General features: G+C 68.7%; 38 protein-coding genes and 2 pseudogenes (1 of these 40 cut by a window edge). 20 read left to right on the top strand and 20 right to left on the bottom strand.

Annotated features, from left to right (window positions below; translation table 11 throughout):
• From NI1_RS37115 to sdhC, 3 genes are all read right to left on the bottom strand, one after another.
• A partial coding sequence (locus NI1_RS37115; protein ID WP_157535077.1) for an FAD-binding protein occupies positions 1 to 176 on the bottom strand: 176 nt, incomplete at its 3' end.
• Between the two features lie 16 nt (positions 177 to 192).
• A complete protein-coding gene (locus NI1_RS12080; protein WP_067818605.1) occupies positions 193 to 624 on the bottom strand; it encodes a succinate dehydrogenase hydrophobic membrane anchor subunit in 432 nt (143 codons plus the stop codon).
• 1 nt (position 625) lies between these two features.
• The gene (sdhC, locus tag NI1_RS12075) at positions 626 to 1,021 is read right to left on the bottom strand and encodes a succinate dehydrogenase, cytochrome b556 subunit (protein WP_084523044.1); all 396 of its coding nucleotides are present in this window, start codon (positions 1,019 to 1,021) and stop codon (positions 626 to 628) included.
• Positions 1,022 to 1,322: 301 nt separating this feature from the next.
• On the opposite strand from sdhC, the gene NI1_RS12070 reads away from it, so the two are divergent.
• From NI1_RS12070 to NI1_RS12055, 4 genes are all read left to right on the top strand, one after another.
• Entirely contained in the window at positions 1,323 to 1,724 is a 402-nt protein-coding gene (locus tag NI1_RS12070) for a cytidine deaminase (protein WP_067818599.1), read from the top strand.
• Positions 1,725 to 1,750: 26 nt separating this feature from the next.
• Positions 1,751 to 3,079 carry a thymidine phosphorylase gene (locus NI1_RS12065; RefSeq protein ID WP_439957249.1) on the top strand — a complete coding sequence of 443 codons (1,329 nt, stop codon included), beginning with the start codon at positions 1,751 to 1,753 and terminating at the stop codon, positions 3,077 to 3,079.
• A gap of 24 nt (positions 3,080 to 3,103) precedes the next feature.
• Entirely contained in the window at positions 3,104 to 3,376 is a 273-nt protein-coding gene (locus NI1_RS40100; RefSeq protein WP_067818593.1) for an excalibur calcium-binding domain-containing protein, read from the top strand.
• 112 nt (positions 3,377 to 3,488) lie between these two features.
• Positions 3,489 to 4,580, top strand: coding sequence for an adenosine deaminase (locus tag NI1_RS12055; RefSeq protein ID WP_067818590.1), 1,092 nt, complete (start codon positions 3,489 to 3,491; stop codon positions 4,578 to 4,580).
• 188 nt (positions 4,581 to 4,768) lie between these two features.
• On the opposite strand, the gene NI1_RS12050 is transcribed toward NI1_RS12055, so the two are convergent.
• The 6 genes from NI1_RS12050 to NI1_RS12030 form a co-directional block, all read right to left on the bottom strand.
• Positions 4,769 to 6,022, bottom strand: coding sequence for a SatS C-terminal domain-containing protein (locus NI1_RS12050; RefSeq protein WP_067818586.1), 1,254 nt, complete (start codon positions 6,020 to 6,022; stop codon positions 4,769 to 4,771).
• Between the two features lie 26 nt (positions 6,023 to 6,048).
• Complete coding sequence (locus tag NI1_RS12045; RefSeq protein WP_067818583.1) at positions 6,049 to 6,378, bottom strand: YbaB/EbfC family nucleoid-associated protein; 330 nt, start codon at positions 6,376 to 6,378, stop codon at positions 6,049 to 6,051.
• Complete coding sequence (locus tag NI1_RS12040; RefSeq protein WP_067818580.1) at positions 6,375 to 6,713, bottom strand: hypothetical protein; 339 nt, start codon at positions 6,711 to 6,713, stop codon at positions 6,375 to 6,377. Before NI1_RS12040 ends, NI1_RS12045 begins: the two co-directional genes overlap by 4 nt.
• 70 nt (positions 6,714 to 6,783) lie before the next feature.
• Entirely contained in the window at positions 6,784 to 7,947 is a 1,164-nt protein-coding gene (locus NI1_RS12035; protein WP_067818666.1) for a C40 family peptidase, read from the bottom strand.
• Between the two features lie 202 nt (positions 7,948 to 8,149).
• Positions 8,150 to 8,317, bottom strand: a complete 168-nt coding sequence (locus tag NI1_RS37860) for a hypothetical protein (protein WP_157535076.1) — start codon at positions 8,315 to 8,317, stop codon at positions 8,150 to 8,152.
• Positions 8,314 to 8,655, bottom strand: a complete 342-nt coding sequence (locus NI1_RS12030) for a type VII secretion target (protein ID WP_084523040.1) — start codon at positions 8,653 to 8,655, stop codon at positions 8,314 to 8,316. Before NI1_RS12030 ends, NI1_RS37860 begins: the two co-directional genes overlap by 4 nt.
• A 139-nt stretch (positions 8,656 to 8,794) precedes the next feature.
• On the opposite strand from NI1_RS12030, the gene upp reads away from it, so the two are divergent.
• Complete coding sequence (upp, locus tag NI1_RS12025) at positions 8,795 to 9,418, top strand: uracil phosphoribosyltransferase (RefSeq protein WP_067818578.1); 624 nt, start codon at positions 8,795 to 8,797, stop codon at positions 9,416 to 9,418.
• A gap of 41 nt (positions 9,419 to 9,459) precedes the next feature.
• Here upp and NI1_RS12020 read toward each other — a convergent pair whose 3' ends face one another.
• From NI1_RS12020 to NI1_RS12010, 3 genes are read right to left on the bottom strand one after another with little or no spacing between them, the layout of a single operon-like run.
• Positions 9,460 to 9,696, bottom strand: a complete 237-nt coding sequence (locus NI1_RS12020) for a hypothetical protein (protein ID WP_067818575.1) — start codon at positions 9,694 to 9,696, stop codon at positions 9,460 to 9,462.
• Positions 9,697 to 9,704: 8 nt separating this feature from the next.
• Positions 9,705 to 11,252 (bottom strand): phospho-sugar mutase, encoded by a 1,548-nt coding sequence (locus NI1_RS12015; RefSeq protein WP_067818572.1) that lies wholly within the window; start codon positions 11,250 to 11,252, stop codon positions 9,705 to 9,707.
• Between the two features lie 9 nt (positions 11,253 to 11,261).
• Positions 11,262 to 12,044 (bottom strand): purine-nucleoside phosphorylase, encoded by a 783-nt coding sequence (locus tag NI1_RS12010; protein ID WP_067818570.1) that lies wholly within the window; start codon positions 12,042 to 12,044, stop codon positions 11,262 to 11,264.
• 161 nt (positions 12,045 to 12,205) lie between these two features.
• On the opposite strand from NI1_RS12010, the gene NI1_RS12005 reads away from it, so the two are divergent.
• From NI1_RS12005 to NI1_RS11995, 3 genes are all read left to right on the top strand, one after another.
• Complete coding sequence (locus tag NI1_RS12005; RefSeq protein WP_067818567.1) at positions 12,206 to 12,910, top strand: enoyl-CoA hydratase/isomerase family protein; 705 nt, start codon at positions 12,206 to 12,208, stop codon at positions 12,908 to 12,910.
• A gap of 283 nt (positions 12,911 to 13,193) precedes the next feature.
• The gene (locus NI1_RS12000) at positions 13,194 to 14,381 is read left to right on the top strand and encodes a M20 family metallopeptidase (RefSeq protein WP_067818660.1); all 1,188 of its coding nucleotides are present in this window, start codon (positions 13,194 to 13,196) and stop codon (positions 14,379 to 14,381) included.
• Positions 14,382 to 14,488: 107 nt separating this feature from the next.
• Positions 14,489 to 15,637, top strand: a complete 1,149-nt coding sequence (locus NI1_RS11995) for a M20 family metallopeptidase (RefSeq protein WP_067720653.1) — start codon at positions 14,489 to 14,491, stop codon at positions 15,635 to 15,637.
• A 270-nt stretch (positions 15,638 to 15,907) separates the two neighbouring features.
• Here NI1_RS11995 and NI1_RS11990 read toward each other — a convergent pair whose 3' ends face one another.
• Together NI1_RS11990 and NI1_RS11985 are read right to left on the bottom strand one after the other, a co-directional pair.
• On the bottom strand, positions 15,908 to 16,318 hold the full coding sequence (locus NI1_RS11990) for a PPOX class F420-dependent oxidoreductase (RefSeq protein WP_067818564.1): 411 nt from the start codon (positions 16,316 to 16,318) through the stop codon (positions 15,908 to 15,910).
• A 136-nt stretch (positions 16,319 to 16,454) separates the two neighbouring features.
• Positions 16,455 to 16,934: a gamma-glutamylcyclotransferase family protein gene (locus NI1_RS11985; RefSeq protein WP_067720621.1), complete on the bottom strand. Its 480-nt coding sequence runs from the start codon at positions 16,932 to 16,934 to the stop codon at positions 16,455 to 16,457.
• A gap of 226 nt (positions 16,935 to 17,160) precedes the next feature.
• Between NI1_RS11985 and NI1_RS11980 the strand changes: the two genes are divergently transcribed.
• From NI1_RS11980 to NI1_RS11965, 4 genes are all read left to right on the top strand, one after another.
• Positions 17,161 to 18,561 carry an NAD(P)H-quinone dehydrogenase gene (locus tag NI1_RS11980; protein ID WP_067818561.1) on the top strand — a complete coding sequence of 467 codons (1,401 nt, stop codon included), beginning with the start codon at positions 17,161 to 17,163 and terminating at the stop codon, positions 18,559 to 18,561.
• A gap of 199 nt (positions 18,562 to 18,760) precedes the next feature.
• Positions 18,761 to 19,996 carry a hypothetical protein gene (locus tag NI1_RS11975; protein WP_245663180.1) on the top strand — a complete coding sequence of 412 codons (1,236 nt, stop codon included), beginning with the start codon at positions 18,761 to 18,763 and terminating at the stop codon, positions 19,994 to 19,996.
• A 78-nt stretch (positions 19,997 to 20,074) separates the two neighbouring features.
• On the top strand, positions 20,075 to 21,535 hold the full coding sequence (locus NI1_RS11970) for a DUF8176 domain-containing protein (RefSeq protein WP_067818558.1): 1,461 nt from the start codon (positions 20,075 to 20,077) through the stop codon (positions 21,533 to 21,535).
• 236 nt (positions 21,536 to 21,771) lie between these two features.
• Positions 21,772 to 22,953, top strand: coding sequence for an aminotransferase-like domain-containing protein (locus tag NI1_RS11965; protein ID WP_067818555.1), 1,182 nt, complete (start codon positions 21,772 to 21,774; stop codon positions 22,951 to 22,953).
• Between the two features lie 120 nt (positions 22,954 to 23,073).
• Here the strand turns inward: NI1_RS11965 and glpK are convergent, their stop codons facing one another.
• Positions 23,074 to 24,570, bottom strand: a complete 1,497-nt coding sequence (gene glpK, locus NI1_RS11960) for a glycerol kinase GlpK (RefSeq protein ID WP_067818553.1) — start codon at positions 24,568 to 24,570, stop codon at positions 23,074 to 23,076.
• 134 nt (positions 24,571 to 24,704) lie between these two features.
• Here glpK and glpD point away from each other — a divergent pair, with 134 nt between their 5' ends.
• On the top strand, positions 24,705 to 26,444 hold the full coding sequence (glpD, locus tag NI1_RS11955; RefSeq protein ID WP_067818549.1) for a glycerol-3-phosphate dehydrogenase: 1,740 nt from the start codon (positions 24,705 to 24,707) through the stop codon (positions 26,442 to 26,444).
• A 55-nt stretch (positions 26,445 to 26,499) separates the two neighbouring features.
• Here the strand turns inward: glpD and NI1_RS11950 are convergent, their stop codons facing one another.
• The 4 genes and pseudogenes from NI1_RS11950 to NI1_RS40240 form a co-directional block, all read right to left on the bottom strand.
• A complete protein-coding gene (locus NI1_RS11950) occupies positions 26,500 to 27,141 on the bottom strand; it encodes an NADPH-dependent F420 reductase (protein ID WP_067818546.1) in 642 nt (213 codons plus the stop codon).
• A gap of 11 nt (positions 27,142 to 27,152) precedes the next feature.
• The gene (locus NI1_RS11945; RefSeq protein ID WP_067818543.1) at positions 27,153 to 27,953 is read right to left on the bottom strand and encodes a DNA-formamidopyrimidine glycosylase family protein; all 801 of its coding nucleotides are present in this window, start codon (positions 27,951 to 27,953) and stop codon (positions 27,153 to 27,155) included.
• A gap of 261 nt (positions 27,954 to 28,214) precedes the next feature.
• A pseudogene (locus NI1_RS40245) lies at positions 28,215 to 31,037 on the bottom strand (Lhr family ATP-dependent helicase); the annotation flags it as partial.
• Positions 31,038 to 31,550: 513 nt separating this feature from the next.
• Positions 31,551 to 33,398: pseudogene (locus tag NI1_RS40240) on the bottom strand (DEAD/DEAH box helicase); the annotation flags it as partial.
• 324 nt (positions 33,399 to 33,722) lie between these two features.
• Between NI1_RS40240 and NI1_RS11930 the strand changes: the two are divergent.
• From NI1_RS11930 to NI1_RS11920, 3 genes are all read left to right on the top strand, one after another.
• Positions 33,723 to 34,268: a histidine phosphatase family protein gene (locus NI1_RS11930; RefSeq protein WP_067818540.1), complete on the top strand. Its 546-nt coding sequence runs from the start codon at positions 33,723 to 33,725 to the stop codon at positions 34,266 to 34,268.
• A gap of 79 nt (positions 34,269 to 34,347) precedes the next feature.
• Complete coding sequence (locus tag NI1_RS11925; protein ID WP_067818537.1) at positions 34,348 to 35,307, top strand: patatin-like phospholipase family protein; 960 nt, start codon at positions 34,348 to 34,350, stop codon at positions 35,305 to 35,307.
• Entirely contained in the window at positions 35,304 to 36,155 is an 852-nt protein-coding gene (locus NI1_RS11920) for an SDR family oxidoreductase (RefSeq protein WP_067818534.1), read from the top strand. Before NI1_RS11925 ends, NI1_RS11920 begins: the two co-directional genes overlap by 4 nt.
• A 66-nt stretch (positions 36,156 to 36,221) precedes the next feature.
• On the opposite strand, the gene amaB is transcribed toward NI1_RS11920, so the two are convergent.
• Positions 36,222 to 37,751, bottom strand: a complete 1,530-nt coding sequence (gene amaB, locus NI1_RS11915) for an L-piperidine-6-carboxylate dehydrogenase (RefSeq protein ID WP_067818530.1) — start codon at positions 37,749 to 37,751, stop codon at positions 36,222 to 36,224.
• 58 nt (positions 37,752 to 37,809) lie between these two features.
• Between amaB and NI1_RS11910 the strand changes: the two genes are divergently transcribed.
• From NI1_RS11910 to NI1_RS11895, 4 genes are all read left to right on the top strand, one after another.
• A complete protein-coding gene (locus NI1_RS11910; RefSeq protein WP_067818527.1) occupies positions 37,810 to 38,262 on the top strand; it encodes an Lrp/AsnC family transcriptional regulator in 453 nt (150 codons plus the stop codon).
• 65 nt (positions 38,263 to 38,327) lie between these two features.
• Positions 38,328 to 39,668 (top strand): L-lysine 6-transaminase, encoded by a 1,341-nt coding sequence (gene lat, locus NI1_RS11905; RefSeq protein WP_084523036.1) that lies wholly within the window; start codon positions 38,328 to 38,330, stop codon positions 39,666 to 39,668.
• A 175-nt stretch (positions 39,669 to 39,843) separates the two neighbouring features.
• Positions 39,844 to 41,034: a YVTN family beta-propeller repeat protein gene (locus NI1_RS11900; RefSeq protein ID WP_067818524.1), complete on the top strand. Its 1,191-nt coding sequence runs from the start codon at positions 39,844 to 39,846 to the stop codon at positions 41,032 to 41,034.
• 160 nt (positions 41,035 to 41,194) lie between these two features.
• Positions 41,195 to 42,030, top strand: the 5' portion of a protein-coding gene (locus NI1_RS11895; protein ID WP_067818521.1) for an acyl-CoA carboxylase subunit beta. The gene runs 802 nt beyond the window's last position; 836 of the gene's 1,638 nt are visible here — the first part of the coding sequence; the start codon lies at positions 41,195 to 41,197; its stop codon lies off the right edge, out of view.

Here is a 42,030-nt window from a genome sequence, read left to right as displayed (position 1 = left end):
GCGGCACACATGCCGCCCTGCGCCGCGCCCGTGTGAGAACGAGTCGGGTAGAGCTTGGTCAGGACGGCGGTGCGCACCCGAGGACCGGCCTCGATCGCCGCACGCATTCCAGCGCCACCGGCACCGACGATGACGACGTCGTAGCGGTGCTCCTGAATCGGTCGGGATTCACTCATGCGAGGTGGCCTGTTCCTAACTGATGTTGGGGTCGAAGGTGAAGATGACGTACGTGCCCGTGACGAGGACCAGGATCATGGAGACGACCAGCAGGGTCTTCAGCCAGAACCGGGTGGAGTCCTTGCGGGCGTAGTCGTCGATGACCGTGCGCATGCCGTTGCCGCCGTGCAGCTGGGCCAGCCACAGCATGCTCAGATCCCAGATCTGCCAGAACGGGGAGGCCCAGCGACCCGCCACGAAGGCGAAGTTCAGGCGCTGCACGCCGCCGTCGATCATCAGCATGATGAACATGTGGCCGATGACCAGGAAGACCAGCAGCAGGCCGGAAGCTCGCATGAACAGCCACGCGTACTTCTCGAAGTTGTTGCCGCTGGTGCGCCGCGGAGCGCGGGGCGCGTCCAGGCTGGCCGGGCGGTCGTAGGACTTACCGAGTACAGGTGCGCTCATGTCAGTGCTCCGTCAGCAGGTAGAAGAACTGGCGGCCGACGCCGGCGCCCGCGATCAGGATCCAGAGCGTGAGCACGACCCACAGCATCTGGCGCTGGAAGCGGGGACCCTGCGACCAGAAGTCGACGAGGATGACGCGAATGCCGTTGAACGCGTGGAACAGCACGCAGACGACAAGGCCCATCTCCATCAGCGCCACGATGGGCGACTTGTAGGTCTCGATCGTGCGGCTGTAGGTGTCCGGGCTGACTCGCACCAACGCGGTATCCAGCACGTGGACGAAGAGGAAGAAGAAGATCGTCACGCCCGTGATGCGGTGCAGCGCCCACGACCACATGCCGGGGTCGCCACGGTAAAGGCTGCGCTTCGGCTTGGCCGGAGCTTCTAGCGTGGTCATAGAGTGCGGTGCCTCCAACGTCGTTGATGGACCCGGTCAGATCCGGCCGCGGAGCCGTTGGACTGTCGATAACACCTGCTCACACGTGGAATCGAAAACCCAGTGGCAGTGCGCAGGCCCGCATTCGGGTACCTGAACCGATCTGAGGAGGACTCTAATCCCCGCGTGTAGGGGGAACTAATTCGGCGTGCCGCTCGTTGGCCGAAAATTGACCGACTTAGGTTTGCCTTTCCTGATTTTTAGAGTGGTGTGCGAAGGTATGCGCAAGGGTTGCCCCGCGTCCGGGAGAGGATGGTCCGATATGTCGGAAATCGATTGGAATGCCTTGCGCGACAATGCTTTACAAGTAATGTCCAAAGCGTATGCACCCTACTCCCGATTCCCTGTCGGGGCCGCGGCTCTCACTTCCTCCGGAGTCGTTGTGAGCGGCTGCAATGTGGAAAATATCTCATACGGACTGGGCCTCTGCGCCGAATGTGTACTGGTCGGTAACTTGATTTCGTCCGGAGCCGGGCGCTTGATAGCCGTTTCGGTATGCGACTCGCGCGGCGAAATACTCATGCCCTGCGGCCGCTGCCGGCAGCTCCTGCTCGAACATGGCGGACCCGATCTGCTCGTCGACCATCGCAGCGGACCCACGCCCTTGAAGATGCTGCTGCCGGACTATTTCGGCCCGGAGGACCTGGAAGCCGGGCGGCAGTAGCCCTTTCCCACCGCGAGCGCGCCGGAATGACGAGGGGCCGGATGCGTGCCAGGGTGGAGGGCGTGAGTGTGCACTCTGCGGTGGACGTGATCCGGGCCAAGCGCGACGGTGGCGAGCTGACCGACGCGCAAATCGATTGGGTGGTGGACGCGTTCACGCGCGGGGAGGTCGCCGACGAACAGATGTCGGCCCTGGCCATGGCGATCTTGCTGCGTGGCATGAACCGCCGGGAGACCGCGCGCTGGACGCGCGCCATGATCGAATCCGGCAAACGCATGGACTTCACCGATCTGCCCCGGCCGACCGTGGACAAGCACTCCACCGGCGGCGTAGGGGACAAGATCACGCTGCCGCTCGCCCCGCTGGTCGCCGCCTGCGGGGCCGCCGTCCCGCAGCTGTCCGGGCGCGGATTGGGGCACACCGGCGGCACTCTCGACAAACTCGAGGCGATTCCGGGCTGGCGGGCCGACCTTTCGGCCGGCCGGATGCGGGAGATCCTGGCGGATCCGGAGATCGGGGCCGTGGTCTGCGCGGCCGGAGCCGACCTCGCGCCCGCCGACAAACGGCTCTACGCGCTGCGTGACGTCACCGGGACGGTGGAATCCATCCCCCTGATCGCCAGCTCCATCATGAGCAAGAAGATCGCCGAGGGGACCGGGGCGCTGGTGCTCGATGTGAAGGTCGGGCGCGGGGCGTTCATGAAGGAGTTCGAGGCCGCCCGCGAATTGGCCACCGCCATGGTCGAACTCGGGACCGACGCCGGGGTGCGGACGGTGGCGCTGCTCACCGCCATGGACACCCCGCTCGGCTGTACCGCCGGAAACGCCCTGGAGGTCGCCGAATCGGTGGATGTGCTGGCGGGCGGCGGACCGGCCGACATCGTCGAGCTCACCCTCGCGCTGGCGCGGGAGATGCTGGCCCAGGCCGGAATCGACGGCATCGATCCGGCGGACGCGCTCGCCGACGGGCGGGCCATGGATCACTGGCGGGCCATGGTGCGCGCCCAGGGCGGCGATCCGGATGCCGCACTGCCGCAGGCTCGGCACACCGAGATCCTGCGCGCACCCGAAACCGGGGTGCTCGCCCGGCTGGACGCCATGGACGTCGGGCTGGCGGCGTGGCGGCTGGGTGCGGGACGGGCCCGGCAGGGCGATCCGGTGCAGTTCGGGGCGGGCATCGAAATGCATGCCAAGCCGGGTGATTCGGTAAGCGCCGGAAAGCCGCTGCTCACCCTGCACACCGATACCCCGGAAGCGTTTCCGGCCGCCTTCGAGGCGCTGCGCGACGCGTTCACCATCGCACCGGAGGCGATGGGGGAGCCCGCACCGCTCATTCTCGACCGGATCGGCGACTGAGCGGGCGCGGTTAGCCTGGAGAAGGTGAAGCGCAGAACCGAATTCCGATTACGCGGGGCGGTCGCGGCGGGCCTGGGCGCATTGGCGCTGGGTATCGCATTACCGCTGACCGTGACCCAGGCGAATGCCGAACCCCGCATCGATATCAATCCGCCGGAGACCTCCAGAGCCCAGCCGTACCCGTACTACTCCAGCTGCGCCGAGGTGCGGTCCGAGGGCAAGGCCCCTTTGTACGCCGGTCAACCCGGGTACACGGCCTATCTCGATCCCGACGGGAACGGCGTGGCCTGCGGCTAGCAGGTGAAGATCACGCGAATCCCAGCAACGCGTGGGCAACGACACGCCTACGGGCGAGTGGACACAGGCGAACTACCATGCCGCAGAACAAGAATGCGGCTACCGTTTCTACATGACTGGACCGACGCCGCTGACCCTCGCTTCGATCCGCCAGGCGCCCAAGGCGGTCCTGCACGACCACCTGGACGGCGGCCTGCGGCCCGCCACCGTATTGGAGCTGGCCCGCGACTGCGGGTACGACCAGCTACCGGCAGGCGATGCCGAAACCCTCGGCAACTGGTTCCGGGACGCGGCCGACAGCGGATCGCTGGAACGGTATCTGGAGACCTTCGCGCACACCGTGGCCGTCATGCAGACCCCGGAAGGGCTGCGGCGGGTGGCGCGCGAATGCGCCGAGGACCTCGCCGCGGACGGGGTGGTGTACGCCGAGGTGCGGTTCGCGCCGGAGCAGCATCTGGAGAACGGGCTCACCCTGGACGAGGTGGTCGAGCACACCATCGCCGGATTCCGGGAGGGGGAAGCGCTCGCCGCCGCCGCGGGCACGCCGATCCGCATGACCTGTCTGCTCACCGCCATGCGGCATGCCGCGCGCTCGCGGGAGATCGCCGAACTCACGGTGCGGTGGCGGGATCGCGGGGTCGGCGGGTTCGATATCGCCGGCGCCGAAGCCGGGTATCCGCCGTCGCGGCACCTGGACGCCTTCGATTACATGCGAGCCAACCACGCGCACTTCACCATTCACGCCGGCGAGGCGTTCGGGCTGCCCTCCATCCACGAGGCTTTGGCCTTCTGCGGCTGCGATCGCCTCGGGCACGGTGTGCGCATCACCGACGACATCACCGATTCGGCGGCCGGGCCGCAACTCGGACTGGTCGCGAACTATGTGCGGGACATGCGGATTCCGCTGGAACTGTGCCCCAGCTCCAACGTGCAGACCGGCGCGGTGCCCTCGCTCGACAAGCATCCCTTCGATCTGCTCGCGCGCCTGCGCTTCCGGGTCACGGTCAATACCGACAACCGGCTGATGAGCGACACCTCCATGAGCCAGGAAATGCTCAAGCTGTCACAGACTTTCGGCTACGGCTGGAGCGACCTCGAGCGGTTCACCATCAACGCCATGAAGTCCGCCTTCATCCCGTTCCCGGACCGCCTGCGCATCATCGACGAGTTGATCAAGCCCGGCTACGCGGTGCTCCTCGGCTGAAAAGCGAAGGGGCGCCCGGCTTTCGCCGAGCGCCCTGCTCGCTTCGGGTGTGGGCGGAGCCCAGGTGTCCCCTTGCCGGGGTTCGGGGGCGGAACCCAGGTGTCCCGTGTCGGGGTTCGGGGGCGGAGCCCGGGTGTCCCCTTGTCGGGGGTTCGGGGGCGAAGCCCCTGAGAGCCCCGAGAGTTGGGTTACGCCTTGTCGAGACGCGTTTCGAAGGCTTCCTGGAGCGCCTTCCAGGCGTCGGACTCGGCCTGGAACGGCGGATTCGGCGCCATCCGGGTCGGGTCCGGGTTCAGCAGGTAGGAGACGTACCAGCCGAGCGGGGTGGAGACCGCCAGCGCAGCTTCGACGGCGTCGTCGTCGGCGTAATCGGCTGCGTCGGTGAACAATTCGACCGCCAGATCGAGCTGATCGGTGTCGACCGCCTGCGGGCCCTCGGCCAGATCCTCGGCCAGTCCCGGCAGCACGTAGACGTTCTCGTCGTCCACCTCGACCTCGAGCGAACCGTCCACGGCGGCGGTCTGCACATCGCCGTAGGTGCTGACCCGCGCCAGGTCGTGCTCGTGATCGTCGGCCAGGTAGCGGGCCAGCGCGCGCTCGGAACCGAAGACGGTGATGGAGCCGTCGGTACCGAGGAAGATGGGCTCGTCGTCCACGTAGCAGCGCAGCGTGAAGAACGTCCCCTCCGAGGTCACGATCTTGACCGGGTCGATGCCGATCTCGTGCCAGAACGACAGCTCCTCGTCGTCCTCTTCCTCGTCGTCCTCATCGAGATCGACCGGTTCGAACTCGGACTCCTCGTCGCTGTCCGCCGCATCCTCGGCGTCGACGATATTCTCTTCCGCCGCAAGCAGTTCCGCCTCGGCCACCGCCACCGCGTCGGCATCCACCTCGGGCAGCGTCACCACCGAATCCACGGCGTCGAGCACCGCGTCCCAGTCCTTGGCGATGGCCGCGCCGATCTGATTCCAGAGCTCCTCGCCCTCCTGCCCGGCGAAGGCGCTCACGCCCGCGGGCAGCGCGCCCAGCACCGGGTGCGAGCCGAAGAACTTGATGACGACATCCAGCTCGCACACGTCACCGAGGTTGCGGACGATATCGAGGGTCTCCTCGAGCTCGGACACCACCTCCGGGTCCGGATCCTCGGCGGCCAGCTCGGGCACGCCGACCAGATCGAAGACGAACTGCTCCTCGGGCTCCAGCTCGGCGGCCGACAGACCAGCGATTATCTTCCAGGCCGGATGGTCGACGAGGTCGTTGTCGGAGTTGGTGCGAATGAACGCGGCCAGCTCCGCGACGGACTCGAAACCGTACAGGTCTTCCTCGTGACCGAGGAATGCCTGCCACTCATCGTCACCGTCTCGCCAGCGCGGTGCCCACAGGGTGACGAGATCGCCTTTGGTCAGGCCGAGCGCGATCGGGACGATGTCTCCAGAAGCCATGACCGGAAGCCTATCTAGTGCCCGCCTCAGGCACTATCCGGGCCGCCCCTGACATTTCCGGCCGGGAACGACTTGTTCAGTTCGGCAAGGATCTTGGCGCGTTGCTCGGTGGCTGCGGCGGCGGCTTGCCCGGCGGTCCACAGCATCAGCTGCGCTACCTCCGCCGGGGTCCTGGAAGTCGCCGATTCGGCCAGCCACAAGCCGGTCAGCGCGCCTTCGCCGTCCACTTCGGCGGTGCAGGAGCCGTCCTCGGAGGTGAAGCGGGCGCGCACGCTCCGCAATCCGGCGAGGGTGGTTTCGAGGGCTTCCAGCTGGTTCGCGACCCCGTTGACCAGGGCGTCCATTTCGCCGCTCATGCCTTGCGCGTCCAGCTCGTCGGGCCGGTGTCCTGATCGTCGAGGCGATCCAATTCCGCCACCGCGGCCCGCCGGGTGGGCAGGCCCAGCCGGTCGAGAGCCTCCTCCGGCACGCCCGCCTCGGCCAGTATCTCCCGCCGCCGCGACTTGGCCACGATCGCCGACCGCTTGGTCAGCCGCAGCACCTCGTCCGCGAGAGCCTGTGCGCCGTACCGGTATTCGCCGCGCTCGAACTTGATCTCCACCGGCATCCCCTGATCGGTCGCGTGCACCGTGACCGTCCCCGCCCGATTGCTACTGGCGGCGACTGTCACTTTCGGAACGGCCGCGCTCATGCAGCATCCGATTCGCATGAGCGGGGGCTCCGCGTGGTTACGCAGGCTGCCGCCTCCGTGCCCTGACCGCTCATGCGGTGGGCCTGTAGAACCCGAGGAATCGCATACCGCTGTTCTCCGTCCTGATCGCACCGATCTGTACCGGATTGCCCGCTTCCACCAACTGCCCGTTGCCGATCACCATCGCCACGTGCCCGTCCCACACGGCCAGATCCCCGGGCATCAAGTCCCCTGGACCGACCCGCATATGTCCTTCGCCCTGCTCCTGCGCCAGCCGCGGTAACCGCACCCCGGCTTCTCCGTAAGCCCACTGCGTCAATCCGCTGCAATCCAGCCCCGCACCGGGCGTCGTCCCGCCCCACTGATAGGGCGTACCGACCGCGCTGATCGCATATCGCACCGCATCCGCGGCCTGCTGGTTCGGCGCTACCACGGTACTGCCATCGGGCAGCGTGACCTGCACCCCGGTCCCCGCCGGCCGCGTCTGCGTCGCCGCGCTCGCGCCGCTCCCGCCCGCCGGTCTGGAAGACCCACCCGACGAAGCCGGAACGGTAACCAATCCACCGGCCATCGACGCGCCTGACTCCAGCACCTTGCCTCCACTCGACAATGCGGTCGAACCAACCTGCGCCACATGACTGTTCGATGCGGCAGCCACCGCCGCGGGCACCACTTCGGCGGCCCCACCGCCGGTATCGGCCACCGGAACCGCGGCCGGAGCGGGAGCCGGTACCGGCGTGACCAACTCGTTCATCGCCGCGGTCTCACCCGCCAGCTCGACCCGCACCCGCTCCACCACCCCCACCGCCCGGCCCAGATGATCGATGGCCGACCCGACGACCGAGGCGATCCCGACCGGCGTCGTCACCGCCGCCCCGAGCCCTTCCACCGAATCCAGAAACGACCGCAGAATCTTCTCCAGCTCCCGCCGGCCCGCCTCGATCGCCGCCTCCGCCCGCTCCACCGTCGCCGCCATCACGGTCCCGCGCTCGGACAATGTCCCCGCCGTGGTCTGCACCCGCAACGCCTTGTCCATCGCCGCGTCCCCGCCCCGGCCCCGCCAGGCCGCGTACATCTCCTCGACCCCGCCGTGTCCCGCCGCCTCGACTTCGTCGATCGACGCGGAACTCGCCCGCAGCGCCCCGGCTGTCGCACCCGCTACGCCGGACCCGAAGCTGCGCCGCAGCGCCTCGATCGGCTGAGCGAGCGCCTCGACATCGAGTAACCCGGTCATCATGTCTCCTCTGTGAACGCCGAAGACGCCGCACGTGGTGTCCGAGCCGCCGCGTCCACCGCCGCGGATGCGCGGCGACCGTCGCAGCACCGCCGGCTATCGTGCGCGTCTCGCTCAATCGGCTTCGATGTGGGCGCACCGCAGGGCGGATGGCCGGTGCGCCACCGCGGTTCGCTCTCGGCCGGACGGTGAGTGTTCGCATTCACGAGTCGACCCCCGATCGGCGGGTGGCCGTTCGCCGGTTGTTCTCGTGCAGACAGCCGTGGGAGAGCGCGGCGCCCGGTGACTTCGCGCGGATGGCGAGCAGCTTGACGGGTATGCGGCCGTCGGCGGGATTTCCGGTGTGGGCTGCCATCTTTCGGGTGCTCATGCGATTGCCTCCGGATACGACGGGATGGCGGCGGTAGTGGTTCGCACCGCGGCCGCATGGGTGGCATCGGTCAGGGTGTAGCTCGCGCTGCTGCCGGTGGTGGCCACGCCGAGGCTGGTCAGCACCGCTGACAGGTCGGCGAGGGTGGTGGTGTGGGTGGTGAGGGCCGCGGTGAAGGCGGCTAGGAAGTCGGCCCCGATCAGCCCGAAGGCGGGGGAGAGCAGCAGCGGGTCGGCGGTGGCGGTGCCGGCGGCGGTCGACGCCAGCGCGGTGGCCATGGTGTGGGCCGTGGCGGCGTAGCCGGCAATGCCGTTGGGGTCGAGCAGTATTCGGTGCATGGGTGCCCCCGTGTGACCGGTCGCTGGGTGGTTACGTGCTGTGTGAGGTTGGACGGCCGGGGCGGGGGTGTGGTTCCCGGGGAGCGGGAAAATCTGGCGGGCGGGATCTCGGTTCGCTTCTCTGACCTATCGTTTTCCTATGCGCACTCACGTCGTGGACCATCCGCTCGCTGCCGCTTTGCTGACCACCATGCGGGATGAGCGCACCCCGAATCCGACATTTCGGGCGGCGCTGCGGGAGTTGACCGGGATGCTCGTCTACGAGGCCATGCGGGACGCGCCCATCGCCACCTTCCCGATCGCCACGCCGGTGGCGGCCGCCGAGGGGATCCGGCTGGCCAGCCCGCCGCTGCTGGTGCCGGTGCTGCGGGCCGGGCTGGGGATGGTGGAGACCGCGGAGAACCTGATTCCGGACGCGCGGATCGGGTTCGTGGGGGTGGCGCGCGACGAGAAGACGCATCAGCCGACGCCCTACATGGAGTCGCTGCCCGAGGATTTGTCGCGCACGCCGGTGTTCGTGCTCGATCCCATGCTGGCCACCGGCGGCTCGATGGTCTACACGCTGGAGCTGCTGGCCACCCGGCGGGCCCGCGACATCACGGTGCTGAGCGTGGTGGCCGCCCCGGACGGCATTGCGGCGCTGGAGAAGTCGGGGCTGGCCGATCGGTTCTTCACCGCGTCGGTGGATCGCGGGCTCAACTCGGACGCCTACATCGTGCCCGGTCTCGGCGATGCCGGTGACCGTCAGTTCGGGCCGCGCTGAGTAAGCCCGCCGGGACCGGCGGGCTCGTCAGCGACAACCGTCTACCGGCGCGGACGCCAGGCTTGCGGGGCGAAGAGTTCCAGGTGAGTGCAGGATTTGCAGCGGAAAGCATGCACCTGGAAACGCGGTTTGCCCATGCGTTTGGCCCCGCCGAAAATCCCCACTTCGAGCGGCCCGGGAATCCACCGGGTGTACCCGGCCGAGGAATCACCGGAGTCGTCGAGAAAACCCGTTTCCAGATCCGAGCCTCCGCAGTGCGTACAACGCTGATCGCTCACGGGTCACCTCACAGCTTTTCGCAGAACTCCCGGATATAGGAAAGCCTAAGTGCCGCAGCGGCCTTCGCGGGCGCGATTGCCGCATCCGAGATCACCGGCTCGAACACCTCCAGGTAGCACTTGAGCTTGGGCTCGGTCCCCGAGGGCCGCACCACCACCCGCAGCGATTCGCCTTCGAAGATCAGCGCGTCGGTCCGCATGGGCCCGCGCACCGCCGCCATATCCGTGAGCGTCACCGTCTCGCCCGCGATCTCGGTCGGGGGCGTCTCCCGCAACCGGGCGACCACCGCGGCCGCCTCCTCGGCATCGGCCAGCCGCAGCGACACCTGATCCCCGGCGTGCACCCCGAACTCGACCGCGTAATCGTCGAGCACGTCGTGCACGCTGCGCCCGGCCGCCTTCAGTTGCGCGACCAGATCCGCGGCCAGCACCGCCGCCGAGATCCCGTCCTTGTCCCGTACGGCGGACGGGTCCACGCAGTGCCCGATCGCCTCCTCGTAGGCGTAGACGAGCCCCTCGCCCGCCCGCGCCAGCCATTTGAATCCGGTCAGCGTCTCGGCATACCGCACACCTCGCGCCGCGGCCAGCTTGCTCAGCAGCCGCGACGACACGATGGTGGTGGCGACCAGGGAATCCGGTGCGGCCGTGCGCAATACGAAATCGCCGAGCAGCACCCCGGTCTCGTCCCCACGCAGCATCCGCCAGCCGTCCGGGCCCGGCACCCCCACCGCGCAGCGATCGGCATCCGGGTCCAAGGCGATGGCGATATCCGCGTCGAGCCGCTGCGCCAACTCCAGCAACAGATCCGACGCTCCCGGCTCCTCCGGGTTCGGGAACGCCACCGTCGGAAAATCGGGATCCGGCGCGAATTGCTCGGTCACCGCGACGATGTCGGAGAACCCGGCCGCGCGCAGCGTGGCGGCGGCGAGTTCGCCACCGACACCGTGCATGGCGGTGAGCGCGATCCGGATCTCCGCGCGTTCCCCCGAACCGCCTATCAGCGCGGGCAATTCGGCCACCCGGGCCTGATACCGGCGGACGATCTCCTCGCCCATCGCGCTGCCGGAAGTACCGTCGGGCAGCCCCAGCAAGCTCGGCTTCGGGGCGGTTTCGGCGGGATGGCTGCGCGGGACGCGACCCTGCACGGCGTCGATGTGGCGTTCGATCTCGGCGTCGGCGGGCGGCACCAATTGCGAACCGCCGTCGAGGTAGAGCTTGTAGCCGTTGTCGGTGGCGGGGTTGTGCGAGGCCGTGATCTGCACTCCCGCAACCGCACCCAGCGCCCGCACCGCGTAGGCCACCACCGGCGTGGGTAGTGGGCGGGGCAGGTCCAGCACCGAAAATCCGGCCGCCGCGAACACTTCCGCGGTGACCAAGGAGAATTCCGCCGAACCGTGCCGGGCGTCGCGGCCGACGATCACCAGTCCGCCGCCCAGGCAGCGATCCCGCAACCACGCCGCGATGCCCGCGCTCGCGCGCGACACCGTATCGACATTCATTCCGTCCGGCCCGTCCTGCAACGGGCCGCGCAGTCCGGCGGTGCCGAAGCGCAGCATGCGCGTCTCCTAGAGTCGTTCCAGCACGCCGCGCAGCAGTTTGCCCAATCGGGTTGCGGCGGCATGACCTTCGGCGAGCACCTCCGCGTGGGACAGGTGCGCGCCGGTCATACCGGCGGCGAGGTTGGTGACCAGCGAGATGCCGAGCACCCGGGCTCCCGCGGCACGGCAGGCGATGGCCTCCAACACGGTGGACATACCCACCAGATCCGCGCCCATCGTGCGCAGCATGCGAATTTCGGCGGGGGTCTCGTACTGCGGTCCGGTCAGGCCCGCGTACACGCCCTCGGTCAGGGTGGGGTCGATTTCCTTTGCCAGCGCCCGCAATTCGGGATCCCAGGCATCGACCAGGTCGACGAAGTTCGCGCCCGCCAGCGGCGTCCGCCCGGTCAGGTTGAGATGGTCGCTGATCAGCACCGCCTCGCCCACCCGCAGCCCGTCGCGGATCCCGCCCGCGGCATTGGTCAGCACGATGGTGTCCGCGCCCGCGGCCACCGCGGTGCGCACATTGTGCACAACCTGCGCCGGCTCATGGCCCTCGTAGAGATGCTGCCGCCCCATGAGCAACAGCACCGGCGACTCTTCGACGTGGACGGAGACGATGGTGCCCTGATGCCCCTGGGCCGTGGGCGATCCGAATCCCGGCACCTCGGCCATGGGAATCGTGTGGTCGGGTTCCCCGATCTGCGCGGCGGCTTCCTGCCAGCCGGACCCGAGGATCACGGCGACCCGGTGTTTCTGCACTCCCGTACGTTCGGCGATCGCCTGCGCGGCGGCCTGTTCGGCTAGCATGTCGCCCACCCTACTCACCCGTGATCTCACGTGCTCATGGGCGGACGGGACCTGTCCCGTTCGTCCCGAAAGCGGCACTCGGGTCCGGCGCTGAAATCGCGGAGAGGCGGGGGAGCTACCCGTCGGTAGGTATCGGGTTCCGCCCCCGCTACGCTGCACCCATGCCGTATTTGAAGCGTGATGGGGACGTGTTCGTGCTGAACCTCGGAACCGAGGGTCAGGACATCGACAGCGACAACCGATTCCATCCGGACTGGATCGAAGCGGTGCACGCGCTGCTCGACGAGGTCGAGGCGTCGGAGGGCCCGGCCGCGCTGGTCGTGACCGCCAACGGCAAGTTCTTCTCCAACGGCCTCGACACCGAGTGGCTGTTCGGCAATTTCGACAAGAACTGCTGGTACCTGGATCGCGTCCACTCCCTCTACACCCGCCTGCTGGGCTTCGGCATGCCGACCGTCGCGGCCGTGAACGGTCACGCGTTCGGTGCCGGCGCCATGCTCGCCACCTCCTGCGATTTCCGCATCATGCGCGCGGACCGCGGCTTCTGGTGCCTGCCCGAGGTGCACCTGGGCATGCCGTTCACGGTCGCGATGAACGCGCTGGTCACCGAGCGCCTCACCAATCAGGTTGCGGTGGAGGCCATGACGACCGGTCGCCGCTACGGCGCCGATGACGCCATCGCCGCCGGCATCGTGGACGGCAAGGCGGATGCCGAGTCGTTGCTCGCGGTCGCCATCGCCCGTGCCGACGAACTCAAGGGCAACCGCAAGCCCAACCTCCCGGTCATCAAGCGCGCCCTGCATCAGCGGGCCCTCGCGGGTCTGGCGGTCGAGACCACCCCCGAAAACCTGGCTTTCAGCCTCTGACGATCGCCTCTGAGGGCTGTGGCTTCCCCCGTCTTCGCGGGAGGGTGGGGGAGGATGCAGACTTTCGGTCCGGGGTCTGGGGGTGTAACCCCCGAAACCCGTTCTCCAGCAACCGGTGGGAGTTTTCCTCTCACCGAGTGCGCGCGCTTGCCCGGCGAGTGCAAGACTGTGTCCCATGCCTCCATCGCGCAGCGGCGATGATTCGGAGCCTTTGAAACCGATCAGTCGGCACTATTCAAACGTGTCGGCGCTGGGTGCTGCCCTGACGCCGCCCGACGCATCGTTGATCGAGGCTTCCGACAAAGCGATTCAGGCCGATCGTGATCGGCTGATCGCACTTTCGCATTCGATTCACGGCGAACCGGAACTCGCCTTCGAGGAATTCCGCAGCGTCGCAAAGACGATCGAGCCGCTGCGCGAGTTCGGTTTCAAGATCAATTCCGGCGTCGCCGATCTACCCACCGCTTTCACCGCCGAATTCGGCAGTGGAGACCTAGTGGTCGGTATTTGCGCGGAGTACGACGCACTGCCGGAAATCGGCCACGCCTGCGGGCACAACATCATCGCCGCCTCGGCCGTCGGCGCCGCCCTGGGCCTGGCCGCCGTCGCCGATGCCTGCGGTATCACGGTGAAAGTGCTGGGTACGCCCGCCGAGGAGTCCGGCGGCGGCAAGGTGCTCATGCTGAACCGCGGCGTCTTCGACGACCTCGCCATGGCGATGATGGTGCACCCCGGCCCCGAGGACATCGCCGGTGCGCGCTCCCTCGCCCTCGCCGATTTGTCCGTTGTTTTCCACGGCCGCGAATCGCATGCCTCCGCCGCCCCGGAATACGGGCGAAACGCACTGGACGCCATTACCGTCGCGCAAGTCGCTCTCGGTTTGCTGCGCCAACATCTACTGCCCGGACAGCAACTCCACGGTATAGTCGGGTCGGGCGGTGTAGCCCCCAATATCGTGCCCGGTCACGCGGAACTGCTGTATTACCTACGGGCAGTCGACTCCGCGGCTCTCGACGATCTGATGCAACGCGCATCGGCCTGTTTCGAGGCAGGTGCCCTGGCGACCGGATGTACACACGAAATCCGGAAGCTCGCGCCGACATATACGGAGTTGACTCCCGACAGCGCACTACTGTGTGCCTATCGCGAGCAGATCCGGCGTCTCGGCCGCGAGCCCATCGCACCGGAGCTCGAGGCCGCGAGACCACTGGGCAGCACGGATATGGGCAATGTCACCAATGTCATCGCCGGCATCCACCCGGTCATCGGCATCGATGCCGGCGGCGCGGTGACGCACCAGCCCGCGTTCGCGGCGGCGGCCGTGAACGCCTCCGCCGACCGCGCCGTCCTGGACGGGGCAACGGCTTTGGCTCGCACCGCGATAACAATCGCAGGCGATCAATTTCATAGGGACAGGTTGTCGGAACGCGTTACCCAACGGCAGTTTCAGCGACAGGAGGACATTCGGTGAGCACAACCGGCCGGTCCGCGGCGCGAAGTACCGGACCACTGGCGGCGTCCTGCGTATCCACGCAGAACCCGCCGAGCGTCGTAATGGAACCGGCGACGGGACACGAGATGGTCGAAGCATGGCTCGAGGAGCACATGGAGGACCTGATTTCGTGGCGCCGTCACATCCACGCCAACCCGGAGCTGTCCCGCACCGAGTTCGGCACCACCGAATTCATCGAGTCCTGGCTGGTGAAGGCCGGGCTCGAGCCGCGCAAACTACCGAGCGGCACCGGCCTGATCTGTGACATCGGCCCGGACGGGCCCCGCATCGGATTGCGCGCCGATATGGACGCGCTGCCGTTGCAGGAGTACACCGGCCTGCCCTTCGCCTCCACCGTGCCCGGCGTCTCGCACGCCTGCGGGCACGACGCGCACACCACCATCCTGCTCGGCACCGCGCTCGCGCTGGCCGAGATCGCCGACCAGTTGCCGGTCGGGGTACGCCTGGTCTTCCAGCACGCCGAAGAGGTCATGCCCGGCGGGGCCATCGACATGGTCGCCGCGGGTGCGATGGAAGACGTCTCGCGCATGTTCGCCGTGCACTGCGATCCGCGCTTGGAGGTGGGTCGCGTGGGGATTCGCGTCGGCGCCATCACCTCGGCGGCCGACACCGTGGAACTGGTCCTGGATTCGCCCGGCGGGCACACCTCGCGGCCGCATCTGACCAGCGACCTGGTCTATGCCATCGGCACCGTCATCACCGGCCTGCCCGGTCTGCTCTCCCGCCGTATCGACCCGCGGACCAGCACCGTCATGGTGTGGGGCGCGGTCTCGGCGGGCAAGGCGCCCAATGCGATTCCGCAGACCGGCATGCTCACCGGCACCGTGCGCACCGGCGACCACGCCACCTGGTCGCTGCTCGAGCCCATGGTGCGCGAGATCGTCGAGGGGCTGCTCGCCCCCACCGGCGTGCGCTACCAGCTCAACTACAAACGCGGTGTGCCGCCGGTCGTCAATGACGAACTGGCCGTGCGCATGTTCGAGGAAGCCATTCGCGGCCTCGGCCCGGATGCTCTCGCCGACACCCAGCAGTCCGGCGGCGGCGAGGACTTCTCCTGGTACCTGGAGGAAGTCCCCGGTGCGATGGCGCGGCTCGGCGTCTGGTCCGGTCAGGGCGAACAGCTCGACCTGCACCAGCCCACCTTCGACATCGACGAGCGTGCCCTCGCGGCCGGCGTGCGCGTGTTCACCAACCTGGTGTTGAACGCGCGCTGAGCCCGCACGGGTCGAACGAAAACCGGCCGCACCCTGACGGGTGCGGCCGGTTTCGTGTCGGGGAGGTGGGCGAGTTGCCCCGGCTGCGGGCGAGCCCCTGCTTCCGGCGCGCCCGCACCGGTCAGGTGCGGCCCCGGTTCCGGTGCGGCCCCGGTTCTGGTGCGGCCCCGGTTCCGGTGCGGCCCCGGATCCGGTACGGCCGCTTCGAATCTGGGTCAGATGGCCCGCCGGACCCGCCCGAGCGGGCCCGGATTCGGTTGTGCGCCAGGGTTACTGCTTCGGGGCGAACTCACCCCAGCCGTGCCAGCGGTCGATTTCGATCCAGGCGCTGACCCGCTTCTGATCGCGGACGGCGTACGGCGTGCCCATGTAGTGCTGGGAGATGCGGTCGATGACCGAGGAGTCCGGATCGGATTCCAGGGACACGATGCGGCCCTGCACGCTGACGTGGCTGTACCAGTTGCCCGACCCGAGCACGGTCAGCGAGACTCGCGGATCCTGGCGCAGCCAATCCAGCCGCTTGCGGAAGTCGGCCAGGTTCACCAGGATTCGGCCGTCCTCGTAGAGGTACCAGGTGGCCACCGAGACCGGTTGGCCGTCGGGCTTGTTGGAGGCGAACACGGCCGGATTCGGCTTGGCCAGGAACTCGGCGACGGCATCGGGCAGGGGCGTGTTGGGCATCGCGATCCTCTCGGAAGGGGGATGTTTGCTCGATACCAACGTATGCGCGGCCCGAATCTTCCGCGCGCACGGAACTGCCGGAAAAGACCGGGCCGCGCCCGTGACGGAGGCGGCCCGGTGTGAACGGCGGGGCGGCTCAGAGACCGAAGGTGCCCGGGCCGACGTTCTTGCTGTTGCGCGTGCGTAGCGCATGGACGTATTCGTTCGGCGCGCCCGCCTTCTCGGCGGCATCGGAGATGACTCCGATGTAGCGGGCCGACGGCAGCCCGCCCTCGTAGGCGTCGAGGACGTACAGCCAGGCCAGCACCGGGTCGGTGCCCGTGCCCTGGTTGGGGGTGACGCGCAGCCGGATCTTCTTGTGAATGCCGAAGTCCGAACCTTCCCAGCGGTCGAGGCTCAGCTCATCCTCGCTGGGCACGTCGTAGAGGACGACGAACACGCGTGAGCCCGGCTCTTCGACCACCGTCGCGAGCGGTCCCTCCCAGCCGATATCGTCCCCGGCGAAGGTGAGGCGCCACCCTTCCAGCCAGCCGGTTCCGTATACGGGGGAGTGCGGACAGCGCTTGAGCATCTGCTCGGGATCCATGTTGGACCCGTAGGCGGCGTAAATCGGCACCACAAAAGCCTATCGAACATTCACCGCAACCATCCCCGATCCCGATCACAGGGCGGGTCCGGCTATAGCGAAACCGCACAATCCACGCGCATGTCACATCCCGACACGCCGTCCGGCCCTGTGACGAAGTCGGCTCTCGATGCGGTCGGAGCTGTGCGGACGCTGAAAGATAACGTTGTAGGGGCGGCGCCGGAGACCCCGGAGCCCGGAGCAGAAGCGAGGGAACATGACCCGCATTGTGATCATCGGTGGCGGGCCGGCCGGATACGAGGCGGCCCTGGTAGCGGCCCAGCACGGCGCACCGGTCACGCTGATCGACAGTGACGGCATCGGCGGCGCGTGTGTGCTGTGGGATTGCGTGCCGTCGAAGACATTCATCGCCTCCACGGGTGTGCGCACCGATCTGCGCCGCGCCCGGGACCTGGGTATCACCGTGCACCCCTCGCAGGCGCAGGTGCGATTGGCCGAGGTCAACTCGCGGGTGAAGGCGCTCGCGCAGGCCCAGTCCTCCGACATCAAGGCCAAGTTGCAGACCGCCGGCGTCACCGTCATCTCCGGCTACGGCGAGATCATCGATCAGGCGCCCGGCCTGGCCACCCATCTGGTGAAGGCCACCTGTCCCGAGGGGCAGCAGCTCATCGAGGCCGAAGTGGTGCTGATCGCCACCGGCGCCAGCCCGCGGGTGCTGCCGGGCGCGGAACCGGACGGCGAGCGCATCCTCAACTGGCGTCAGCTCTACGACCTCAAGGAACTCCCGGAGACCCTCGTCGTGGTCGGCTCCGGTGTCACCGGCGCCGAATTCGTCTCCGCCTACACCGAGATGGGCGTGAAGGTGAAGCTGGTCTCCAGCCGCGACCGCGTGCTGCCCGGTGAGGACGCCGACGCCGCGCTGGTGCTCGAGGACGCCTTCGCCGAGCGCGGTGTGGAGCTGGTCAAGCATGCCCGCGCCGATGCGGTGGAGCGCACCGCGGACGGCATCGTGGTGAAGCTGTCCGACGGCCGCAATATCACCGGCACGCACGCGCTGATGACCGTCGGCTCCATCCCCAACACCGGCAAGCTCGGCTTGGAGCGGGTCGGCATCGAACTCGACAAGGGCGGATACCTGCGCGTGGACCGGGTCTCGCGGACCACCGCGCCCGGCGTGTACGCCGCCGGTGACTGCACCGGCCTGCTGCCGCTGGCCTCGGTGGCCGCCATGCAGGGCCGCATCGCGATGTACCACGCGCTCGGTGAGGGTGTGGTGCCCATCCGCCTCAAAACCGTTGCCTCCGCGGTGTTCACGCGGCCGGAGATCGCGACCGTCGGTGTGAGCCAGACCGCGATCGACAACGGCGAGACCCCGGCGCGCACGGTCATGCTGCCGTTGAACACCAACCCGCGCGCCAAGATGCTGGGTCTGCGACGGGGTTTCGTGAAGATCTTCTGCCGGCCGGCCACCGGCGTGGTCATCGGCGGAGTCGTGGTGGCGCCCATCGCATCCGAGCTCATCCTGCCGATCACCCTTGCGGTGCAGAACAATCTGACCGTCAACGATCTGGCCCAGACCTTCTCGGTCTACCCCTCGCTGACCGGGTCGGTTACCGAGGCGGCGCGTCAGCTCATGCGCCACGACGACCTCGACTGAGAGATGAATTCCTGATGATCCGATAGGCGGCGGCTTGCCGGTATGCATCCCGTGTGATTCACTTCGCGGCGGGACAGCGATCGGCAGGGCGGTCGCGAGAGTGTCGGGGGGTCAACCCTTTCCGGCGACAGCCGCTACGCACTCGCGGAAGCTCGCGTGCTCGATCGTGCCGATGAGGGACGAAGGAATAGAGCGAAACGTGAAGCACCGCAAGCCGAATCGGATCAAGGCGAGTACCTCCCTACCCTTGGCCGCCGCGGCCGCAGTGGTGACCCTGCTGAGTGCGCCGGCCAACGCCGCGCCCGGCGGGCCCAGCGTGGCACCGTCGGCCCCGCAGCAGCCGGGCGCCGCCGAACAGCCGGCGGCCGGTGAGGAGACCCAGGCGCCGGAGACCAAGACCGAGGTGGTTCCCGGCAACGGGACACAGGGGAACGGCGCCCAGGGCGGCACTCAGGGCAACGGAACCCAGGGGAACGGCTCGCAGCCCGGAACCCAGGGGAACGGCGCTCAGGGCGGCACCCAGGGCGGTGGAACGCAGGGGAATGGCGCGCAGGGCAACGGAACTCAGGCCAATCCGCAGCCGAGCCAGCCCGGCGTCACCAACCCGAACACCGGGGCGGGCGCCGCGCCCAAGACCGACACCCAGCCGGCCGGCAACGACTCCAAGACCAAGACCCAGCCCGGCGTGACCCAGCCGCGCGTGGCTCCGCTGCCCGTGCCGGGCCAGCAGGGCGCGCAGGTGGTGCCGGTGCAGGTGAACCCCGGCCAGTCGGGTGACTCCGGTCAGGTCAGCCCGGCGGGCACCCAGGGTGGCGCGCAGGGCCAGGGCGGCGCGCAGGCCAATCAGGGTGGGGCGCAGGCGAACCAAGGCGGTGCGCAGGCCAACCAGGGCGGCACGCAGGCCGAGGAGAAGCCGACCGAGACGCTGACCGGCGAGCAGCCGGCCGCGCAGCAGCCGCGCTGGACCGCGCCCGCCGTCGAAGCCGCACCGGCCGCGCCGGTCGTCGAGATGACCGGTCCGCACACCGAGGTCGGCGCGAACGTCGACGGTGGCGCGATCCTGGCCGGGTTCGCGGCCAACACCCACCACTTCAGCAACCTCGACGGCTACGTCGGCACCATCGGCTACACCACGCCGGGCGGTATCGGCGAGGCCGGTGTGGCGCTGGACTACACCGTACGGAACCAGATCAAGGTGACCGCGTACTCCGGCAACGGCGCGGGCGCGGATCAGAAGATGGAGTTCCTGCTCGACACCACGGTCGCCAACGCGGTCAAGGCCGATGCCGAGAACTGGATTCGCCTGCTCCCCGGTGGCGCCACCATCCTGGAGGCCGCGGCCCAGGTTGGTAAGCTCCCGGCAGGTGAACTGGCCTCCAACTCGATCGACGTCGGCGGCGTGACCGGTCAGGTAGGCGGTACCGTCCAGTACTGAGGTACTGGCAGCACACAGTCGTCGCGTGGGGCGGTCGTCAGCGACCGCCCCACGCGTGTGTCTTCGAAAGGACGGGTGATGGTCTCCGGCAAGGACGAGTCCGCGGATCGGCCCGGCCCGGCATCCACGCCCGGAGCCGATGCCGGAAACCCCGCGGGGCAGCCGGGAACCGAGGGGACCGGGCAGCCGGGCACGGCCGGCGCCGGTCCGACCGACTCGCCGTTCGGCGCTGGAATCGGCTCCGGTGCGCCGGATTCCGAGTTCGGTCCGCCCCTCGCCGAATTCGGTCCCTCGCTCAAAGACTTCGGACCGTCCATGAACGAGCCCGGGGCCGCCGGTTTCGGCCCCGCGACCGAGGCCGGAATGCCCGTATGGACCCCCGCTCCCGGAGCGACCAGCCCCGAATTAGCTTGGCGCCCCGCGGATCAGGGCGGCGGGCAGGGCGGCTCGGGACTGGCCTGGCGACCCGCGGATCTCGCTGCGCCCGGATCGGCGAATCCGGACCTGGGCTGGCGTCCCGCGGATCCGGCAGCTGGAGTGACCGGTCCCTCGAACCCGGAGCCGGGTTGGGGTCCGGCGGATGCCGCGCCCGGTGCCGCCGCGCCCGCGAACCCGGAATTCGGTTGGCGGCCTGCGGATTCCGGCGCTTCGGGAGCGGCGCAGGCCGAGCTGGGCCGGCAGCCCGGCGAGGCCGCGCCCGTCGATCCTCCGCCGATGCAATACCGCGCGCCGGATTCCTGGACTCCGCAGGAGGCCGTGAGCACTCCCGCGCCCGATGCGGCGCCTGCCGATACCGGTGCGGCCGAGGGGAAGCCGGCTGCCGGATGGGACGAGTCGGCTGCGACGACCACCGGATCGTGGTGGCGTTCCGCGCCTTCCGGGTTCCCGCCCGTGCCACCGGACGAGCCGGTCGGCGGCGAATCGCTGTCGTGGGCCGATGATCCCATCGCCAAGCGTTTGGCGCCCAAACCCGTTGCCGCGCCGCCGAAAGCGGGCAAGCCGTGGAAGCGGATCGGCCTGCTGGCCGGAGCGGCCGCCGCGGTGCTGGCGCTCGTGGCCGTAGTGGTCGTCGCGGTCACCAGCGGCGGCGACTCCGACGAATCACCGCTGGCGAACGCCACCACCATGGGCAAGCCCGGGGCCTCCACCACCGTGGCCCAGCTGAGCTGCCCCGCCCGGCGGGAGGGCGCGCTCACCATCGGCAACGGCGAGGGCGGCACGGACTCCGGCGCAGCCGCCATTCTCGGCTTCCAGCACGCCTTCTACGTCGAGCGCAACGGTGTGAAAGCACACTCCTTCGTAGCCCCCGACACCCCCACCGTCTCCACCGCCGAGACCATCCAGAGCGCGGGCATCGACCAGACACCTGCCGGCACCACCTACTGCGTCCGCATCTCCGAGATCGCGCCGGAAACCTACGACGCCGACCTGACCGTGCATTCCCCCGACGGCACCACCGCCGTCTACCGGCAGCGCATCGTCACCGTCAACCGTGACGGCAAGCACCTGATCTTCACCATCGAGGAGCGCCAGTCCTGACGTGCGGGCGGTGTTGTCGTCATGATCAACCGGAGTTTTGCTCCACTTTCGGCGCTTTCGGTCAGGAAACTGACCGAAAGGCCATGAAAGTGGAGCAAAACTCCAAGTGGGCAGCGAGTTCGTAGCGCGCCGGAGGCGTATCAGCCATCTCGGAATGTGGGATATCGATTTCATATTCTGGTCGCATTGTGACACAGTGGAATTTCGCGTACCCCGGTTTACCTCGGAGGTGTTCCATGTCGCAGCCCATCCCGCCGCTGGCCAAGCGGCTCGACGGCATGCGGAGCTCGGCCATCCGCGATCTGCTCAAGTTGACCGCGCGCGCCGACATCATCAGCTTGGCCGGTGGTTTGCCGGATGCCGAGCTCATGCCGCGGGATCGGATAGCGGTAGCCGCCGAAGCCGCGCTCGCGGATCGGTCGCGTCTGCAATACACCGAGTCGCCGGGCTGGGGTCCGCTGCGCGAGGTGCTGGCCGCGCGGGAGTCCGCTCGCATGGGCCGTCCGGTCTCGGTCGACGAAGTCTTCGTGACCCATGGCTCGCAGCAGGCGCTGTCGCTGCTGGCCGAGGTGCTGCTCGATCCGGGCGCGCTGGTTGTGGTGGAGGACCCCGCGTATGTCGGTGCGCTACAGGTCTTCCATGCCGCCGGGGCTCGAATCGTCGCCGTCCCATTGGATTCCGAGGGGATGCGCCTGGACGCGCTGCGCGAGCTGCTCGCCGCCGGGGAGCGCCCCGCCGTCGTCCACACCGTCAGCAACTTCCACAATCCGGGTGGCGTCACCATGAGCCCGCAGCGGCGCGCGGAGCTCGGTGCGCTGGCCGATACGTACGGCTTCTGGGTGATCGAGGATGACCCGTACGGCGAACTCTGGTTCGATCAGCCCTCCCCGGATCCGGTTGCGACGTACTCGCCCAATGTGATTCGGCTCTCCAGCACCTCCAAGATCCTGGCTCCCACGCTGCGTGCCGGCTGGATGGTCGCCCCCACCCGCGTCTGCCGCGCCGTCGAACTCCTCAAGCAGGGCGCCGACCTCTGCGGCTCCGCCTTCACCCAGCAGATCGCCGCCGACCTGCTCGCTGACACCGATTGGCTTGCCGCCCACGTGGATTCGATCCGCGCCGTCTACGGCACTCGCGCCCGCGCCCTGGTGGACGCCGTCCGCGCCCGCTTCGGCGACCGTGTCTCCAGCACCGACGCCGCCGGCGGCATGTTCGTGTGGGTCGACTTCACCGACGGCACCGACACCCAGGCGTTGCTCCCACGCGCCCTGGAGGCGGGCGTCGCCTACGTCCCCGGTAATGCCTTCGCCGTCTCCACCGACTACACCCACTCCATGCGCCTGTGCTTCACCACCTCCGATGTTCCGGCGCTGGAAGAGGCCGTCGACCGACTCGCCAAGGCGCACAGCGAATCCTGACCCGGGTGCGTCTGCTCCCAGCCATCCCGGCCACGAATACGCCGGGATGACGAGGTCGGAGTGCGCCGGACGGCCGGTGCGGCGGTTCGCACTGCCGAAAGGGTTGCAGCGCAGTGGGGTTCAGACCCAGTTGTAAGTGCGTTCGACGGCCTTGTTCCACTCCTGTATGAGATGGTCGCGCTCGGTGGCGGGCATGGCGGGTGTCCAACGTTTGTCCTCGGCCCAGTTGGCGCGGATATCGTCGGTGGAGGCCCAATAGCCGACGGCGAGTCCGGCCGCGTAGGCCGCGCCGAGCGCGGTGGTCTCGATCACGACCGGGCGGATGACCGGCGCGTCGAGGACGTCGGACTGGAATTGCATGAGCAGTTCGTTGACGACCATGCCGCCGTCCACCTTCAGGGTGACCTTCTCGACGTCGAGGCGCTGAGCGGCCGCGTCGGCGCGCATGGCGTCGATGACCTCGCGGGTCTGGAATGCGGTGGCCTCCAACACCGCTCGCGCGATATGACCCTTGTTGACGAAGCGGGTGAGGCCCGCGAAGACGCCGCGTGCGTCCGGACGCCAGCGGGGCGCGAAGAGCCCGGAGAAGGCGGGCACGATGTAGCAGCCGCCGTTGTCGCTGACGGTGCGGGCCAGGGGTTCGATCTCGTCGGCATTGCCGATCAGGCCGAGATTGTCGCGCAGCCACTGCACCAGCGATCCGGTGACGGCGATGGAACCCTCCAGGGCATAGACGGCCTGGTCCTCGCCGAGCCGGTAGCAGACCGTGGTGAGCAGTCCGTGCTCGCTGAAGACCGGGGTGGTGCCGGTGTTCATGAGCATGAAATTGCCGGTGCCGTAGGTGTTCTTGGTGTCGCCGGGCGACAGGCACGCCTGCCCGAACGTCGCGGCCTGCTGGTCGCCCAGGATGCCCGCCACCGGCACCCCGGCCAGCGCGGTGGTGGTGATCTCCCCGTACACCTCCGAGGAGCTGCGGATCTCGGGCAGCATCACCGGCGGCACCCCGAAATCGGCGCAGATCCGCGTATCCCATTGCAGCGTGCGCAGATCCATCAGCATGGTGCGTGAGGCATTGGTGACATCGGTGATGTGCTGTCCGGTCAGATTCCACAGGATCCAGCTGTCCATGGTGCCGAAACACAGTTCGCCGCCCTCGGCGCGTTCCCGTGCGCCCGGCACCTGCTCCAGGATCCAGCGCAGTTTCGGCCCGGCGAAGTAGGTGGAGAGCGGGAGTCCGGTGCGATCGGCGTATTTGGTGGGTCCTTCGCTGCCGCCGAGTTCTTCGGTGAGCGCGGCGGTGCGGGTGTCCTGCCAGACGATCGCGTTGTAGATGGGTTTGCCGGTCGATCGCTCCCACACCACGGTGGTTTCGCGCTGATTGGTCACGCCGACCGCCGCGATATCACCGGCCCCGATCCCGCAGTTCTCGAGCGCCTCCGAGATCACGGATTCGGTATTGCGCCAGATGGTTTCGGCATCGTGCTCGACCCAGCCGGGCTGCGGGAAGAGCTGCTCGTGTTCGCGTTGCGCGACCCCGACCACCCTCCCGCTCTGGTCGAAGACGATGCACCGGCTCGAGGTCGTGCCCTGATCGATGGCGGCAACATAGCGACGCATTCCGGCAGGCTAGCGCAGAACCGGCCGGGTCCGGGGCCATGACACCGCGGCATCGCGGGTCGCACCGGGGGAGGCTAGGGTGGGCTACGGTTGCTAGAGGATAGCCGGGCGCGCACTCTCTGGAGGAGTCGAGCATGACGAACAAACCGCAGTCGCTATTCCTCGGTCCCGAGGCGCGGGAGGCCGCCTGGGAACGCTTCGGTAAGGACACCTTCGATGTCGTCGTGATCGGCGGCGGCGTGGTCGGCGCGGGCATCGCCCTGGACGCCGCCACCCGCGGGCTCGAAGTCGCCCTGGTGGAGGCTCGCGACCTGGCCTCGGGCACTTCCAGCCGCTCCTCGAAGATGTTCCACGGCGGCCTGCGCTACCTGGAGATGATGGAATTCGGCCTGGTGCGCGAGGCGCTCAAGGAGCGTGAGCTGGCATTGTCCACCCTGGCCCCGCATCTGGTGAAGCCGCTGCGATTCCTCTATCCGCTCACCCATTTCGGCTGGGAGCGGCCCTATGTCACCGCGGGCCTCACCCTCTACGACAATATGGGCGGCGCGAAATCCGTTCCGGGACAGCGTCATCTGACCCGATCGGGTGCGTTGCGGCTGGCGCCCGGGCTGAAGCGGGACGCGCTCACCGGCGGCGTCACCTACTACGACACCGTGGTCGACGATGCCCGCCACACCATGACCGTGGCGCGCACGGCCGCGAAATACGGTGCGGCGATACGCACTTCGACCCAGGTGGTCGGCTTCCTGCGGGAGGCGGATCGGGTGGTCGGGGTGAAGGTGCGCGACAGTGAGGACGGCCGGACCGCCGAGGTGCGCGGCAGCGTGGTCATCAATGCCACCGGCGTCTGGACCGATGAACTCCAGGGTCTCGCGAATCAGCGTGGACGATTCCATGTGCGAGCGTCCAAGGGTGTGCATATCGTGGTGCCGCGCGACCGCATCGCCAGCGATACCTCGATCATTCTGCGCACCGAGAAGAGCGTGCTGTTCGTCATCGCGTGGAGCAGCGATCACTGGATCATCGGCACCACCGATACGGATTGGCATCTCGATCTGGCGCACCCGGCGGCGACCAAATCCGATATCGACTATCTGCTCGAGCATGTGAACAAGGTGCTGGTCACGCCCATTACGCACGCCGATATCAGCGGCGTCTACGCGGGACTGCGGCCGCTGCTGGCGGGGGAGAGCGATCAGACCTCGAAGCTGTCGCGCGAGCACGCCGTCGCGCGCATCGCGCCCGGGCTGGTCGCCATCGCCGGCGGCAAGTACACCACCTATCGGGTGATGGCCTATGACGCCGTCGACGAAGCGGCACAGGACATTCCGCGTCGCGTCTCGCCGAGCGTCACCGAGAAGGTGCCGCTGCTGGGCGCGAACGGCTACTACGCGCTGATGAACCAGACCCCGCACCTGGCGGAGAAATACGGGATCCACCCGTACCGGGTGCAGCAGTTGCTGAATCGCTACGGATCGCTGATCGACGAGGTGATCAGCCTCGCCGACGGCAAACCCGAACTGCTGCAACCGATCACGGACTCGCCGGGATATCTGCGCGTGGAGGCCGTGTACGCCGCCGCCGCGGAGGCCGCCCTGCACCTGGACGACATCCTGGCCCGCCGCACCCGCATCTCCATCGAATACCCGCATCGCGGGGTGGATTCCGCGGAGGAGGTGGCGCGGCTGGTCGCGCCGGTGCTCGGCTGGTCCGACGCCGATATCGCCCGCGAGGTGTCGGTCTACACCGCGCGCGTCAAGGCCGAGGTCGAATCCCAGACCCAGGCCGACGACGCCTCGGCCGAAGCGCTGCGGCTGGAAGCACCGGAAGCGCGGCGCGAGGTATTGGACCCGGTCACGACCGACAAGGACTGACAGCGCACGAAAAGCGCCCCGCACCGTCGAGGTGCGGGGCGCTGCTCGTCGGGACTCAGCGGACGAGCTTGTAATTGAACCGCCCGGTGCCGCCGAGCGCGCCCATCAGCCGAACCCATTGCGGCAGCAGCATTTCGGTGCCGCGCGCGGTGGTGATGTCACCGACGTCGACGATGTCGCGCCAGCCGAACTCGCGCAGCAGGCCGGAGACGGTCTGCTTGGCGTCGGCGTCGTCGCCGGATACGAAAATGGTGTGATCACCGTCGGCCAGCTTGGCCGGGTACACCATGATCTCGGCGGTGACCGTGTTCAGCGTCTTGACCACGCGGGCGGCCGGGAACTCGCGCTGGATCTGCTCACCGATCGAATCGGTATTGCAGACCGACAGGCTGGGCGGGAAACCATTGGAGAAATCCAGCGGGTTCGAGATGTCGATGAGCACCTTGCCGGCCAGGTTCTCCGCACCCGCGCCGTGCAGCGCGGCGACGCTGACCTGCCCCGCGGTCGCGTTGATCACCAGTTCGCCGTGCGCGGCCGCCTCGGGTGCGGTGACCAGCGCCGCCGGGAACGGCTCGTCCGCTTTGGCTTCCGTGGCGGCGACGTCACGCGTGCCGATCACCACGTCGTGGCCGAGTTCGACCAGCCGGGCCGCGATGGTGCGGCCGACATTGCCGGTGCCAAGGATTCCGATTTTCATAACCAGGGAGGCTAGGCCGGTTCACTCGGTTCCGCGACACCGTTCACTGTGGGCCGAACCTGGCAGCGCGGACAGAAATAGATCCCGCGATCAGCGCGAGTCCCGTCGCCGTCGTCGGCCAGCAGGTGCACGACCAGATTGGTGCCGCAGCGTGGGCAGGGGCGGCGCTGACGGCCGTAAACCAAGGTGCGCCGAGGGGGCTTGCGCACCGCCTCGCCGAGCAACCGGTGTGCCTGCTCGACCAGACCCGGTAGGTCGGCGATCTCCCCGACCGGGGTAGCGGGATGCACGCGCCGCAGAAAACAGACCTCGCTGCGATAGATATTGCCGATCCCCGCCAGATTCCTTTGGTCGAGCAGCGCCAACCCGACGGGCCGCTCCGGCTGCGCGGCCAACCTGCGAACCGCCTCCGCCGCATCCCAATCCGGCCCGAGCAGATCCGGCCCGAGATGGTCGATCGCCGTGTGCTCGTCCGCCCGCCGCAGCACTTCGACCAACCCGAGCGAAAACCCCACGGCTTCAGCATCATCCGTCGCCAGGATCAACCGCGCGGTGAATCCGGGTTTGGTCCAGCGCTGCCCTGGCGAGTACACCCGCCACACCCCCTCCATCTTCAGATGGGTGTGAATGCTCAGCTCGGGTGTGCGTACGAACAGATGCTTCCCGTACGACCCGACACTCTCCACCACCTGCCCCCGCAGATCGAGCGTCGCGTACCTCGGCACCCGGAAGTCACTGCGAGACAGGGTTTTCCCGGCCAAGGCTCTGCGCAACCGCGCGGCAGCCAGGTAGACGGTGTCGCCCTCAGGCATGGCTCCGCCCCTCCCGCGGCGTCGTCGGCTCACCCGACCGCCGGGCTCCGGCCGCGGACGGCTTCGGAGCCGAGGCGCCGGCAAATCCCAATTCACCGAGCCGACCAGCCGGATGCGATCGGTCATGTCCGGTTGCCCACCCACCGCGGACGGCCGGACTCGGCGCGCAACGGGATCGCAAGTTCGGCGTTGCCGGCTGCGGTGCGCGGCGGAACTCCGCGGGCCGCGAGGCCCGGGGAGCTTGCGGCCGGGAATGGCGCATCACGGCTTGCTCCGTAGTCGGAAACCCTTCGGCGTTGCGGCGAATCCGGCTGCCGCCAGGAACTCCGCGAAGGTGTTGCCGTGCACCGACTCACCGTTCACCCGGTCGATGACCAGTGAATCGACCCGGCGGTCGTGCACCAGCCCGGCCAATGCCGCCGCCGCATCCGTCCGGATTCCGGGGTCTTCGGTGAAAGTTAGCAGTGTCTTTCCGCCACGCTCGAGGTAGAGCACCAGTTCGCCGCCCACCAGCACCACCACCGCGCCGGCTTTCCGCCCCGGCCGATGACCGGCGCCCTCCCCGGGCGCCTTCGGCCAAGGGAGTGCCGCCCCATACGGATTCGCCGGATCGCACGCCGCCAGCGCGACCGACCTACCGGCTGCCGCCCGGCTGCCGCCTGCGCGGTAGGCGCCGATCGCGCTCGAACGCTGCCCCTCCGCGGCTCGGCCGCCGTACGCGTCGACGTCCGCCGGGCCGGATACTCGATCGGAGTCGAAAGAGCGCAATCGGTCCACCACATCGGTGGTCGAGAACTGCGCGCCGCCCAGCGAATCCACGAAGTATCCACGCCGGCATCGCCCGCGATCCTCGAACTCGGTGAGCACCCGGTACATCAGCGCGAACCCACCCGGCACGCCTTCGCTCTGCACCGATCCGCGCGTCAGCACGCCGTATCGCTCCAGCAGCACATCGGCCGTCGCGTGCGCGCGAATCGTCGGATCCGCCACCCGATCCGGCAGCAGCGACCACCGCCCTGCTGCCTGTGGCGGACTCGTCCGCACCGGAGCGCCCGTGCGCGGCAGATACATTCGCCCGCGCGGAGCCCGCCGCGGCGTCCGATGCGCCGTGGTCGTCCGGGTGGTGCCCGCCAGCAGCGCCCGGACCGGCGCGAAGGTGTCACCGGCGACGTACCCGGCCCATGCCAGCTCCCACAGCGCGGTCACCACCGCCGACTCGTCATCCACGCCGGTGGCGTCCACCAGCTGCCGGAAGAAGAAGGCTCCGCCGCCGGCGGGTGAAACCACCTCGTATCGAGCGGTATCCGGCTCCGGCCCGGTGCGCCGGGCCGCCGGGTCCGACGTCGTGGGCGGTGCCACGGCTGACGGATCGCCGATCACGGTGGCGCCCAGGGCCGTCAGGAGGCTGATGTGGGTTTCGGTGAGGTCCAGGGGGTCGGGCGGGGGGAGGGTGAGGCCGGCTTGGTCGGCGGGGTGCAGGGCGATCCAGCCGTCCTTGGCGGTGATGGCGCCGTGGCCGGACCACAGGACTTCGCCGGTGGCCATGAGTTCGTCGAGCATGGCGGGGGTATAGTCGCGCACGCGCAGCGGGAAGATGAGCGACTCCCAGGCGGAGGCCGGGATGGGTACGCCCGCAAGCTGTTCCACCACGGCGGCTACGCCGTCGACGCCGCGCAGTTCATTGGTGCCGATGTGCTGCCAGGCGGGGAGGAAGCGGCCCAGCGCGGCGGTCGCGACCGGTTCTACTTCCTTGCGTGCGGCGGCCAGGGAGCGGCGGCGCAGGCGGCGCAGCACCTCGGCGTCGCACCATTCCGAGCCCGCCGATCCCGGGGTGAATTCGCCTTCTACGACGCGCTTTTCGAGGGCGAGGCGATGCAGTGCGGTGGCCGCCACCGCTGATCCGAGGCCGAATCGGTGGGCGACCGCCGTCAGCGTGAACGGTCCGTGGGTGCGGGCGTAGCGCGCGACGAGATCGCCGAGCGGGTCCGCGACCGGCTCGATGAAGGCCGCGGGTACGCCGATGGGGAGCGGCACCCCCAGGGCGTCGCGCAGCCGCGACGCATCCTCGATCGCCACCCACCACTGTGAGCCGGCGAACGAAACCTCCAGCGCTCGATGCCGTTTCACCAGTTCGCCGAACCATGCGCGCGGATCCTCGGTGGACCGTTCGGTAGCTTCCGCCGCCGTCACCGGCCCCAGCAGCCGCAACAGATCGGCCAGCCCCTCCATATCGCGGGCCTGCCGTTCGGGGGTGAGCCGCTGCAATTCCCGTTCGGTCTGCTCCAGCACCGCCGCGTCGAGCAGCTCGCGCAACTCCACCCGCCCGAGCAGCTCGGCCAGCAGACTCGAATCCAGCGACAATGCCGCCGCCCGGCGCTCGGCGAGCGGACTGTCGCCCTCGTACATGAACTGCCCGATGTAATCGAAGAGCAGTGAGTTCGCGAACGGCGACGGCGTAGCGGTCTCCACCTCGACCAGCCGCACCTGCCGCCGCGCCACCCGCCCCAGCAGCTCCCGCAGCGACGGCAGGTCGTACACGTCCTGCAAGCACTCCCGCACCGTCTCCAGCAGGATCGGGAAATCCGGGAACTTCCGTGCCACATCCAGCAATTGGGCCGCCCGCTGCCGTTGCTGCCACAGCGGCGCCCGCTTCCCCGGATCCCGCCGCGGCAGCAGCAACGCGCGGGCCGCACACTCCCGGAACCGCGAGGCGAACAGCGCCGACCCACCCACCTGCTCGGTCACCAGATCGTCGATCTCATCGGTCTCGAACACGAACAACTCCGCCCCCGGCGGCTCATCCGTGGTATCCGGCAACCGCACCACGATCCCGTCATCCGACGGCGTCGGCGCGGCGTCCACCCCGAACCGCTCCCGCAGCCGAGCGCCGACGGCCAAAGCCCAAGGCGCATGCACCGGCAACCCGTACGGCGAATGCAAAACCACCCGCCAGTCCCCCAACTCGTCCCGGAACCGCTCCACCACCAGCGTCCGATCCGTAGGCAACTGCCCCGTCGCCTCCCGCTGCTCGGCCAGCAGCGACACCAGGTTCCCGGTCGCGTTCGCATCCAACCCGGCAGCCCGCACCACCCGCTCCAGCTCCGTCTCCGGATCGGGTTGGACCCCAGCGGATTTCGCCGCGCTCTTCCGCTGCTTCCCGCCGTCCGCACCGTCGACACGCCGCGCCTTTCCGCGACCGGTGGCCGACGGGTCATCGGTCGGATCTCCCAAGCCGGCGTGCGCCCTCGTGCCTCGACCCGTGCCTGCGGACGTGCCGCCCGAGTTCGCAGCCACGCCGTCCGAAGCGATCGCCACCTCGTCGGGGCTGCTCCCCTCCGCGGGGGTATCGCCGGCTTTGCGCGGTGCCCGGCCGTCGACTTCGCGCGGTTCGTTCTTACGACGCCCGCGTGATGCATTCAGCACGGTATCGTCGCCCGGTGGGGATGTTCCGGCGTGGTGCTCGGAGCCGGTTCGATCATCGGCCGCGCCCGCGAATTCGGCTAGCGCGGTGGCCAATTCGACCGGAGCGCGACCGGTTCCAGGGCCACCGGGCCGTGTGGGATTCGCGCGGTGCTGTTCCACCGCTTGTCCGGCCACGCGGACGAATTCGCCCAGGGCCGCGCCCAGTTCGGCGGGGCGGCCCAGGGAGTCGCCGTGCCAGAAGGGGAGGCGGCCGGGGAGACCGAAGGCGGGGGTGACCAGGACTCGGTCGAAGGTGATCTCTTCGATGCGCCAGCTGGTGGCGCCGAGGGCGAAGACGTCGCCGACGCGGGATTCGTAGACCATCTCCTCGTCGAGTTCGCCTACCCGGGAGGCTTTTTCGCCGACCATGAAAACGGGGAAGAGACCGCGGTCGGGGATGGCGCCGCCGGAGGTGACGGCCAGGCGCTGGGCGCCGGGGCGGCCGGTGAGCGAGCCGGCGTCGCGGTCCCAGACGATGCGGGGGCGCAGTTCGGCGAATTCGTCGGAGGGGTAGCGGCCGGCCAGCAGATCCAGGACGGATTCGTAGGCGGAGCGGGGGAGGGCCGCGTAACTGCCGGTGGCGCGGACGGTTTCGAACCAGGCGTCGGCGTCGATGGGTTCCAGGGCGCAGGCGGCGACGGTCTGCTGGGCGAGGATGTCGAGGGGGTGGGCCGGAACCTGGAGTTCCTCGATCTGGCCGGTGGTCATGCGCTGGGAGGCGACGGCGCAGTGGATGACGTCGGTGCGATGCTTGGGGAAGATGACGCCGCGCGAGATCTCGCCGACCTGATGCCCGGCGCGGCCGACCCGTTGCAGGCCGCTGGCTACCGAAGGCGGGGCCTCCACCTGCACGACCAGCTCGACCGCACCCATATCGATGCCGAGTTCGAGGCTGGAGGTGGCGACCACGCAGCGCAGCCGCCCGCTCTTGAGATCGTCCTCGATCAGCGCGCGCTGCTCCTTGCTCACCGACCCGTGGTGGGCGCGCGCCAAAAGCGTTGTCGCACCGTGGATCACCTCGGTGGCGGCGCCCAGCTGCGCGGGCGGCGCGTGCTCGGTCTCCACCGTTTCGCCGATGCGGGCCGCGTACGCCTCGTTCAAACGCGCCGTCAGCCGTTCGGCCAGCCGCCGCGAGTTCGCGAACACGATCGACGACCGGTGCTCGAGCACCAGATCCACGATCGCCTCGTCCACGTGCGGCCAGATCGACCCGGGCTGGTCCGAATCCTCGGCTCCCGCATCGGGTTCGGTCATATCGGCGACCGGCACCCGCACCGACAGATCGAAGGTCTTGGGCGCGGGCGGCGCCACGATGGTGATGGGCGCGCCCCCGACCAGGAACCGCCCCACCTCCTGCGGCGGCCGCACCGTGGCCGAGAGCCCGATCCGCTGGGCGGGCCGAGCGAAACCGGCGGCGGCGCGCAGCGCATCCATCCGCGCCAGGGAAAGTGCCAGGTGCGCACCGCGTTTCGACCCCGCGATGGCATGCACCTCGTCCACGATCACGGTCTGCACCGCATCGAGCGTCTCCCGCGCCGCCGAGGTCAGCATCAGGAACAGCGATTCCGGCGTGGTGATCAGAATGTCCGGCGGCGTCCGCTGCATGCCGCGCCGGTCCGCCGCGCTGGTGTCCCCGGACCGCACCCCGACCCGGATCTCCGGTGCGTCCACCCCGAGGCGTTTCGCGGTCTGGGTGACACCCACCAGCGGCGCGCGCAGATTCCGCTCCACATCGACCGCGAGGGCCTTCAACGGCGAGATGTAGAGCACCGACGTCTTCCGCGGCCCTTCGACCGGCTCCCGAGTCGCCAGCTGATCGATCGCCCAGAGGAACGCCGACAGTGTCTTGCCCGATCCGGTCGGAGCGACCACCAGGGTGTGCTGCCCCGCCGCGATCGACTCCCAGGCCCCCAATTGCGCGGCCGTCGGCGCGGGAAACGCGCCCTCGAACCATGCTCGGGTGGCGGGGGAGAACCGATCCATGTTCCCCAGTCTGCACCCGCCCACCGACACGATCGCCGATCCCCGCCGCCCGGTACCGCACCCATGTCCGATTTCCGGAGTCGATCGAGGTAGCGCGGGGAACCGACTGTCCGGATTGCGGGCCGCATAGGTACCGCGACCCACCCCGCGCGCCCCCCGATCGGGAATCCGAGGTTTGGCCCGTGCGACCTCGGGGCATCAATGCTGAGGCGGTGCGGGGCATCGCCGGCAGCGCCGGGGCGAAACGAGGGGGCCCCGTGCGCCCCCGAGCGAAGGACGGGCAATCGGAATACGCCCGCCCACGCCGCGCGTACGCTTCCAACCGTGCAGAAGGTGCTACGACTCGACTTGGTCAGTCACGGAATGACCGAGGCGATGCGCAAAGCACGATTCCCGGTCGACGAACCACTGACCGAGGCCGGCCGCCGCGCCGTCTCCGCCATCGGCCGCCTGAACGCCGCCCGCGTCCTCACCGCCCCCGAACGCCGGACCGTGGAGACCGCGGCGCTGATGGGGTTGATGGGCGAGGAGGACGACCGACTACGCGATCTCGATGCCGGCGCCTGGCGCGGCGGGGAGCTCATGTCGGTGCCCAAGGAGGATCTCTACCTCTGGCTCACCGACCCCACCTATCGCGGCCACGGTGGTGAGGCCGTGGTCGACGTCATCGAGCGCACCGGGGAATGGCTGGCCGATATCGCCGTCGCGGGCGAACCGACCATCGCCATCACCCATCCGGCGGTGATCCGCGCGGCCCTGCTGGTCACCTTGGATTCCCCGGCTAAATCCTTCTGGCGCATAGACATTCCCCCGGTCAGCGTCACCCGCCTGCACTATCGAGGGGAATGGACCCTGCACTTCCGAGCCTGAGCACACTCGTGACCTTTTGAGATACCGGCGGTATTTGAACACTATGCGGGAGCCGCCGCAGCCGGTAGTGTTCGAAACTATGAGTAACAGGAACGGGTCACATCGACGTGGCCTGGCGATCGGCTGCGGGGGCACGGTCGGCGCGGCGTGGATCGTCGCGGCACTGGCCGCCACCTGCGAGGTACTGAACTGGGACCCGCGCACCGCCGACGTCATGATCGGCACCTCCGCCGGGGCCGAAATGCTGACCATGCTGGGCAGCGGCATCGGCGTCGACGAACTGGTCGACATGCAGCGCGGCACCACCACCAACCCGGTGCTCGCCGCGCATATGCGTTCGGAGCCCGGCCGTTTCCCGCCGCTGCCCCGCCCGCGCCTGCTCGCCCCGGCCCGCGCCGCCCGATCCCTGCTCGCCCGCCCCGGCAACGGCCACGCCCTGCTCACCGCGGGCAGCGGCCTGCTGCCGCAGGGCAGCGGCGATCCGGCCTGGCTGCAACGGCTGGCCGACCGGCTGAACCCGAACCGCCGCTGGGTCGAACACCCCGCCACCTGGCTGGTCGCCATGGACGATGCCACCGGCGAGCGCGTCGCCTTCGGTTCGCCGTCGGCTCCGGACGCGAGTATCGGTGCGGCACTGCGGGCTTCGTGGGCGGTCCCGGGCTGGTTCCCCTCGGTCTCCATCGACGGCCGCGACTTCATCGACGGCGGCGCGGCCTCCACGGCCTCGGTGGATCTGCTCATCCCCGCCGACTTGGACGAGGTCGTGGTCATCGCCCCGATGGCGTCCACCGGCCGCGTTCCCGCCCCCAGCGCCGGTCATTTCGCCGAGCGGCAACTGCGAAACCGCATGAGCGAGAAGCTCGATGCCGAGATCGCCCTGCTGCGCGCCACCGGGGTCAAAGTACTGCGCCTGGACGCCACCGCCGAGGATCTCGCCGTCATGGGCCCCAACTTCATGGACGGCCGCCGCCGCCTCGCCACCTTCGAACACAGTCTGATCAGCGTCCGCAAACAGCTGGAGCAGGGAGCCTTCGCGTGAGCGTCCTCGGAAACAACTATCCCGCAATCGATCTGCGCGGCGCGCGGGTGCTCATCACCGGCGCGGGGCGCGGCATCGGGCAGTCGACGGCGGAACTGTTCGCGAGCAAGGGCGCGCAGGTCGCGATCGCCGACGTGGACATCGCGGCCGGGCAGGCCGCGGCGGCGGCGTTGGGCGCCAAGGCTTTCGAGCTCGACGTCCGCGATCGCGGCCGGTGGGACAAGGTGGTCGCCGACCTCGGCCGGATCGACATCCTGGTCAACAATGCCGGCGTCATGCCCGCGGGACCCTTCCTCGAGGAGCCCGACGCCACCGGCCACACCACCATGGACGTCAATGTCTGGGGCCTCATCCACGGCATGCGCGCCGTCGTGCCCGGCATGATCGACCGTGGCAAGGGGCATGTCGTCAATGTGGCGTCGCTGGCGGGCAAGATCCCGATCGCGGGCCTGGCCGTCTACAACGCCAGCAAATTCGCCGCTGTCGGCCTGTCTGCGGCAACGCGCCTGGAGTTCGCCGAGCACGGCGTCAGCGTCAGTTGCGTCATGCCCTCGGCCGTCCGCACTCGCCTGTCCTCGGGCCTGAAGCTCGGCAGCGGCCTGCCCACCGTCGATCCCGAGGATGTGGCAGCTGCCATCGTGCAGACCGTGCGCACCCGCCGGGCCGAGGTGGCCGTCCCCAACTATCTCGCTCCGGTGGAGGTCGCGTTGGCCGCCGCCCCCGAACCGGCGGTGCGCCTGGTCCGCCGCCTGTTCAACGGTGACCGCGCCCTGCATCCCTCGGACGAGTCCACCCGCGCGCAGTACGAGGAGCAGATCCGCTCCATCACCGTCGACAAGCGCGACTGACCCGGATCCGGCCCCGGCCGAAATCGGTTGGGGCCGACCGGGTTTGCCGCTGGCGGCATCGCTCCATTACTCGAACCGAATGCCCTGTGCCAGTGGCAGTTCGGTGGAGTAGTTGACGGTGTTGGTGGCGCGGCGCATGTAGGACTTCCAGGAATCGGAGCCGGATTCGCGCCCGCCGCCGGTCTGCTTCTCGCCGCCGAACGCGCCGCCGATCTCCGCGCCCGAGGTGCCGATATTGACATTGGCGATACCGCAGTCCGAGCCGTCGGCCGCCAGGAAACGTTCGGCCTCGCGCTGGTTCTGGGTGAAGACGGCCGACGAAAGTCCCTGCGGGACAGCGTTGTGCGTGGCGATGGCGGCGTCGAAGTCCTGGTAGGTGAGCACGTACAGGATCGGGGCGAAGGTCTCCTCGCGCACCACCGCGGTCTGTGCGGGCATGCGCACGATGGCGGGGCGGACGTAGAACGCGTCCTCGCCGAAGCCGTCGACCCGCTCACCGCCGCAGATCAATTCACCGCCGTCGGCCTGGGCGCGCTCGAGCGCATCCCGCATGGCCAGGTACGACCGCTCGTTGATCAGCGGCCCGACCAGCACGCCGTCCTCCAATGGATTGCCCACGCGCAGTTGGCGATACGCCGAGGCGACGCGGTCCAGCAGCGGCCCGACCACATCGGTGTGCACGATGAGCCGCCGCAGCGTGGTGCAGCGCTGCCCCGCCGTGCCCGCCGCCGCGAAGACGATGCCCCGCGCCGCGAGATCCAGGTCGGCGGAAGGGGTCACGATCGCGCCGTTATTGCCGCCCAGCTCCAGCAGGCACCGCCCGAACCGCGCCGCCACCCGGGGTGCGACGAGGCCGCCCATCCGCACCGATCCGGTGGCGCTGACCAATGCCACCCGCGCATCGTCGACCAGCCGCTCGCCGACCTCCGCCCCGCCTTGAATCAATTGGTGCACTTCGGGATCCGCGCCCACGTCGCGGGCGGCCCGCTGCAACAGGGAATGGCAGGCCACCGCCGTCAACGGCGTCGCATCCGACGGCTTCCACACCACGGTGTCGCCACAGACCAAGGCCAGCGCGGTATTCCACGCCCACACCGCGACCGGGAAGTTGAAGGCCGAGATCACCCCCACCACCCCGAGCGGATGCCAGGTCTCCATGAGCCGGTGGCCCGGGCGCTCGGACGGCATGGTCTTGCCGTACAGCTGCCGCGACAGCCCGATGGCGAATTCGCAGATATCGATCATTTCCTGCACTTCGCCGAGCGCTTCCGGTCCGATCTTGCCCGCTTCCAGGGTGACCAGTTCGCCTAGTTCCGCCTTGTGCGCGACGAGCAGTTCCGCGAGCCTGCGAATCACGGCGGCCCGCTGCGGCGCGGGCACGGTGCGCCAGCTCCGGAAAGCCTCGGCCGCCCGCGCGATCGCGGCATCCACCTCGGCGAGTGAGCTCGGTCGCAGGCTCGCGATCTCGCCGCCGGAGATCGGTGTGCGCACAGGCATTTCGCCCGGTTCGGGAATTTCCGCTCCCAGCAGGCGCAGCAGCGCGGCGGTGCGGTCGCGCAGCTCACGCGAGGTGAGGTCGGTCGGTGCGAGAGTCATAACATGCTCCAGGATGGGTTCCGGCCACGAGTTCTCTTTGCTGCGTTAGCCTTCGCTGATGGCGGATACACCGGCGAAACCCGTACTCGACGACATCGATCGACTGCTGATCCGTGAGCTGATTGCCGATGGTCGCGCCACGTTGTCGAATCTGGCCGAGAAGGCCAACCTTTCGGTGTCCGCGGTGCAGTCGCGGGTGCGCCGATTGGAGGCTCGGGGCGTGATTCGCGGCTATACGGCCAATGTAGACCCCGAGGCGCTGGGGCAGATGCTGTCCGCATTCGTCGCGATCACTCCTCTCGACCCGTCGCAGCCCGACGACGCACCCGCGCTGCTACAGCACATTCCGGGCATCGAGGCCTGCCATTCGGTCGCCGGGGACGAGAGCTACGTGCTGCTGGTGCGGGTGGCGTCCCCCCGGCACCTGGAGCAGCTGTTGCAAGAGATCCGCGCGACGGCAAATGTCCGGACTCGAAGCACGATCATTTTGCAGACATTCTATGACAAGTAGGCAACTTCCGTAATCTTTCCTGCCTTTTCGGGCGTGCCCGTAAAAATTCATTTACGCTGGGCGGCGTGACGCTCGAAGTCGATCGGCTCGGGGCGGTTGCCGAAACGCCACTGATCACCCCCGCCCGGGTGCATGACATCCTGTCCGCGAGCATTCTCGCGGACGGTTTCGATCTGGTGCTCGACCTGCGCAAATCACGCGGCCGCCGGCTGGTGGACGCGCGGGACGGCACCCCCTACCTGGACATGTTCGGGTTCTTCGCCTCCTCGGCGCTGGGCATGAACCATCCGGCGCTGGCCGGGGACCGTAGGTTCCTATCGAGCCTGACCGCCGCGGCGCTGAACAAACCCAGCAACTCCGACGTCTACACCGTCGAAATGGCGCGCTTCATAGAGACTTTCGCGCGCGTCCTCGGTGATCCGCGGCTACCGCACCTGTTCTTCATCGACGGCGGCGGACTCGCGGTGGAGAACGCGCTCAAGGCGGCCTTCGACTGGAAGTCCCGGCACAACGAGATGCACGGACGCCCAAGCGAACTCGGCACCAAGGTGCTGCACCTGACCGGTGCGTTCCACGGCCGCACCGGGTACACGCTCTCGCTCACCAATACCGATCCGGTGAAGACCGCGCGCTTCCCCAAGTTCGATTGGCCGCGCATCGACACGCCGTATGTCGGGCCGGACCATCCGGATATCGAAGCGGCCGAACGCCGCGCCCTCGACCAGATCGAGCGCGCCTTCGCCGAAAACCCCTACGACATAGCATGTTTCATCGCCGAGCCGATTCAGGGCGAAGGCGGCGACCGGCACCTGCGGCCGGAGTTCCTGCGGGCCGTCCAGCAGCTGTGCCACGCCAACGACGCGCTGTTCATCCTCGACGAGGTGCAGACCGGCGTCGGCATGACCGGCACCATGTGGGCCTATCAACAGCTCGACGTGCAACCGGACGTGGTCGCCTTCGGTAAGAAGACACAGGTCTGCGGCATCATGGCGGGCGGCCGGGTGGATGAGGTGCCCGACAACGTCTTTCACGTCAGCTCGCGGCTGAACTCCACCTGGGGCGGCAACCTGACCGATATGGTCCGCGCCCGCCGCGTCTTCGAGGTGATCGAGCACGAGCACCTGGTGGATCGGGCACGCATTCTCGGACCGCACCTGCTGCAACGGCTGACCGAGGTGGCCGAGCGGCATCCCGAAGTGAGCGATCCGCGCGGCCGCGGCCTGATGTGCGCCCTCACCCTCGAATCCGCGCGACTGCGCGACAGCGTGGTGACGGCACTGCGCGAGCAGGAGCGTGTGCTGCTGCTCGGCACGGGGGAGCGGGGCATCCGCTTCCGCCCGCCGCTCACGGTAACCACGGCGGAACTGGACGAGGCCGTGGATGCGCTGGAGCGCGTATTGCCCTGAGCCACAAGGCGGTCGGTTCATGTCCGAGTCGCCCGGTTGGCGCCCGTCGAGGCATTCGCCGGAACCGCGTGCCGCCGGGCGACACTCCGTGAACCCGCCGCCGAATCCCATGTGCGCACCTAAAGTTCGAGCACATGTCAGCTCCCCGCCATGCCGGTCTGACACGGTGCGTCGCGTGATCGCGCACCGTGCTCGTCCGGTCCTGCTCTGCTCCCTACTGCTGCTGGCCGGTTGCTCGGGCAGTAATGCGGGCACCGTGGACAGCCCGACCACGGCCGCGCCCGCCAGCACTTCCGCCGCTGCCGCCACCACCGAACCACCCGCGCTGCTGCCCGGCATGCCGCCGCCGCTCTCACCCACCGACGTCTACGCGGGTGCCCGCGAACTCAGCCCCGCCGTCGCCGATCACCTGCCGCGCGTCTACGTGCCCAACAGCGAGTCCCACACCATCACCGTCATCGACCAGGCCACCTTCGAGGTCGTCGACAACTACCCGGCCGGCGGTCACGAACCGCAGCACGTCGTACCCGCCTACGACATGCAGATGCTCTACGCCAACAACGATCTGCCCATCGGCAGCGGCAGCCTGCTGCCCATCGATCCGCGCACCGGCAAAGCGGGCGAACCGATTCCGGTCCGCGACCCGTACAACATGTACTTCACCCCCGACGGCAAATACGCGCTCGTGGTCGCCGAGGCCGATCGCTCGCTCGACCTCTACGACCCGCACAGCTGGCAGAAGCTGAACGCCATCGCCGTCCCCGATTGCGGCGGCGTCAACCACATGGACTTCACCGCCGACGGCCGGTTCGCGCTCACCAGTTGCGAATTCAGCGGGCGGATGGCGGTCGTGGACATCGCGAACCTGGCCCTGGTGCGCATGATCGACCTGCCCGGCGGGCGCAACGGCAAGCCGCAGGACGTGAAGCTCTCACCCGACGGCCGCACCTTCTACGTCGCCGACATGGTCGCCAACGGCATCTACGTCTTCGATGCCGCGACCTTCGACAACACCGGCTTCCTGGAGACCGGGCACGGCACCCACGGCCTGTACATCACCCGCGACTCCAAGCAGATGCTCATCACCAACCGGCACGAGGGCAGCATCTCGGTCTGGGACTTCGCCGCGAATCAGCTGGTGCGCAAATGGCAGCTCCCCGGCGGCGGCAGCCCCGATATGGGCAATCTCTCCGCCGACGGCCGCGTGTTCTGGGTCTCGGGCCGCTACCACGGCGAGGTCTACGCCATCGACATCGTCGAGTGGAAACTCTTGGCCCGCATCAAGGTCGGCAAGGGTGCGCACGGCCTGACCGTGTGGCCGCAGCCCGGCCGATACTCCACCGGCCATACCGGCGTCATGCGCTGAAGGCTCCAAGGATGTGCCCGGCATTTTGGAACACGCGTGATTTCCGCCCCAATTCCTGCCTCTACCAGGGCGTTTTAACTGGCAGGCAGTCAATAACCATACCCGCCAGTAGCCCCTACGGGATTACAAAGGGGCTCTGGTACTGGTTACACTCCCCGTCATGACGAGTGTCCAGCAGCAGCCTTCGCCGGGGTCGGCGGGCGCCCCTGATATCCACACCACCGCCGGCAAGCTGGCTGACCTGCGCAATCGGCTGGATGAAGCCAAGCACCCGATGGGTGAGGCCGCGGTCGACAAGGTGCACGCCAAGGGCAAGATGACCGCGCGCGAGCGCATTCTCGCCCTGCTGGACGAGGGTTCCTTCGTCGAGCTCGACGCGCTGGCACGGCATCGCAGCGTGAATTTCGGCCTGGAGAACCAGCGTCCGCTCGGCGACGGCGTGGTGACCGGTTACGGCACCATCGACGGCCGCGACGTCTGCATCTTCTCCCAGGACGTCACCGTCTTCGGCGGCTCGCTCGGCGAGGTCTACGGCGAGAAGATCGTCAAGGTGATGGACCTGGCGCTCAAGACCGGTCGTCCGCTGGTCGGCATCAACGAGGGCGCCGGCGCGCGCATCCAGGAAGGCGTTGTCTCCCTGGGTCTTTACGGTGAGATCTTCCACCGGAACATTCAGGCTTCCGGCGTGATCCCGCAGATCTCGCTGATCATGGGCCCGGCCGCGGGTGGCCACGTCTACTCGCCCGCCCTGACCGACTTCGTGGTCATGGTCGACCAGACCTCGCAGATGTTCGTCACCGGCCCCGACGTGATCAAGACCGTCACCGGTGAAGAAGTGACCATGGAGGAGCTGGGCGGCGCCCACACCCACATGGTGAAGTCCGGTGTCGCGCACTACGTCGCCTCCGGCGAGCAGGACGCCCTGGACTACGTCCGCGATCTGCTGTCCTACCTGCCCAGCAACAACCGCGCCGAGGCCCCGCGCTTCCCGGCCAC

It is taken from the genome of Nocardia inohanensis NBRC 100128 (assembly GCF_001612945.1).
Classification (GTDB): Bacteria; Actinomycetota; Actinomycetes; order Mycobacteriales; family Mycobacteriaceae; genus Nocardia; species Nocardia inohanensis.
The sequence above is the reverse complement of the archived record's forward strand: the minus strand, read 5'-3'. Positions and strand labels throughout refer to the sequence as shown.

Excerpts from the sequence above, each read along its gene's own strand:
- NI1_RS12030 (WP_084523040.1), bottom strand. The coding sequence starts at position 8,655 with ATGCACCGAATACTGCTCGACCCCAACGGCATTGCCGGCTACGCCGCC.
- amaB (WP_067818530.1), bottom strand. The coding sequence starts at position 37,751 with ATGACTCTCGCACCGACCGACCTCACCTCGCGTGAGCTGCGCGACCGC.
- NI1_RS12070 (WP_067818599.1), top strand. The coding sequence starts at position 1,323 with ATGTCGGAAATCGATTGGAATGCCTTGCGCGACAATGCTTTACAAGTA.
- NI1_RS11950 (WP_067818546.1), bottom strand. The coding sequence starts at position 27,141 with ATGAAAATCGGAATCCTTGGCACCGGCAATGTCGGCCGCACCATCGCG.
- NI1_RS11945 (WP_067818543.1), bottom strand. The coding sequence starts at position 27,953 with ATGCCTGAGGGCGACACCGTCTACCTGGCTGCCGCGCGGTTGCGCAGA.
- NI1_RS11970 (WP_067818558.1), top strand. The coding sequence starts at position 20,075 with ATGGTCTCCGGCAAGGACGAGTCCGCGGATCGGCCCGGCCCGGCATCC.
- NI1_RS11910 (WP_067818527.1), top strand. The coding sequence starts at position 37,810 with ATGGCGGATACACCGGCGAAACCCGTACTCGACGACATCGATCGACTG.
- NI1_RS37860 (WP_157535076.1), bottom strand. The coding sequence starts at position 8,317 with ATGAGCACCCGAAAGATGGCAGCCCACACCGGAAATCCCGCCGACGGC.
- NI1_RS12045 (WP_067818583.1), bottom strand. The coding sequence starts at position 6,378 with ATGAGCGGCGAAATGGACGCCCTGGTCAACGGGGTCGCGAACCAGCTG.
- NI1_RS12035 (WP_067818666.1), bottom strand. The coding sequence starts at position 7,947 with ATGACCGGGTTACTCGATGTCGAGGCGCTCGCTCAGCCGATCGAGGCG.
- NI1_RS12040 (WP_067818580.1), bottom strand. The coding sequence starts at position 6,713 with ATGAGCGCGGCCGTTCCGAAAGTGACAGTCGCCGCCAGTAGCAATCGG.
- upp (WP_067818578.1), top strand. The coding sequence starts at position 8,795 with ATGCGCACTCACGTCGTGGACCATCCGCTCGCTGCCGCTTTGCTGACC.
- glpD (WP_067818549.1), top strand. The coding sequence starts at position 24,705 with ATGACGAACAAACCGCAGTCGCTATTCCTCGGTCCCGAGGCGCGGGAG.
- NI1_RS11925 (WP_067818537.1), top strand. The coding sequence starts at position 34,348 with ATGAGTAACAGGAACGGGTCACATCGACGTGGCCTGGCGATCGGCTGC.
- NI1_RS11995 (WP_067720653.1), top strand. The coding sequence starts at position 14,489 with ATGGTCGAAGCATGGCTCGAGGAGCACATGGAGGACCTGATTTCGTGG.
- NI1_RS11965 (WP_067818555.1), top strand. The coding sequence starts at position 21,772 with ATGTCGCAGCCCATCCCGCCGCTGGCCAAGCGGCTCGACGGCATGCGG.
- NI1_RS11980 (WP_067818561.1), top strand. The coding sequence starts at position 17,161 with ATGACCCGCATTGTGATCATCGGTGGCGGGCCGGCCGGATACGAGGCG.
- NI1_RS12015 (WP_067818572.1), bottom strand. The coding sequence starts at position 11,252 with ATGCTGCGCTTCGGCACCGCCGGACTGCGCGGCCCGTTGCAGGACGGG.
- NI1_RS12010 (WP_067818570.1), bottom strand. The coding sequence starts at position 12,044 with ATGCTAGCCGAACAGGCCGCCGCGCAGGCGATCGCCGAACGTACGGGA.
- sdhC (WP_084523044.1), bottom strand. The coding sequence starts at position 1,021 with ATGACCACGCTAGAAGCTCCGGCCAAGCCGAAGCGCAGCCTTTACCGT.
- glpK (WP_067818553.1), bottom strand. The coding sequence starts at position 24,570 with ATGCGTCGCTATGTTGCCGCCATCGATCAGGGCACGACCTCGAGCCGG.
- NI1_RS12005 (WP_067818567.1), top strand. The coding sequence starts at position 12,206 with ATGCCGTATTTGAAGCGTGATGGGGACGTGTTCGTGCTGAACCTCGGA.
- NI1_RS12055 (WP_067818590.1), top strand. The coding sequence starts at position 3,489 with ATGACTGGACCGACGCCGCTGACCCTCGCTTCGATCCGCCAGGCGCCC.
- NI1_RS11990 (WP_067818564.1), bottom strand. The coding sequence starts at position 16,318 with ATGCCCAACACGCCCCTGCCCGATGCCGTCGCCGAGTTCCTGGCCAAG.
- NI1_RS12050 (WP_067818586.1), bottom strand. The coding sequence starts at position 6,022 with ATGGCTTCTGGAGACATCGTCCCGATCGCGCTCGGCCTGACCAAAGGC.
- NI1_RS12065 (WP_439957249.1), top strand. The coding sequence starts at position 1,751 with ATGACGAGGGGCCGGATGCGTGCCAGGGTGGAGGGCGTGAGTGTGCAC.
- NI1_RS12080 (WP_067818605.1), bottom strand. The coding sequence starts at position 624 with ATGAGCGCACCTGTACTCGGTAAGTCCTACGACCGCCCGGCCAGCCTG.